The following is a 57671-nucleotide window of genomic DNA, read 5'->3' on the forward strand; positions in this document are numbered from 1 at the left end:
ATACTGTTTTAAAGCCTGTTCAAATGATTCCAGATCAAAGCCGAATTGTGGGTGTTCAGGAATCGTAATCACTTGCAACCCCAAACGTTCGGCTGCCTGCCAGGCACCATAAAATATGGTTTGCTGTAGCAGAATAAAATCGCCCGGTTGAGTTAAGGCCTGCAGGGACAAGTTTAATGCCTCTAGTGCACCAGATGTAATGACAATGTCATTGGGATGACATGGGATTCCTTGTAGTTGATAGCGGTTGGCAATCAGTTGTCGTAAGTCCTGATTGCCAGGCGGCATGTGATTCTGATTGTTATAACTACTTTTTCTTTTGGCCTGCTGCGCCAGAATCTGCATGAATTTGGCGTTATATAATAGTTCTGCATTAGGAAATGCTGAACCAAAAGGTACAATTTCGGCCGGCTGAGTTGATTTTAAGAAATTAAACACTACCGAGTTGATTTGGATTCTGGAATTTAAACCAATCTGGACGGGCTGTTTACGAGTAAATGGCTGGGCACGTTCTGCAACAAAATAGCCTGATTTATCTTTGGCGTAGACCAGACCTTGGGCTTCGAGTTCCTGATAGGCATTCAGTACTGTCATCAGACTATAGCCGGATAATTGTGCCTGTTCACGAAGGGAAGGTAATTTTTCATACGCCTTCCATACGCCATTTTCAATCATTTGACGGATGGTCTGTGCCAACTTTTCAGACTTATACATACACTTTCTGAACTAAGACTGTTCTAATTATCTTGATTTATAGCATATTTTAATATACTTAATATAACAAATTAAGACTAGGGTGGATGTCAGTTTATTTTCAAACATGCGTTACATTAACCTGTTGTACTGTTTTTCTAAGGTCAGTATCCCTATTAAACATGACCATTAAATGGGATAGCTGTATTAAGCCAGTCGACATTCAATCAATACACGATTATTAAACTGAATATCAGGCTCAGTCTTTCTATGAAGAGTTTTTTTATTTCTATATAAATCGTGCTCTTATTTTATACGCCAGAGTCACTTCTGTAAATTTGTCACAATTCGATACTTACAAACCCAGATTTCCTTGCTAAATTCAGTCCACATGATGATAAAAATTATGTCACGGTCTCAGACCGAGCCATCATGCATATATAACAACGATATCAATACACGGACCAATAACAAGCACAAAGGAGTGGAGAATGCTCGGAAATATGATGTTTCAGCCTTTACTGATCAGCAGCATGATTGAACATGCAGGACGCTATCATGCAGATACCGAAGTAATTTCCAAAAATACTGATAGCAGTATTAAAGTTACCAATTGGGGCGAAATTCACCAAAACTCGAAACGTTTTGCCAATGTGCTGCAACAACTTGGCTTGGCGCAGGGAGATCGGGTCGCAACCATTGCCTGGAATAATCACCGCCATTTAGAATCCTGGTATGCCATTTCTGGTAGTGGTCTGGTCTGTCATACCATTAATCCGCGCTTGTTTCCTGAACAGCTGATTTTTATTATGAACGATGCCGCAGACCGTGTGGTGCTATTCGACAAGACATTTGTTCCTTTAATTAAAGCAGTGAAATCACTGCTGACCTCTGTAGAGCATTTCATCTGTCTGGATGCGGCTGATCCGGCAGTAACAGAAGCGATTCCGGAAGTACAATTTTATGATGACCTGCTGGCTGGACAAAATGCAGATTTCGAATGGCCAGTGATTGATGAAAACTCGGCAAGTTCCTTGTGTTATACCTCTGGAACCACAGGTAATCCCAAAGGTGTGCTGTATAGCCATCGCTCTACTGTATTACATAGTTATGCAATTATTTTGCCTGACTCATTAAATGTCTCAGCTGCCGATATTATGTTGCCTGTCGTACCGATGTTCCATGTCAATGCATGGGGCACTCCCTATGCTGCCGCGATGGTGGGATGTACCCTGATCCTGCCGGGACCGGGTCTGGACGGGACAAGTCTGGTTAACCTGATTGATACCTATAAGGTTTCGGTAGCACTTGGGGTTCCGACCATCTGGCAGGGGCTGATTGCAGCAGCAAATCAGTCAGGTTCAAAACTGGAAAGCCTAAAACGGAATGTAGTGGGCGGATCGGCATGCCCACCGGCCATGCTCAAAGCGTTCAAAGAACAGTTTAATTGCGAAACGATCCATGCCTGGGGCATGACGGAAATCAGTCCACTGGGTACAGCCAATCAGCTCAAGACCAAACATTTGTCTCTGTCGGATGAAGAAAAACTGCAGATTCGTCTGTCTCAAGGCCGTCCGCCATTCGGGATTGATTTACGTTTGATCGATGCAGAAAAAGGTACGCATGAAATTGAACGTGATGGACTTAGCACAGGAAACTTACAGGTTAAGGGCCATTGGGTCATCAGTCATTATTTTGGCAAGGAAGAATCTGCACTGACAGAGGATGGCTGGTTCGATACCGGCGATATTGCCACGCTGAATCAGGATGGTTTTATGAAACTCAGCGACCGCTCCAAGGATTTAATCAAGTCTGGGGGGGAATGGATTTCATCGGTAGATCTGGAAAATATTGCCATGGGACATCCGGAAATTGCGATGGCTGCCGTGATTGCTGCCCAGCACCCTAAATGGGATGAGCGTCCCGTATTAATTGCCATTATAAAGCCGGGCAGCCAGCTAATTGAGACTGATCTGCTGGATTATTATGCAGACAAAGTTGCCAAATGGCAGGTTCCAGATCGAGTCGTGTTCGTTGATGCGATTCCACTGAGTGGTACTGGTAAAATGCTGAAAAAGGATCTGCGTGAATTATATGGGACCATTCTTTTGGAACAGGCGGCAGGTTAGAGCGTCCAGTTCAAAAGAGTTCTCTTAACATGCTACTCAACAAACTGATCTCGAATAGAGGTCAGTTTTTTATGTAAACATTCGATAGAGGTACAAGTTTAAAATTCTTTTTCTCAAGATATAGCGTTGGAATCGATACTTTTAGCGAATATTGTTAGACAAAAAGCTATATTGTGGGGGTTGAGCACATAATTTGACCTGTATTGACATGGTCTGAGCATGAGAATTCTTTATCCTGAACAATATAATAATTAGACAGTTGTACATTAATGGTGCTGTCTGCGGATAAGGGGATAAAAATGACAAGCATGCCAACCTATCAGCCGCATTGGATACGGGAAGATTTCATTGATTTTATTGGTGAAAAAATCCATCCAACTTGGGCAATTAAAAAAGTTAAAGCTGCTGTTATGAGTATTCAAGCTATCAGCCCTGACTTTTTCAAGATTCATTTACGTCCGAATCATAATTTTAACATCAAGTCATTTCAGGCCGGCCAGAATATTGCAGTGACCATCAGGCTCGATGGTGTACGTCATCAGCGACATTATTCAGTAGTGACGGTATTAAAAAATGGCGATCTGATTATTGCAGTAAAACAGCAGGGGAAAGTTTCACGTGCCTTAAGCCTGATGCAAATTGGTGCGGTGGTCGAAATATCTCAGCCCCAAGGCGAGTTCACATTGCAAAAATCCACCCAGCCGATTTTATTTCTGGCTTCAGGCAGTGGTATTACCGCAATTTATTCCTTGCTACAAAAAGCGGTCATTCATTCTCTGGAACAGATTGACCTAGTTTATTTCACTCGAGATGATGCTTTTCATGCGGAGTTGAAAACCTTGGCTTTAATGCATCAAAACTTGAAATATCACCATTTCAATACGCTGGAACACCAGCAGCATCTAACCCAAGGCTTATTACAAAAGCTAGTGCCAGATTTGGCAGAGCGAAAAATTTATGCCTGTGGCTCTGCCGGGATGATGAAAGCTGCACTGAGAATCATCGATAAACTGGATTTGAAAGCCAATTTTCATTCAGAATATTTCCAGATTGCAGTCGATGAGAAAATTAAGGCGCAGCCGGTACAGTTTTTAAGATCGCAGCAAGAGTTTCAGGCCCAGGCCACTTTACTGGAAAGTGCTGAAAAATCAGGCCTGCGTCCTGCATATGGCTGCCGGATGGGAATCTGCAACACCTGTTCCTGTACCAAAGTCAGTGGTTCGGTACGCAACGTCCTGACCGGTGAAGTTGATCATGGCAACAATACCCAGATCAAACTGTGCATTTCCCAGGCAGTGAGTCCTGTGGTGATTAATCTATAACCTATTGATAAGCCATTAATTAAACTATAAGAAGGTGCTCCCATGAATATGCAAATTGATTTTAAACGACATAGCAAAAGCCAATTTCTCAGTCCTGAACAGATTGAGGAATTTGGTGCCAAAGTCGATGCAATCCGCCGCGAGGTCATGGATGATCTGGGGGAAAAAGACGCCGAATATATTTATAAAATCCGTAACTTTGTCCGCTATAGTGAAATTGCCTCACGTGGCATGCTGATGTTTGCTGGCTGGTTACCACCGGTATGGCTGGCTGGGACAGGTCTGCTCGGTCTTTCCAAAATCGTGGAAAATATGGAACTCGGCCACAATGTCATGCATGGCCAGTTTGACTGGATGAATGATCCGAGTCTGAATGGTGTGACGTATGACTGGGATACGATTTCAACCGGCGATGACTGGAAATATACGCATAACTATATTCATCATACCTATACCAATATTGTGGGGATGGATCATGATGTGGGTTATGGGCTAATTCGAGTCAGTGAATCCCAAAAATGGGAACCACGTTTCCTGTTCAATATTCCATTGGGCATTCAGTTAATGGTGTTTTTCGAATGGTATGTTGGCTTGCAGCGCCTGCATCTGGAAGACGTGATTGCCTATAAAACCAAGACCTGGAAAGAAGTCTGGGAAGAAGCAGCTCCTTTACGCAAAAAAATGCGCCGTCAGGTGTTAAAAGATTATGTATTTTTCCCGCTGATTGCTGGCCCAAATGCCATTCCAGTATTTACCGGTAATGCCGTTGCCAATGTGATCCGTAGCCTGTGGGCTTCTGCTGTTATTTTTAACGGACATTTCACTGAAGATGCCGAAACCTTTGAAATGGACAATACCGATAAGGAAACCCGTGCAGAATGGTATGTCCGTCAGATTCGTGGTTCGAGCAATTTTAGCGGTACCCAATGGTTGCATATACTGAGTGGTAATTTGAGCCATCAGATTGAGCATCATCTGTTCCCGGATATGCCGGCCAACCGTTATGTTGAGGTTGCTCCAAAGGTCAAAGCACTCTGTGCAGAATATGGTATTCACTACAACGAAGCCAGCTTTATGAAACAGTTTTCTACCGTATGGGTAAGACTGGCAAAATGTTCTTTGCCAAATGAATGGAATCAGCAAATTACCGGAAAAACTCACGCAGTAAAATCAGTGTTCAGTTACTTTAAGGCGAAGCTGATGAGTTAATTATTTCAAGTTTCTCAGTTATCCAGTTTGGTACTCCTCAATAGATTTGGATGGTTTATTGAGGATTTTTTTATCACCCCAGTTCATGAATGGAATATGAAGATCACTTTCAAAAAAATGACGAAGGTTAGACAAACTCATTACGGTCGAAACGCTTCACCTACAAGTTGATGGTTTAGGCACAGTCCCTTCTTTTTATAATGGCCGCGTTCTATCATCTAAGGTCTCAATTTTGCAATATCTTAAATATTTTTCAGCAATCCCATTATTAGTGCTTCTAACAGCTTGTAATACCCCTGAAACGCCAGCACCAGATTATCAGGGCAACTGGAAAAACACCATGGAAAATCCAAAACTTGAAAATATTCTGGTTATTTCCAAAAATGGTAAAAATTATCTGATAACCAATACTATTAAAGATAAGGAAACCGGTAAAACCGAGAAAAAGAATCCAATGCCCGCAGCAGTGAGCGAAAATGGCCTGCTTCAGTTGAACGCAGGTGCAGGTATGGTCGATTTCGCAATCGATGAGAAAACCGGAAATCTGGTCGGTTCAGGTTCAGTCTACAAAAAAGCCAAATAGTCAGCGAGAATTTTACGCACAAGATAAAATCAAAGATGTCATGTGCAAGGATAAAGCATGACATCTTTTTTTAGGAATGCTTTATGGGAGGAAACTTAATAATTCAGCAAAATCTTCGACAAAATAATTCGCTTTGGCTTTGATCAAATCTATTTCATGAGCGGAGTGCTGATCATAAATTGCCACCACCTCGATGTCCGCATGATTTGCTGCTTCTACACCGACTAAAGAGTCTTCAATAATTAGACATTCCTCTGGTCGAAGGTTAAAGGCTTGCAAAACATTCAGGTAAACCTCGGGATGAGGTTTAATATTCTGGACATTTTCACGGGTGAGAATCAAGGCAAAATCCTCATCAAAGCTGATTTTAGAATTAATATTTCGATTGTTATCCTGATAGCGCTGTACATTGAATAAACTGGTGGTGGTGGTCAGAGCCAGAGATATCTGTTGCTGTTTTAAAGCCTGAATCAGGAGGTCGGCCCGAGGTTTTAACTCGACGATATCATCCAGAAAATGTCGGGAAATTGTATAACGACGATTTTTTACTTCTTCTTTAGCTGGTTCAAAACCGTATTGTTCTTTTAAAAATCCACAATATTCCAGATAAGGATCTGGCCTATGTCTCATGGCGGTAAGTTGAAGATCGCGTTGTTGCTGAATCTCATGTAAATCGACTTTTCTGTTGGAGAGCTCATCAATCAGGGCTGCATCGACCTGATTCCAGATGCCTACAGAATCAATCAACGTACCATCCAGATCAAAACAGACCAGCTTTTTATCCTGAAACATATAAGATTTCTCTGTATTTTTATCATTTATTGGGTGTGGCTGAGTATATCGCATACGATTTAAATGTTTAACTGGCCTGAGTAAACCGGGCTGGAAATTTTACGCTAAGGTACTTTTTAATGGATTTATTCATCTGGCAAAAGTATTTATTTACGGAAAATTACAGCGAGTTTAATCCTGAAAATAGTTGCGAAGTGTTATATTTTAATCTGACCCTCAATAGACTTATGCGGATGAAAGACCTGTCCGAATGATGAGAAAGTTAAAGGAAATGTATTTCTGTGTTTGAACTTGACTGTAAATTGCTCAGTATTTTTTATTATGTCTATAAATTTAAAAACGTATCTCAGGCAGCCGATCATTTAGATATGAGCCAGCCAGCGGTGAGCAATCTGCTGAATAAAATTCGCCAGCATTATGGTGATCCTTTATTTTTACGTATTGGCAATGAGATGCTACCTACGGATCTGTCCAAACAGCTCTTTCCCTTGGTCAGCGAAGCACTGAGCAAAGTTGAAGCAATCAATAATTTTACGATCAATTTTGATCAGGTCACTTCACAGCAGCGCTTTACACTAGCGATGACCGATGTATCGCATCTGGTGTTATTGCCAAAAATTTCCCAGTATCTGAAGCAGCATGCATCCCATATCCGTCTTAATGTGCGTCCGATTACCTCGGAAACCAGTTATCAGATGGCCAATGGTGAGATTGATCTGGCTTTGGGCTTCTTGCCAAATCTGGAGAATGGCTTTTATCAGCAGAAACTGTTTGAGCAATATTATGTAGTGATCGCAGCGAAAGACCATCCGCGCCTGACCGGTGACAGCATCACGACCGAAGAGTATTTACGTGAAACCCATATCGATATTGATGCCGGGATGGGGCATTACCATATTGAAAATGAATTGCTGAATCTGGAACTTAAGCGTGACATTCTAATGCGTCTGCCAAGTTATCTGGGGGTAGGACTGGTGGTACAGGAAACCGATGCGATTGCGACCGTGCCTTATTATTTGAGTGAAGTTTTATTATCACGCGGCAATCTCAAGATTTTTGAGGCACCGATTGCTTTCCCGACCTATTCCGTAAAGCAGTATTGGCATATGTCCTGTCATCATAAAACCAGCCATCAATGGCTACGTAATATGCTGCATGAGATTTTAAGTAAATAAGCTTGCAACATGGAAGGCTTGATTTAATCTTCATCTCTAGATTTTAAAATTCCTGGTTCAAGCCGGGAATTTTTTATTTTGGTACATCTTGATGCCTTTTTCAGAGCCTTGCACCTGAATTGATCAGTTCCAGCTCAAAAAAGTATTACCAAACGGGAAAATAGTATTACTGATTTGGCACAGCCTTTGCATTAACTCTGTCATAGACAAAGTGATCTAGGGTTCCGGCAGTTATTTTTTTAAGACTGCGTCTGCGACCGAGAGTTCACGGCTAGGTTTGTTAAAACCAAAGCTACACGGAGGGATAAAAGCCCGGGAGGTAAACCGTACAAGTTAGATGCAGAGGCTGTTATGAGCACAACTACTTATCACGAAGATTCCGCACTTTGGACTGAACTTTTACCGGGTGGCCATCACTGGTCAGCGCGCATTCAACGTGGCGCAGTTTTACAACTCAAATCCTTGGGCGCAAATACCAATGTTTCACTGTTTTGTGTGAATAGTGAAGACAAGCTTGAAGCCTATAACATGCCAGACAGCCTTAAAGGTCAACACAGCGCATTTTTAAGTACAGGGCACATTTTGGCGTCAGATTTGGGTCGTGCGATGGTGTCAATTGTCAAAGATGACCACGGTTGGAATGATGCTTTTTGTGCACCAAGTACCGCACCGCAAATTGAAGCACAGTTTGGCACGAAGACCTTCCAGGATGCCCGTAACGATATGTACCGCAATGGCAAAGACAGTCTGCTTTTAGAGATGACCAAGTTTGGTTTATCGGCTACGGACTTAAGCAATACTTTAAACCTCTTCTCAAAAGTTCAACCGGATGACAACGGTAACTTATCTTATGTCGCATCTGACAATACCGATCAAGTGATTGAACTGCGCTTTGAAATGGATTGTTTGGTGTTTTTATCTAGCGCACCGCATGCCTTAGATAACTCATCTGAATATGTACCCGCTGATATTCAACTCTCACTGTTTAAAGCACTTCCTTTAGGCGACACCGATGTCTGCCGTGATTCATGCCCGCAAAATCAGCGTGCGTTCCAAAATAATAACCGCTACTACGCTTTAACTGCTTAAGGGGAATAATCATGACTGCATTAGTAAACCTAGAAAAATCAGTACTCAGCGAAGTTTGTCCTGCCGGTGAAGCGTGGATGTGCGAAGTCAAAAAAGGCCAGTATTTCCGTATCGTTGATCTCGAAGGCAACCAGGCGGTGGATACCTTATTTATTTCCGCACATAACCCTGAAGAGCGTTATAGCGCAACCGATACTTTGGCGATGAACCGTCAAATTTATCTCGAAAAAGGCACAACTTTATATACTAACTTTGGCAATAAAATCGCCACCATTAATGATGACAATTGCGGTCGCCATGACACTTTAGGCGGTGCATGTTCATGTGAAAGTAATACCGTACGTTATGCCCATGACAAATACCCAATGCACAGTTGCCGTAACAATTTCATGATTGCACTGTCACAGCATCCAATTGCTAAAAAGCATGGCTTAAACGTGCGTCATATCGGTCCAAACATTAACTTCTTTATGAATGTGCCTGTAACTTCGGACGGTCACTTAAAGTTTGATGATGGTATTTCTGCACCGGGTAAATATGTGGAAATCAAAGCCGAGATGGATTTAATTGTGCTGATCTCGAACTGCCCACAATTGAATAACCCATGCAATGCCTATAACCCAACTAAAATTCAACTGATTGTCCGCGAAGGCGAGGAGTAAGCCATGTTTAATAAAGTACTCATCGCCAACCGTGGTGCAATTGCATGTCGTGTCATTCGTACCCTTAAAAAATTAGGCATTCAATCGGTTGCTGTCTATTCAGAAGCGGATCGTGATTCATTGCATGTCACTTTAGCCGATGAAGCGGTCTTTATTGGTGATGCACCTGCTAGCCAAAGCTATCTCAATGTCGATAAAATTTTAGAAGTTGCTAAACAAACCGGTGCGCAAGCGATTCATCCGGGTTATGGCTTCCTGTCTGAAAATGCCGAATTCTGTAATCTGTGTGAAGCACAAGGCATTGTGTTCTTAGGACCAAATGCGGAACAGATGAAAGCCTTTGGTTTAAAACACACGGCACGTGAGCTTGCAATTCAAGCCAATGTACCGTTACTTCCGGGTAGTCAGTTATTGGCTGATGAAGCTGAAGCATTAACAGAAGCCGAGCGTATTGGCTATCCTGTGATGCTGAAAAGTACAGCAGGTGGTGGTGGCATCGGCATGCGCTTGGTCTGGAATGCGGAAGAGCTGAAAGATGCCTACGCAACCGTGTCGTATTTAGCGCAAGCCAACTTTAAAGATGCAGGTTTATACCTCGAAAAATTCGTACAAAATGCCCGTCATATCGAAGTGCAAATTTTTGGTGATGGCAATGGCTTAATCCTAGCACTCGGTGAGCGTGATTGTTCGGTGCAACGTCGTAACCAGAAAGTGATTGAGGAAACGCCTGCGCCACACTTAAACGATACGCAACGTGCCTATATTCAAAATGTCGCAATTCAATTGATGCAATCGGTGAATTACCGCTCGGCAGGTACCGTGGAATTTGTGATGGATACCGACACGCAAGAATTCTATTTCTTGGAAGTGAATACTCGTCTGCAAGTTGAGCATGGTGTCACCGAGCAAGTCTTTGGTGTGGACTTGGTTGAATGGATGGTGACTTTAGGAAGTGGTGATTGGGTTGCACCGACATCAAAACTTGAATCCAAAGGGCATTCGATTCAGGTGCGTCTCTATGCTGAAGACCCAATCAAAAACTTCCAACCAAGTGCAGGGTTATTAACTCACGTAGAATTTGATGACAATGCGCGTAATGAAACTTGGGTAGAGACCGGTTCAAACGTTTCATCTTTCTATGATCCGATGATTGCCAAAATCATTGTGACTGCGGATGATCGTGAGTCTGCGATTCAAGCCATGACCGATACACTGGCTAAAACCCAAGTGGCAGGCATTGAAACCAACCTTGAATATCTACAAAACATTATCGACTGCGATGTATTTAAAGCCGGTACACAGACCACGCGCTTTTTAAATACCTTTGAATGGAAAACCCAAAAAATTGAAGTCTTACAAGCGGGCATTCAAACTGCCGTGCAAGATGTCACAGGTCGTTTGGGCTATTGGGATGTTGGTGTGCCACCATCAGGTGCGATTGATCCGCTGTCTTTAAATGTCGCGAACCAATTGTTAGGCAATGCACCCAATACCGCAGGGCTTGAATGTACTTTGCAAGGTCCAAGCTTAAAATTCCATTGCGATAGCCAAATTGTATTAGCAGGTGGCGATATGCCATCGACTTTGGATGGTGTGTCTGTCCCGATGTGGCAAACTGTGAATGTGCGTAAAGGTCAGATGCTGAAATGTGGCAAGATCGCCACAGGTTGCCGTACTTATATCGGGATTAAAGGTGGTCTGAATGTGCCTGAATATTTAGGCTCACAAGCGACTTTTACCTTGGGTCAGTTTGGCGGTCATGCAGGGCGTAATTTACTGATTGGAGATATGCTTCCAATCACGGCATTTACATCCGATGACGTCAAAGCATTAATAGAAGATCAAATCCCTGCATTCTCAAACTCTTGGGAAATTGCGGTGATGTATGGTCCACATGGTGCGCCGGATTTCTTTACCAAAAACGACATTGATACCTTCTTTGCCAACGAGTTTGAAATTCACTTTAACTCAAGCCGTACCGGTATCCGTTTGATTGGGCCTAAACCTGAATGGGCACGTCAGGATGGTGGTGAAGCGGGTCTGCATCCATCCAATATTCACGACAATGCTTATGCGATTGGTGCGATCGACTTCACCGGAGATATGCCAATTATCTTGGGGCCAGATGGTCCAAGCCTTGGTGGTTTTGTCTGTCCTGCGGTGGTGATCAATTCTGAGCTATGGAAACTGGGTCAACTCAAAGCAGGCGATAAAGTGAAGTTCGTGCCTGTGAGCTATCATCAAGCAAAATTGCTCAATGAAAAATATCATGCGCAATTAACTGCTCGAGATACGCAAGCGGTCACATTTGATGAATCGTTCTATCCTGAAATCAGCACGCTGAAATCTGCCATTTTAGATACCTTAAAAGGTCAAAATGGTACGCCTGATGTGGTGTATCGTCCTGCAGGCAATAACTACATGTTAGTGGAATATGGCGAACTGGTTTTAGATTTAAACCTACGTTTCCGTATTCATGCGTTGATGCAATGGGTCAAAGATCAAAATATTCAGGGCATTATTGACCTGACACCGGGCATCCGTTCGCTACAAATCCATTTTGATTCGACCAAGCTCGATCAAATTGATTTATTGCGTATGCTTCAAGTTGCGGAAGAGCAACTGCCTGATGTCACCGAGATGCAAGTGCCATCACGTACTGTGTATTTACCACTCGCTTGGGAAGATTCACAAACCCAATTGGCGACTGAGCGTTATATGCAAACTGTACGTCCAGATGCACCGTGGTGTCCGGACAATATCGAATTTATCCGTCGTATTAATGGCTTAAAAGACAAACAAGCCGTAAAAGACGTGGTCTATAACGCGAGTTATCTGGTCATGGGCTTGGGCGATGTGTACTTGGGTGCGCCTGTGGCAACGCCACTTGATCCGCGTCAGCGTTTAGTCACCACCAAATATAACCCTGCACGCACGTGGACACCTGAAAATGCCGTGGGGATCGGCGGTGCATATATGTGTGTTTACGGAATGGAAGGCCCGGGGGGTTATCAGTTTGTCGGTCGTACTTCGCAAATGTGGTCACGTTACCGTAAAAACCCTGACTTTGAGCAAGGTATGCCGTGGTTATTACGCTTCTTTGACCAAATTAAGTTTTATGAAGTGTCTGAAGCTGAACTCATGCACATGCGTGAGGACTTTAAAGCAGGACGTTTAAAACTGCGTATTGAAGAAGGTGTACTCAACCTCAAAGGATACAATGATTTCTTAACTGAAAACCAAGCATCCATTTCTACATTTAAAGCGGTGCAACAAGCCAACTTTGATGCTGAACGTAAACGTTGGCATGAAGCTGGTCTTGCAGAATATGTCTCTGAAAGTCTAGATGCTGTGGATGATGGCGAAGGTGTTGACGTGCCTGAAGGTGGCTGTGCGGTGGAATCGCATATGCCGGGTTCAATTTGGAAAATTGAATGTCAGTCGGGGGATATTGTGGAAGAAGGTGCAACTTTAGCTGTGATTGAAGCGATGAAGATTGAGATTCCAATTATTGCGCCTGAGCGTATGCGTGTCGATGCGATTACGATTGAAAAAGGGCAAACGGTGAAAACGGGGCAGGTATTGTTTACCTTGGCGCCAGTGGCTTAAAGAATCCTCCCTAACCCTCCTTTTGCAAAGGAGGGAATTTCCCCTCTTTATTCTTGCGCTATATATAGCTCAGGGTTAGGGGAAATTTAAAGCAAAAAGACCGTCCCTAAGGGCGGTTTTTATTTGCAGTATAGATTATAGTCTATTATGATATAGCTTATAGTCTATATAAAAAGTTTGGGATATGTGGACGGTTATCATAACGGATGTATTTAACCAATGGCTTGAACAGCAAGATGAATCGACACAAGAAAAAGTCTTAGCGGCTTTGGTTGTGTTGCAATCACAAGGTCCAAGCTTAGGTAGACCCTTAGTGGATACGGTATATGATTCGAAATATACCAATATGAAAGAGCTTCGTGTGCAACACCGTGGTAAACCGATTCGGGCATTCTTTGCTTTTGATCCACTTCGACAAGCGATTGTTTTATGTATTGGTGATAAAAGCGGTAAAAAGCGTTTCTATACAGAAATGCTCACGATTGCCGATGAGCAATATACTTTGCATTTAAAGAGTTTAGGAGATTCTTGATATGGCTAAAACATTACAAGAACTTTTGGCAAGTCGTTCAACCGAGAGCCAAGCACGTATTCAAAAAATGGCAGAAGAGCTATTGCTTGAGCAACATTTACATATGATTCGTGAAGAACTTGAGATTTCCCAAAAAGAACTGGCTGAAACTCTAGGCATTAAACAACCATCTTTATCTGCAATTGAAAACCGTGGCAATGATTTAAAGATTTCAACTATGAAAAAATATGTTGAAGCGATGGGTGGAAAGTTACGTATAGATGTAGAGCTACCAACGGGTAAGCATATTGGGTTTAATGTCTGATAGTAAGAGACCGCTTAAGCGGTCTTTTTATTTGGTAAAGGGTTTTCAGAAATAATGTGTTCGAAAATTTTTTCACATAGTTCTTTGACAGATTCGGTTAATTCCCATTCAACATGATCCATGACCGTTAGAACTAAGCGACAAAATTTAAGTTTTTCTTTAATAGTGCCTGATTGGTCAGAAAAACATTTTTTAGGCTTGTCATCAGTGGTTCTAGGATTACCAACTCTAATTTGGTCATCAAGAATTTTACCAATACCATTTTTTGCATGAAAATAATCATGTTCTTCTATTAGAGTGACAATATCAAAACCTTCTTTGGTATCTGCTTGCATACCATCCATGGATAGATGATTGGAAAGAGCATTTCTTTTTGTCTCATCATCCTGAAAAGCATTATTTAAGCCTAAAAATTTAATACGGCAAGCATGATAAATAATGTTTGATGGCAGGGTATTTTCAGTTTCTTTACACTCTAAAAGGAAAAACTTTTCTCCTAGTTTTTCTTCTAAACTTGTAGCTCTCATGCCTTTATTTTTAGTTTTAATATCACCATCAGCTATAAGAAACACACTACTAGAAGTTAAGAGAGCATTCATACCGCAATCATCTAAATGATCAGTAAATTCGTCACTAAAATCCCAATGCGTTAAGTTGCTACCAGCATATTCCACAAATGTGTAATGGTAATTCGGCATTAATCTTTGAATATCTGATGACCTAAATTTATATAAATTTAAATTATTAGGTTTTCCTTCAACCACTAAAGCTTCTTCTTGTTTTAATACATCTAAATATTTCTGCATATATTTAGTGATATACAGTCGATCTGTAATGCCTTCCACCCAAATCGTGCAGTTGGCTAAATAAACAGAAGAAGGGCGTACGCCTAATGAAGCAAGTAAGTCACGATCACGGTCGCAACGATAAATTTTAAATTCGATTTCGTTTGGATTATCTTGTTTCGGTTGCTTCACAAACTTCTGAATCATGACTTGGTCAGATTCATCTGCCATATCGAGTAGATGATTGGAATCCGTTGTGAAGAAATAATAGTGTTTAGTTTCATTCAAATAAAAGTTCATTAACTGACGAACCATACCTGCATGCATGTGAAGCTCAGGCTCTTCAATAAAGAAAGTATGAGTTTCTAAGTTACCTTCTTTGTCTTTGCTTTTTATATATGCTTCATAAGTTAGAATAATTGCTTGTTGCAGACCATCACCTAGTTCAAATATAGGGCGTTGAGTATCATTTCCAATTTTGATATTAACAACGTCTTGATCGTGTTTAGGGATAAGTGAAACAGGTTCATTATCAAAGAAATATTGACTTAATTTTTCTTCATAATTTTTAATAAGTTCTCGCTGTTCAGGCTCACCAAGTAGATGAACTTTTAATTCGTGATACAGACATTCACCTGTAATGATATTTTTACTATTAAAATTGGTTTTATCATAAAAGTAGTCTTTTTGAGCACGTTCGATATATGGCTGTTTATTTTCTATTTCAGTGACAGGGCGCATACCTCTTAATATAGGAATATAGAACTTCTGATTTGAGAATAGTTCATGTCTATCGTCTATCTCTTGATGAAATAATTGCAAAGCAGTTTCGATGTTATTATTTGAATATAATTGATTTAATAATCCATTTGAATATAAAGAATTAAGTACTGATTTAAAAGAATTTGAAGCATTAAGATAATTTTTGACGGTGAAAGTATCAGTCATAAGATTAATAAATTCTTCATAACGGGGATCAAATTTATTTGAGACTATTTTTTTATGGAAAGATTTTAATTTTCTAAATTGAGTAGAATTATACAAATATTGACCACCTCTCATTTTAAATAATGTACGTAGAAATTTACTTTTACCCGCATTATTTTTACCAATAAAAAAGTTGAGTTTCTTAATTTCAATAACTTCATCATATTCAATATCGTTATTAGAACTGTAATTTTCTAAATTTTCGGCCCAATAATATAATTTTTCTGTCATAAAAATGTCCCCAAATATGGGAGCTAATTTAGCAGCAATTCATTACTTTTCAAATGAGTTATGAAATAGTGATTGATTCAAATCTGGTTGGTCTTTATTTTAGAAGTACACCTAGATAGATAACGGCCCGAATCACTCAGCCACACTTTGATGCACTCCTGAACCCCAATGGTGCAAAATGGCCTAGTTTTTAGGCATACTTAAAAAATTAATCATTGTTGTTTTGCCTCTTTTTGCGTATGTAATTAATTTCCCCCACATTCTGCTTAAATTGCACTCTATTTTATATTGTGGCACGCTTTATGCTTTTATTTATATACAACATAAATAGAGGAGAGCAATACACTTGATCACTCATAATCACAAACATCGGTTAACCATTCATGTATAAAAAGAATAGCAAGGACATGATCATCAAAATGGAATAAACCGTTGAAATACAAAACTTACTTTTGCTTTAGAACAAGCCCCATCTCACTGTTATGGGGCTTTTTTTCGCCTTTTTACCCAATTTTATTTATCACCTCCCAATAAGCACAAACTGGCACGCTTTCTGCATTTTCCTAAGTAATACGAAATTCTGGTTTTGTAATATCCACAGGAGATGCACATGAACAATCCGACATCAAATAAAAAAATGCATCCATGGCTTCACTTTCTGGTTGAGCTGCTCAGCGTACGCGCAGGCTTTCACATTAAACAGTCTTCCCAATATCAACCCAAGGATCAACATCGTGCCTAAACAAAAATTGGCACGGATCAGTATCACCGTGCCAGAAACCACGCTACATGCGATGGATCAAAAAATTGTCGAGCAGCACTATGAAAGTCGCTCGCAGGCCATTGTCGACATGATTAACCGCCACCTGATTGATGATCTGGTGATTCGCGATGAGGTCATGGTGGGCACACTCACCTTGCTCTACGACGTCAGTCTAAAACCGCTGCGCAGTCAACTGGTCGATCTGCAGCAGCAGTATCTGGCACAAGTGATCAATTCGCTTCATATCCAGCTGGATGATGAAAAAATTCTGCAAGTCATGCTGATGCAGGGCGCGAGCAGTGATCTGAAAGAAATTAGCGAACAATTTATTGCACTGAAAGGCGTGATTAAAGGGCATCTCGAACTGATGGATGCCGTCATGCCACCCATTCCACAAAATACCGAACACACTTAAGGAGAACAGCTGTGCACAACTTATGGACTGTACAGGACTGGCAACACGCCTACCAGAATAACAATATCCAGCTTAGTGACCTGATTGAGTATGTTGCCGGATTGAATAATGACGATCATGCCTGGATTTCAATTGCAACAGCAGCACAATTACAGGCACAAATTGATGCATTGACTGGTGCAGATAGTGCAAGCTTGCCACTTTATGGGGTGCCATTTGCAGTCAAGGACAATATTGATGTTGCAGGGTTCTATACCACAGCAGCATGTAAAGAGGTAGCTTATCTGGCAACTTCCGATGCAACCGCAGTAGCCAAATTAAAAGCTGCCGGCGCGATTGTCGTGGGTAAAACCAATCTGGATCAGTTTGCGACGGGTCTGGTTGGTGTGCGCTCCCCATACGGCGCGGTAAAGAACAGCTTTAATCCTGAATATATCAGTGGCGGCTCGAGTTCGGGTTCCAGTGTAGTCGTCGCAAACGGATTAGTGCCATTTTCACTGGGTACAGATACTGCAGGTTCAGGACGTGTACCGGCAGGGCACAATAACATTGTCGGACTCAAACCGACCAAAGGCTGGTTCTCGACTACCGGCCTGATTCCGGCTTGCCGCACCATCGATGTGATTTCGATTTTTGCATTAACGGTGGATAATGCCTGGCAGGTAGCGCAAGTCATGCAGGGCTATGATGCCAGCGATGAGTATTCCAGAACGCATCCTCAAAATGTTCCTAGCCAATTTTCAAAAGGGAAAATTGCCATTCCGGATACACGGGAATTTTATGGCGATGCTGAAACTGAAAAAGCGTTTAATCTAGCGATCGCACGTGTACAAAGCTTGGGTTATACGGTTGAGTCGATTGATTTTACTCCATTTCAACAACTGGCGACTGCACTTTACAATCGCTCTTGGGTAGCTGAACGTACCAGTGCCGTGGAAAAAATGGTGCAACGCGAGCAGACCCATGTGGTAATTGGCCAGATTATTGCACAGGCAGACCGGTTCAGTGCGGTCGATGTCATGCAGGATGAATATGAACGCGCCCGCCTGAGCCGTGTTATTCAAACTACACTGGCAGATTATGATGCCTTGATGGTGCCTACTGCACCCACCATTTATCGCATTGCAGATGTAGAAGCGGATCCTCTGGTCAAAAACAGCCACATGGGCGCTTATACCAATTTTGTCAATTTTGCCGATCTAGCGGCTTTAGCGCTACCAAATAGCATTCGTGCCGATGGTCTGCCAACGGGCGTGACCTTCATTGCACCAGCCTGGATGGATGAAGCACTGGCCAAATTCGGGCAAAAATGGCAGCAAGCAAGCCAGTTAAAGTTGGGCACATCTGAACTTAGCTATGAAAAAATAACTGAAATCTCATCAGGTCACAGCGTCAAACTGGCTGTCGTCGGAGCACATCTGACCGGTATGCCACTGAATTTTCAGCTGACCACACGCAGTGGCACCCTGATCAAGCAGACCCGGACTGCTTCGCATTACAAACTCTATGCTTTAAAAAATACCACACCGCCAAAACCTGGCCTGCAATACAACGCGAAAGGTTTTTCAATTGAAGTAGAGGTCTGGGACATTCCGCGTGCACTGTTCGGAGACATTGTTGCAGAAGTTCCGGCACCTTTGGGGATCGGTAATGTCCAGCTGATTGATGGTACTTGGGTCAAAGGCTTTATCTGTGAAGGCTATGCACTTGAGGATGCAACAGATATCAGTCATTTCGGTGGCTGGCGCGAATTTATAAAATCTAAACAACTTTCAAATACCAAATTTAAATGTGAATGCATAGGGGAAGTCGCAAAATGATCAAAAAAGCACTGATGTCCGTTTCCGTACTGTCTGCAATCCTTTTAAGCGGTTGTGACAATACCGCTAAAGTACCTGAACCAAGTGCCAAGGCAGAAGGACGTGTGACTACTCAGCCCATCCGGATTGGTTATAGTGACTGGCCGGGATTTGTCGCCTGGCAGGTGGCGATTGAAAAAGGCTGGCTGGAAGATGCCGGAGTTAATGCCGATTTTAAATGGTTTGACTATTCTGCTTCACTCTCTGCATTCGCAGCGAATCAGCTGGATGCTGTACTGGTCACCAATGGTGATAATCTGGTCACTGGCTCTGGCGGTACCAAGGGTGTGATGATCATGGCGACTGATTATTCAGCTGGAAATGACGTGATTATTGCCAAGAATGGCATTAATTCGATTCAGGATCTGCGCGGTAAAACAATCGCGACTGAAAAAGGCCTCGTTGATCACTTGTTACTGTCCACTGCACTGGATGATGCCAAGGTTAAACTGAATGAAGTTAAACTGGTCAATACCATGACCAATGAATTGCCACAGGTGTTTGCCACTCCCGATATTGATGCGATTGCGGTATGGCAGCCAGTGGCGAATCAGGCTTTATCCGCGGTGGCCGGTTCCAAGATTATTTTCACCTCTAAAGACAAGCCGGGATTAATTTACGATACCTTGACCGTGAATCCAGCCCATCTGGAAGCCAATAAAGAGCAATGGAAAAAGGTGATTCAGGTTTGGGATAAAACTGTCAAATACATCAATGACCCGGCGACTCGTGAAGATGCTGCACAGATCATGTCCAAACGTGTCGGTGTCGATGCGAAAACCTATATGCAGTTCATTGATGGCACACATTTACTGGATCTGGCCGCCAACAAGAAAGTCTTTACCAAAGGTGATGGTTTCGACTCGATCTATGGTTCCAGCTATCATGTGAACAAGTTCAATGTGGCCAACGGCATTTATACGACTGAAATGAACGTGGACGGCGTGATTGTTCCAACGCTAGTACAAGAGCTGCAATAAAGCCTGATCTCGTGCATAAAAAATCCCCGGTCTGGGGATTTTTTACTATCAGATGAATATTAAAAAATTAAAGCTGCGTACTTTTGGAAAAGACATTGATAAAAATAATGCCAATGATCATAAACGCCAGTCCGATCAGCGCGGGAAGATCCAGTTGCTGTTTAAACACCAAGAGGCCAACCGTTGAAATCAGGATAATGCCGGCACCAGACCAGATTGCATAGGCAATGCCCATCGGAATGGTTTTCATGGTCAGTGACAGGAAAAACAGGGCAACGGCATAACCGGCAATTGTGGCAAGTGAAGGCCAGAGCACGCTAAAACCATTGGAAGCTTTCAATGCAGAAGTGGCAATGACTTCTGCAATAATGGCAATCGAAAGATATAAAAAAGACATATTTCTCCCTATAACACCCGTTCTGCATGCTGCATCAGGTGATCCTGTTCTGACTTCAGCCAGCTTTCAGCTTGTGTAGTCGTGGGGGTGGCATATTGAAATTGGTAATCCGGCTGGTATATATCCAGCTCAAAAATCAGGTCGATTTGACGATCATCTAAAATGACATGCTGAACCAGACTGCTTTCATTGAGAACTTCAAAATTTTCCAGGTTAAAGGCTTTGCCTGTCTCACTGCTGCGGGTGCTGTAAGTTTTAGCTTGACCATCAGTCCCGATAGAAACCTCAAAACTTTCCAACAAGGCAAACACGGTCGGATCAACAGCTTTCAAGTCCATTTGAGCTACTGCACTTTGCACTTCAGGCAAGCGCGTCAGCGCATAGGCAATATGATCAGCACAAATAATCAGGCCACCATCCATTTCCAGTGTTTGACCAGATTGAACATCAAGTGCAGACTGAAGACGCATGCCTAAAAATAAACCGTATTGCACCTGCTGGCGCCAGTCTTCGACATAGACATTACTTGGAGAAAATTCCAGAATGCAGTTGCCAATTGCATGCAACCTGGCTGGTTCCGGCCACTGCACATGATTCTGGTAATTGGCGTAGTCTTTCACTTCCCAGGACAAGAGTTGGCTGGCGTTATCCCAAAGTGTATTGCCAATCCAGCCTTGGCGCTCCTGAACAGCAGTTCCTGTCTGGCTTTTTAGACGAAGATCAATGGTAAAACTGCGCGACTGAAACCAGTACACAATGGTGTTTTCATCGGTCAGGCCATTATAAAAACTGATGCTTTTACGCCGAAATGCCCCATATAAAAAGCCTGGAATAATCTCTGGCTGAAAAGTCACAGGCTTTAAGCTTTTAATTACTTCAAACAGATTCATGATGCTGTCTCCGCCTGTTCTTCAAGTCCAAAAGAAAAAAGTGGTACAGCATTTTTTAAGATCAGTTCACCGCTAGCAACGCGCTGTTTTAAATATTGAAAGGTCTGGGCGGTCTGATTAAACAGATGCTCACCCCCGATCAGGGCAGAATATTTGGAATTTTCAGTGGGAATAACCGGTTCAATCACGGTGTCATAATTGCAGGCGCAAAATAGCGGGAACGAATAACGTTCTTCCGAGACCTTTTTCACGCGGTGCTTGGTGGCGAGATATTTACCATTTGACAGAATTTCCATCATGTCACCGATATTCATCACCAGTGTGTTTTCAATCAGTGGAATGTCGATCCATTCGCCTGCTTTATTCAAAACCTGTAAGCCGGGTGCGGTAGGTAACAGCAGGGTAAAGCATTCGTAATCGGTATGTGCGCCAATGCCTTCGGCATCTTGCACTTCCGGATTATAGGGATAATGAATCAAGCGTAGCTGACTTGGTGCATCAGTAATTTTGCTTTCAAAAAAGTCCTCACGAACGCCCAATGCCAGTGCAAAGGCAGAAAAAACCTGCCGGCTGATCTCACGCAGATGGCTGTAGTATTGGCTGACAATAGACTTGAAGTCTGGATGGTCTGGCCATAAGGTGGGGCCAAGTAAAGGACAGTTTTTTTGTGTACCCTGATAATCATAATTGACATCATAGGCTTCTTTTAAATCATAACTGTTGCCGGCAAACTGTTCTTCGCCAATCGGCACATAGCCACTATGGTTTTTTGATTTGCCAATATAGTGCTGCATTTTGGTGTCCAGATCCTGAGAAAAATAGGACTGGGCCATTTCAATCAGGGCTTTGGCGTAATCAAAATTAAACTGGCTACCTTGCAGATAAAGAAATCCGACTTCTTTACAGGCATGATCCAGAGCATGAGCAACTTCAATACGATCGGCTAAATCCGGACTTTGCAATTTTGAAATATCAACCAGTGGGAGTACATATTGCGCTTGCATGACAATCACCTCTAATGTTGGTCGTCCAACACAGCGATTAAAACCTTCGGGTCGTCCCAAAAGCATTTTGGATAAGATTATTTATTGCTGCTGACTTTGGTCATACGCGGAATGACCGGCAGTTCTGCCAGTGCCGGATCCAGTTCGTCTTCTTCAGCATGCACCAGATAATCGACACGTTGTCTTAACTGTTTAAATTCAGGACTAAGCATGACGTCTGGATGGCGTGGACGAGGTAGATCAACTTCGATAATTTCCTTGATTTCACCCGGATTGGCTTTCAGTGCAACAATCCGGTCGGCCAGTAAAATGGCTTCATCCATATCGTGGGTCACAAAAATGATGGTGATATCAATGTTTTGCCATAGGTCCATCAGGTGACGCTGCATTTTTTGCCGGGTATGCGGATCAAGTGCCCCAAAAGGTTCATCCATCAACAGGATTTTCGGTTCATTGACCAAAGCCCGGGCAATCGCGACACGCTGTTTCATCCCGCCAGACAGCTCATGCGGATACTGGTTTTCATACTTTTCCAGACCAATGATATTGATCCATTCACGTGCCTGTGCTTCTGCTGCTGCACTACTTTGGCCTTTCATGCGCGGACCAAACATGACATTTTCCTTGACGGTTTTCCATGGAAACAGGGTATAGCCCTGAAACACCATGCCACGTTCCGGACTTGGGCCGGTAATCGGCTGGCCATCCACCAGAATCTCACCACTGCTATAAGGATCCAGACCGGCGACTACACGGCTAAAGGTTGACTTGCCGCAACCGGAAGGCCCAATCACACAGATGAACTCCCGCTTATGAATTTTCAAATTGAGTGCATTTAAAACCGTACGTTCGGTTTTGCCATGACTGAATTTTTGCGTCAATTGCTTTGCTTCCAGAATCACCGGACGGCTATAAATCTTGTCAAAGTATTCGCGGGTATTAAATTCAGTGTTTTGCATCAGTTAGCTCCCGGTTTCCATTTAAATAAGCGTTGTCCCAGTTTCATTAAAATCACGTCACACAGCAGACCAATCACCCCGATAATCAGGATCGCGGCAAAGACATTGGGAAAGTTCTGATAGCGGGCTTGCTGGGTAATGAACCAGGTAATTCCGGAGGTGCTGCCGATCAGTTCAGCCACGATCAGGTACGTCCATGCCCAACCCAGCAACACGCGCAGATTACGGTAAATCTCTGGCATAGCCGCTGGAATCACCACATGAAACAGGCTTTTCAGTTTCGTTGTACCCAAAGTAAAACCGGCTTCAATCAGGCTGCGATCGACCAGACGAGTAGTATTGGCAATCAGCAGAATCATCTGGAACAGGGTTCCAATCACAATAATGGCTATTTTAGGTGCGTCATTGATTCCCAATATTGCAACGGCAAGTGCGCCAAAAGCCGGAGCAGGCAAGTAACGGAAGAACTCGACAAAAGGTTCTGTTAACAGGGAAATTTTCTTGGAAAAGCCACATAAAATTCCGAGTGGAATGCCAATCAGGCAAGAAATAAAGAATGCAGTAAAGACCAACTTGATACTGTGCCACAGGCTTTCATAAAACCAGGGTGCATTCGGTTGAACAGGAGGGGTGGTAAACGCGGTTACTAATGCAATTGCCACTTGATGCGGTGCTGGCAAATAGATGGGATTGACCAGGATGCCTTGAGGTGGGGCCAGACCCTGATCCACTGCGGATTGGGCAGCGGAAAAAAACACGTCTTTATCAATCCGGCTATTGACCTGTAAATAGCTCACACTACCGGGATTGGTAATCTCGACCTGTGGATGCCAGATAAATGGCAAATAGCTGACCGCACACCAAATCAGAATTGGTATTAAAAAAGACCCCAAGCCAAGTAGCAGTTTATTTCTTTGACTGAGTTCACGTGCAACGTAACTCATAGTGTTGCCCCTCAATATTACAAATTTTATAAAACGTAATACTGAATAAGCAAAATGAATGCCATGATGGGTGGGAACAGCCAAAATATTAAAATATTCTTATATTTCAAAAGAAAATTTAAAACGAAAAACAGGGATGATAAGTTACTTAAGTTAACACTTTGATTACATATGTAAACATAAAACATAGAATTTTAGTCTTTATTGGTTGTTTTATAATCAAAACTATTTCATATCTTTACATCGGTTTAATTCGACCCAGCTTTTCTTTAAGGTATTGCTCACTTCTTAACTCATTGAATTATAAAAAGGGGAGCAATGTTAGAGTTTAAAAATCAAATCGTACATGGCGCTATTTTCGATATGGATGGAACCATGTTCGATACGGAACGCTTGCGCTTTCAAACCTTGCAGCAAGCTTCACGTGAGCTGATTGATGTCGAATTTTCTGAAAGTTATTTAATTCAGTGTTTGGGCCTCAGTGCCCGTAGTGCAGAGCAGCTAGCCAAAGAGCGTTATGGACAGGATGTGCCCTATGCCGAGATTCGCCAGCGTGCTGATGTGCTGGAACTGGAACATGTACGTCATCACGGTGTTCCCATTAAAAAGGGGTTATTGCAGGTATTGGAACGCCTACGCAAGGCAGGCCTGAAAATGGCGGTAGCGACTTCAAGTCGCCGTGCGATCGCAGAAGAATATCTGATCAATGCCAATGTCTATAAGTTTTTTGATGTACTGGTGTGTGGCGATGAGATTAGACAGGGGAAACCCCATCCGGAAATTTTTATCAGTGCAGCCGAAAAAATCAATTTAAGCCCGGCCCAGTGCCTGATGTTTGAAGATTCTGAAAATGGTTTGCGTTCTGCCTATGATGCAGGTGGTATGACGGTGCTGTTCAAGGATATCAAAATACCGAACGAGTCCATGCTGGCACAAGCCCAGTATTATTATGAAACGGTCGAAGATTTTTTGGGAGAACTGAACCAGTTTGTTCCGGTTCTGGACATGCCGGAACTGGAAACCGCTTTTCCGCAAACACTCAATCAGCTGACTGTCGGGATTCACGGTTTTGGTGCAATTGGGGGCGGTTATCTGGCTCAGGTATTATCCCACTGGGATGGATACACTCGTCCGCGCAAAATTATTGCTTCGACACGTAATCCGCTGTATCAATCTAGCGTTAATGCTTTTGGCACTTACTGCATTCGCTATGGCCAGAATTCTTTTGACCAGCGTATTGAAAATATGAGCGTAATTGATGCGCATGATCTGGAACAGATGCAGAACATGTATATTGAATCCAGTCTTGTAGCAGTCTGCGTACCTGAGGAAGCACTGGTTTCTGAAGCGGAGGTCATTGCACAGGGCTTATACGCACGTTATCTGGCTTATGAGCAGCAGGATCAGCCACTGACAGTTTTAATTATCCTGAATAAAATCGGTGCTAAACAACAGGTGATGCAGCAGATTCTGAATAGTCTGCGAATGATTACTGATGAACAGACCGCCCAGAAAATTATGGATCAGCATTATTTCTGTGACACCGTGGTCAACCGTATGGTGTGCAAGCTGTCAGACCAGAAACTGTATCGTCAGCTGCGTATCAAATACAACATGTTCAAGCAGTATCAGCTGGATGAAGATCTGTCCGTAGTTGATCTGGATGATGCTACGGCACTGAATACAGAACAGGAACATCAGGCTGGGCTATATATTGAAGACCTGCGCCGTAATTTCCAGCCGAGTCATATCCTGCAGTCTATGGATCTGATTCTGTTTAACGCTGAAACGGATATGCCGATTTATGTGGAAAATAACAGTCCGTTACTGGCGAAAATGCGGCAGATGATTCTGGTGGATGATATTGCCAATATCCAGCTGATTAAAAACCGCTTATGGAATGGCGTGCATGCGATGATGGCCTGGTATGCCAGTCTGCGGGGACATCAGACTATTGGTATTGCCATGTCTGATCATATAGTCAGAAAATTTATGCACCAGTCCTTAGCTCAGGTGAAGCATGGCCTCTGCTACCAGATTCCAAAACATGCCTCAGACCTTGAACGTCTGACTCAAAGCTTTAGTGAATCCTGTGCCAATGCCTATCAGGATCCATGCGCTCGTGTAGGTCGTGAGCCCTTAAGAAAACTTGAGCACAATGAGCGTGTTATGGGATCATTGGCCACCTTGCTTAAATATAGCTTGCCATTTGATGCTGTTTTAAAAGGCGCAGTGCTCGGTTATGTCTATGCCCTAGAGCAGGGTGAATGCGAGCAGCAGGAACTTTTGATGCATTTGCAGATTCAATTAAAGCATATGGCGTTGGAACCGCAGCTTTATGAGGCTTTGTATGATGAAATGTCACAATTCATCAATCAGATTATTGCTGGAAAATTGTCCTTGCAGAAATTCATGCAACTGGATTTACAGCAAGCATTAAGCTAAATAAAACGTTAAATAAAAAGACCCGAAATTTTCCCGGGTCTTTTTTATGGGAATATACAAAGTATTAAACAGTGCTAGCTTCTTGTTGATAAATACAGGATTGCGCAATCTGTAGCTGATCATCCACTGACAGATCAAGATTTTCCCATTTCTGCATCTGCTGCAGGAGCCAGATAAAATCATCGACTTTCGGTTCGGCACTTTCCCCAACAAAATTCCGGATGATATTCTTGATCTTGTGAAAGTCATAGACATGCCGCTGGGCGGAACATCCAAACTGAATAATCTGATAATCCACCAGCATGTCCCATACTTCTGATAAATCACTGCGCTGCTTTAAATCATTCTGCGCTTTTTGTACTGCCTTGACCACTGCCTCTACAGTAAATGGATGCTGTTCTGCCCATTCCTGAGTCATGGCCAAAACTTTATCGGCAACTTTTGGAATGACATTCTGGCTCGCCGCAACGATAAAGCTATAGCCTTCAAGTTTGGCCTGAATATTCCAGGGTTCTCCCACGCAAAAACCATCGAATACCTGTTCCGAGATTCCTTTCACCATGAAAGGCGGTGGAGATGTCATCAGCTGGATATTCTTGGCCAGTTGTAGATCAGTCAGCGCCAGCCATTCTTTTAAGCAGTAATGGTGAATCGAATATTTATAGACATAGGCCAGATTGATGGAATGATTCTGTTGTAAAGCTTGTACCAGTTTCTTTGAGGTACTCTGTTCATCATCCCTTGGATGGATACCGAGTTCATAACACAGATCTTGGCGCAGGCTAATAAAAGCCTGATTCACGCTCAGTACTAGAGGGGTTTGCAAAGCCACCTGTAACTGGTCTGTGCCCAGGGCAGCAGCGGGCAACATGGCGGACAGACAATGTGCAGCATCCAGAAAGCCATAGGCCAGACGGTCACGCAAACTTGACCAGGAGGCTTCACGGATTAAATTGATTTTTAATCCCTGTTCGGCAAAGTAGCCCTGTTTTTCTGCCCAGAGAATGGCGACACAATCAAGCAAAGGAATATAGCCAATATTGAGTTCAGTTTTTTCTAGTGTAGACATATGCTTTTCCTTATTGGCCCAGTAACAGCTTCTGTGCATCCAGTAAGCGTCTGGCCATTTCACCAATGGTGATCCGGTGACTCATGGCGTTTTTACGTAATAAAGCAAAAGCCTGTTCTTCTGTTAAGGCATGTAGCTGGATGAGCAGGGCTTTAGCTTTATCGATATCTTTACGGTCAATGAGCTTGTCTTGGGTTTCTTTTAAATCATTTAGCAGCTTTTTATGCTTACGGAACTGTTCAATCGAAATTTCCAGAATGCTTTCTAGTTTGGTGGGATCAATACCATCGACGATATAAGCCGTGATTCCGGCATCAATGGCACTTTTGATGGTGTCTTTATTGGAGTTTTGGGTAAACAACACGGTGGGAAGTTCATATTGGCTGACACAGCTTTCAATAATATCCCGATGCGGATGATCCATATTCAGCAGGATCACATCTGCATGAATACCCTTAACATGTACCATATTCAGGTCATTCAGGATTAAACAGGCCACCACCTGAAAATCATGTGAAAGTAAGGATTCCTGGATGAATTGGGCGCGCTCCAGATCATCATCAATAAGAGCAATTCGTAATTTGGACATGGAATATTTTCAAGTAAGGCCTAAGGAATATTCAAGCAGGAGTAAAGCAAAAAACATGCCATTAAATTGGTGCATAAAATTCTATTTTTCTGTTCAATTTGGTGCATAGCTTTAGGGATTTCAGCTGATAGCTGATCAAAATGAAGCATTTAGGTAGATCATCTGCCTGGAATAAGGCGTTTTCTTGTTGGAAAAGTTGGCACGATTTCTGCATTTATTAAATCGTCAAAGATGACTTTCAATACTAACAACGGCCAACGATGTCCGTTCTGATCGTAATTGCACTTTCAAGGAGTGTGATTGGTATTTCGTTCAGCACAGGATAAATGACATGGTCAGTTGTTCAGCAATACAAAACGCACAAGCATTTCAACCCTTCCTCCAGCATTACAAAGCGCTGGGTTGCGGTATTTACAACATATTCAATCAGCAGACATATCAATGCCTAGACGTGATATGCGGCTTTTTATCATCTTTAAAAAAACAATAGTTGGAGTGCAGATATGAAAATTCTCATGATTGGGCATGGCATGGTGGGGCATAAATTCATCGAATCTGTACTGGAACAGGCCGGTGATGACATTGAGCTGACCATTTTGGCAGAAGAGCCACATTTAGCTTATGACCGGGTACATTTGACTGAATATTTCAGCGGCAAGTCGGTCAAGGATCTGAGCCTATGCCGTAGTGATTTTGCCGATGCCTATGGCATTGATTTGCGTCTTAATACCAAAGCAGTTGAAATTGATCAGCTCAATAAAACCGTCACCACCAGCCAGGGTGATGTGCTGAATTTTGACAAGTTGATTCTTGCTACCGGCTCTTATGCCTTTGTACCGCCAATCCCGGGCAATGACCGTCAGAATTGCTTTGTTTATCGTACCATTGAAGATCTGGATGCCATTCGCGCAGCCAGCCTGAATGCCAAAACCGGTGTGGTAATTGGCGGTGGTCTGCTGGGTCTGGAAGCAGCGAAGGCTTTGCGAGATCTGAATCTGGAAACCCATGTCGTAGAATTTGCTCCGCGCTTGATGGCGGTGCAGATTGATGATCTGGGCGGCCGGGTACTGCGCTCTAGAATTGAAGACCTTGGTGTCAAGGTGCATACCCAAAAAGCAACCTCATCTATTGAAGATGGTTACAACGCTCAGCATGTAATGAAGTTCGGAGATGGTTCGGTACTTGAAACCGATATCATCCTGTTCTCGGCCGGTATTCGTCCGCGTGATGAACTGGCGCGCCAGAGCGGCCTGCTGATTGGTGAGCGTGGCGGCATCATCATTAATGATTATTGCCAGACCTCACATCCGGACATTTATGCCATTGGTGAATGTGCACTTTGGGACAATAAAATTTATGGTCTGGTTGCACCGGGCTATGACATGGCGCGGATCGCGGCAAAACATGTACTGGACCAAGAGAGCCATGCATTCGCTGGTGCCGACATGAGCACCAAGCTCAAACTGATGGGTGTGGATGTTGCTTCTATTGGTGATGCACACGCCATGTCACCAGATGCCTTGAGCTATTTCTATGCTGATGAAGCCGCGCAGGTTTATAAAAAAATCGTGGTGTCAGCAGACAAAACCAAGCTGCTGGGCGCAGTGCTGGTGGGCTGTGCCAAAGAATATAGCGATCTTCTACAAATGATGCTGAATGGTCTGGCTGTACCGGAGCAACCAGAAAGCCTGATCATGCCGGGTTTTGATCAGTCAACTTCAAAATCAGGTGGTAGTGGTATTGATTTATTGCCTGACAGTGCGACCATCTGTTCCTGTAATAACGTTTCCAAAGCTGATATCTGTTCAGCCATTGATGGCGGTGCAACTTCATTGGGTGCACTGAAAAAATGCACGCAGGCTGCAACGGCGTGCGGTGGCTGTGCGCCACTGGTGACGCAGGTTCTCAAATCTGAATTACAGCGTCAGGGTGTCACGGTGAACAATCACCTGTGCGAACACTTTGCCTATTCACGTCAGGAACTGTATCACTTGGTACGCGTGCATGAAATCAAGACATTCTCTGACCTGATTCAGCAACATGGGCACGGCATGGGCTGTGATATCTGCAAACCGACCGTAGCCAATATTCTGGCATCCTGCTGGAATGATTTTGTTTTAAAACCTAGCCATGCCGGTTTACAGGATAGCAACGACTACTATCTCGGTAATATTCAGAAAGATGGTTCCTATTCGATTGTGCCGCGTGTTGCAGGTGGCGAGATTACTCCGGATGGCCTGATTACCATTGGTCAGATCGCCAAAGATTATGGTCTATATACCAAAATCACGGGCGGACAACGAATTGACATGTTTGGTGCGCAGGTACATCAGCTGCCTGAAATCTGGGAAAAACTGATCAATGCCGGTTTCGAGTCCGGACATGCCTACGGCAAATCCTTACGTACGGTGAAATCTTGCGTGGGCAGTACCTGGTGCCGTTTTGGAGTCGATGATTCTGTCGGCTTGGCGATTTTCCTGGAGAACCGTTATAAAGGCCTGCGTTCACCACATAAAACCAAAATGGCAGTATCTGGCTGTACCCGTGAATGTGCAGAAGCACAGAGCAAGGATGTCGGTGTCATTGCCACGGAAAAAGGCTGGAATCTGTATGTATGCGGCAATGGCGGTATGAAACCGCGCCATGCTGAACTACTCGCCTCGGATCTGGATACTTCCACACTGATCAAATATATCGACCGCTTCTTTATGTTCTATATCCAGACGGCAGACCGTCTGCAGCGCACCAGCGTATGGCGTGACAATATGGAAGGCGGGCTGGACTATCTGAAAGATGTCATTGTGCATGATTCACTCGGTATTGCTGCTGAACTGGAAAGCCGTATGCAGCATGTGATTGGCACTTATCAGGATGAATGGCGTACCGCAATTGAAGATCCTGAAGTGCGCAAACGCTTTAAGACCTTTATTAATGCCAAAACAGCCGAGCAGAATGACCCGCATATTCAGTTTGCGCCTGTACGTGGCCAGATTCGTCCAAAGACAGAAGCTGAACGTGATTTAAACCGTATTCCAGTGGTTGAAGCCTAAATACCACAGTCAGGGAGAATGAAAATGACAATTTTAAAAGACATGAACGAACTGTACTGGTACGAAGTCTGTCATCTGGATGAGATCACCCCGAATACCGGTGTTGCAGCCCTGATTGAAGATCAGCAGATTGCAATTTTTCGCGTGGGTCAGGAACAGCGGGTTTATGCGCTTAGCAATCAGGATCCGTTTAGTCTGGCCAATGTCATGGCACGTGGCATTCTGGGTGATCTGCAAGGTGAGCGTGTAGTCGCATCCCCAATTTACAAGCAGCATTTCAGTCTGGTGACCGGTCGTTGTCTGGAAGAACAAGAGCAGAAATTACTAGTATTTCCAACCCGAATTGAAAATGGCAAAGTTCTGGTGAGTCCAACTCCACAAAAGACCTATATTTCCAGTAATGGCCAAAACACAGAGCGTTTAAAACTGGTACTGGTCGGGAATGGGCTAGCGGGTATGCGTTGTCTGGAAGACTTGCTGGATATGGCGCCAGATCGTTATGACATTACCGTGATTGGGGAAGAGCCATGGGGTAATTACAACCGGATCATGTTGTCACCGGTATTGTCTGGTGAGAAAAGCTTTGCCGAAATTATGCTGCATTCAGCCGACTGGTATGCCGAAAAAGGCATTCGATTCATTGCTGGAGATGCTGCCATCTCTATCGACCGTTCACGTAAGCAGGTTCATACCGAAAAAGGCGAAGTCGTTGCTTATGATCGTCTGATCCTCGCGACCGGTTCGAAACCTTTCGTACCACCAATTCCAGGTACTGAACTTGAAGGCGTGATTAGCTTCCGGGATATTCAGGATGTTAACCGCATGCTGGATTACTGCAAAACCAAACAAAACGCCGTCGTGATTGGGGGCGGCCTGCTGGGACTGGAAGCAGCTTATGGACTGAAGCAGCAAGGGATGAATGTAACTGTACTGCACCTGATGGACCGTATTATGGATCGTCAGCTGGACATGAAAGCCAGTCAAATGCTGAAAAAATCAATTGAAGACAAAGGTATCCGGATCATTACCGAAGCCAATACCGAAGAGCTGCTCGGTATTGACGGTCACGTGACTCAACTGCGCTTAAAAGACGGGACAATGCTGGATGCCGATTTGGTGGTTTTTGCCATCGGGATTCGTCCGAATAAAACCTTGGCTGAGAAGGCTGGCTTGCGCTGTAATCGCGGAGTACTGGTAAATGACACCATGCAAACCTATGACCCGAGTATTTATGCGGTAGGTGAATGTATTGAGCATCGTGGCCAAACCTTTGGACTGGTTGAGCCATTATGGGGACAGGCCTTTATCTGTGCGACACATCTGGCTGAACATGGCCGACTGACCTTTAAGGCACCACCTGTTCCGACCCAACTCAAGGTTAGCGGATGTGATGTCTTCTCAGCCGGAAATTTCGAACCTCAGGATGATTTTGAAGATATCGTGCTAAATGATGAAAAGCGTCAGATCTATAAACGGATCATTATCCAGCAGGACAAAGTCATTGGTGCTGTGCTATTTGGCGATACTGAAGATGGGGCTTGGTATGCAGAACTGATTGCAGACCAGACACCGATTAGTAATATCCGCAGCAAACTGCTTTTTGGTCGGGATTTTGCATTAAAGAAAGCAGGGTAATCGGATCAATCTCCCAACCCCTCTTTGAAAAAGAGGCGAATCTCCCTCCTTTATTAAAGGAGGGTTGGGGAGGATTAAAGCTTTTGAGACATAGAAAAAATTTAAATCAAACCTGTAAAAGCTAGATATCAGAGATTTGGTGAAACACGTGAATTTGGATGATTAAGGAGCACAGCAGCAATGAATAGTATTCCGGTTATGGAACTACATAGCTCTACTGAATCCCAAATAAAAACTACTCAGACGACCTGTCCTTATTGTGGAGTAGGCTGTGGCGTCATCGCGCACGTAAGCCAAACCCCGATGGGTGAAAAGGTTCAGGTTGAAGGCGATGTTCAGCATCCTGCGAACTTGGGCAAGTTGTGTATTAAAGGCAGTCATCTTGCCGATACACTTAGTCTAAAAACCCGGCTTCTGCATCCGATGACAGGTCGAAAAGAACAGCGGCACATAAGCACTTGGGATCATGCCATTTCAAGTATTGCCAATAAATTTCAGCAATGTATTGATCAGTATGGACGTGACAGCATCGCCTTTTACGTCTCCGGCCAGCTTTTGACTGAAGACTATTATGTGGTGAACAAGTTTGTAAAGGGCTATCTTGGTACTGCCAATATTGATACCAATTCAAGGCTGTGCATGTCATCTGCTGTGGCAGCACATAAACGGGCTTTCGGCGAAGACCTAGTACCGGCCAGCTACACAGATTTTGAGCAGACAGAAATGGTGGTTCTGGTGGGTTCCAATACCGCCTGGTGCCATCCGGTGCTTTATCAGCGCATCATGAAAGCCAAAGAAGAGCGAGATTTATTCGTGGTGGTGATTGATCCACGCTTTACTGCAACCTGTGAAGCGGCAGATTTACACTTACCCATTTTACCAGGTCTGGATGTCGCGCTGTTTAATGGCTTGTTGCAATATCTTCAGCAAAATGGCTATACCGATCAGGATTTTGTTACCCAGCATACTCAAGGCCTGGAGCAGGCACTTGCCAGCAGCTCGACAGAGTCATCGCTTGAAAGCGTGGCAAAACGTACCGGTATTGCTATTGAAAAATTAACCTTATTTTTTCAGAAATTTGCCCAGACCGAAAAAATCATGAGTCTGTTTTCCATGGGTGTAAACCAATCCTCTCAGGGAGTAGACAAGGCCAATAGCATTATCAACTGTCATTTATTGACAGGAAAAATAGGCAAACCCGGTTCGGCACCTTTTTCCATGACTGGACAACCGAATGCCATGGGCGGACGGGAAGTCGGGGGACTAGCCAATATGCTGGCCAGTCATCTGGATCTGGATAACCCGCAGCATCAGCAACTGGTGCAGGATTTCTGGCAAAGCCCGGTTATCGCGCAGCAGCCCGGATTAAAAGCGGTGGATTTATTTCAAGCGGTGGAAAGCGGGAAAATCAAAGCCATCTGGATTATGGCCACTAATCCGATCGTGAGTTTGCCCGATGCAGATCAGGTTAAACGCGCTCTGGAAAAGTGTGAATTTGTGGTGGTTTCCGATATTTGTCTCGACACCGATACCACGCAATATGCCGATGTACTGTTACCGGCACTGGGTTGGGGCGAAAAAGATGGCACAGTCACCAATTCGGAGCGCCGTATTTCCCGGCAAAAGGCTTTTTTGCCGGCTCCAGGTGAAGCCAAAGCAGACTGGTGGGCCATTTCCGGGGTGGCTCAGGTCTTAGGTTTTAGCGGTTTTGACTTTAACAATAGCCATGACATTTTTCTGGAACATGCCCGTTTATCTGCTTATCAGAATAGTTCGCTTTCGCAACGTGAAGATACACCGAATTTTCGCTATTTCAACCTGCAAGGTTTAACTCATCTCGGTTTTGCGGAATACCAGAATCTGGCACCGATCCAGTGGCCGGTCTGGGATAAGCAAGAAGTTCATCAGGTTGGTCAACTATTTAGCCAAGGCCTGTTTAGTCATGCAGATGGCAAAGCTAGATTTGTGCCGACGATTGCAGCCGATCCGGTACATGCTATTTCTGCTGAATATCCTCTGATCCTGAATACCGGACGCATTCGCGATCAATGGCACACCATGAGCCGCACCGGATTATCTGCCAGTTTATCCCAGCATCGTGCCGAGCCTTATTGTGAGCTGCATCCGCAAGATGCGCTGAAATATGGCCTGAAAGATGCCGAGCTGGTCGAGGTGAAATCCGCTTGGGGAAGTTGTGTACTCCGTGTGCAATTTTCACAAAATATGCGACGTGGCCAGATTTTTGCACCGATTCACTGGAACGACCAGTTTGCATCCGATGCGCGGATTGGCAAAGTAGTTAATCCGGTAGTTGACCCGATTTCCGGCGAGCCAGAATTTAAGCATACTCCGGTGATGATCAAGCCATTTTATACTCAGTGGCAGGGCGTGCTGTATGTACGGGAAGGCTTTGAACAACAGATCCAGACCATGATTGAAAATACGGTGTGGTGGAGCAAAATTCAAACCACTCAGGCCATCCGTTATGAACTGGCAGACCGGCGCCGTTTTTCTGACATCACCGGGCAGATCAAGAGCCTGTTAGCCTTTGATGATGAAAGCTTTGAATGGCTGAATCTCGAAGATCAAACGGCGCATATCAGTCATAGTGTGGTGCTTCAGGATGGCCAGTTAATTGCCAGTTTTTATATCGCACCAGCGGCGCTATTGCCAGATCGTGACTGGGTGGCTGGCCTGTTTAGACGTGAACGTCTGAGTGCATTACATCGTAAAGCATTGCTGGCAGGTCAGGCCATGTCAATGGGAAATAGTGAAGGTTCATTGGTCTGTAGCTGTTTTAAGGTCGGTAAGAACAGAATTATTCAAACCATTAAAGATAAAAATATCACGCATGAAAAACAGGTGACTGCATGTCTGAAAGCCGGAGGAAATTGCGGTTCATGTTTGCCCGAAATTAGAGGCCTGATTAAAGCCTGCCAGACGGAGTACATAGAATGAAAAGAAGAGTGATGAAAACGGTGTCTTATCCGGAAACCGAGGTGGTGATCCTGGCCGGCGGTTTAGCGCGGCGCATGAATGGCATCAATAAATTACTGCACAAATTTGATGATGAAATCCAGCTAATTAAAATCCATCAGCAGTTGAAGTCCCGGGCAAGCAAAGTCTGGGTCAATAGCCATCGGGATCATTCCATTTATAAACGGATGATTCCTTCGATTGATTTTTATCAGGACGATGAACCCGGCTTTCAGGGACCATTGATGGGCATGAAGAGTGCCTGGTCATATGTACAATCTGATTATGTGCTGTTCGTACCCTGTGATGTGACCTATATTCCCAAAAAGGTCATTTCACGTTTACATCAGGCCCTGCAACGACATCCTTTATCTGAAGTGGCGGTGGTTGAAATAAATGAAAAAGCATTGTTTCCATTCTGTCTTATGAAACGCAGCAGCTTACCCACTCTTATACAACATCTTGAAAATGATCAACACAGTTTAAAACTCTGTTTTGCTGACATGCACATGCAGCGGGCAAGTTTTAAAAATCGTGCCCTGTTTTTCCACAGTATTAATTCATTTGATGAGCTACAGCAGCATCAACAGCTTAACTTTCTCTAGCGTTTAAAATGCTAAAAGCCGAATTATTATATTTTGGCTCACCAAAATATTGCTTTTTTTATTTTTCGAGCAAACTTTCGGACTAAAAAAGAACAAATATTATCCATTAATATTCAAGAAAAATAAATTTGTGCAAAGTTGGAACACTTATTGCTCATTCATTGTGAAGAAATAGGGCAGTAAATCAAGACTGTTAAATAACCGTGCAGATCTCATCATGGACCGCAGCAATGAACAGTATGACAGCTTTAGCATCTCGCAGTACCTTTCAGGATCAGTTTGGACGCCAGAAACGTAAGTTGCGGATATCAGTAACTGACCGTTGTAATTTCAAATGCAGTTATTGCATGCCTGAACATCCGGAATGGATGAACAAAAAAGATTTGCTTAGTTTTGAAGCCCTGTATGCTTTTTGCAAGTTTATGGTGCGACACGGGATTGAGCAGATCCGGGTGACGGGGGGAGAACCGTTGATGCGTCAAGGTATTGTTCATTTTATTGCCCGATTACAGACGCTGAAAGCCTTTGGCCTGAAACGTATTTCCATGACCAGTAATGGCCATTATTTAGCAGATTATGCTCAATCGCTTAAACAGGCAGGACTGGACGACCTAAATATCAGTCTGGACAGTCTTGATCCAAAGCAGTTTCAGCAACTGACCCAAAAACAGTTACAGCCTGTACTGAATGGCATTTCTGCCGTGCAGCAGGCAGGTTTGACCGTCAAGATCAATAGTGTGCTGATCAAAGGTATCAATGACGATCAGATTATTCCTTTGGTTAAGTGGGCACAGCATCAGGCTGTAGAACTGCGTTTTATTGAGTTTATGCCCCTCGATGGCGATCAGAAATGGAATCCGTCTGATGTCATCAGTGAGCAAGATATCCTGGATCAACTGAAAACCGAATTTGATGTCCAGATATCTCAAGGCCAAGGCGCTAATCCAGCCCGTGGCTATCTGGTCAATGGGCAGCCTTTGGGGATTATTTCTACCATTACCCATTCATTTTGCGGTGATTGTGATCGCCTACGCCTTAATGCCCAAGGCGAATTTTATAACTGTTTATTTGCCAGACAAGGCCTGAACCTTAAGGCGGATATCGAACAACTGGCGCTGGATCATTTCGCCACACAGACATTTCAGCACAAGCTTCACGCTTATATCTGGCGTAAAGAGGCCGGTTTTCATGCGATTCAGCAATCACCAATACAAAAGCCGATCCGAAAAATCAGCATGCACAGCATTGGAGGATAAATATGTCTCTCACTCAGCAAAAATTAATTCATATCAAAATAGAAGCCTTCGGTGCGATTGAACGACAACTTCCAGCAGATTTAAATTTGCAATGCGAGTCTGAAATTCAGGTTACTGAAGTCCTGAACCAGTTGCTATTCATCTATCCCAATATACAGCCCATGCTGGAACGCTGCGCCTGTGCAATCGGTGAAGACATTATTTCCAGACAGAATGTTTTAAATCAGGACAGTACGTTGGTACTGTTATCACCGGTAGCAGGAGGCTGAGATGCAACTCAAACCATTAAAACAATTTGCCCGAATCCAGCAGACTGCTTTCAGGATGGAGGATTTTGATGGTATTCAGCACTTTCCGGAATGTGGTGGAATCGGCATCTTTGTCGGCACAGTACGTAACCATCATCAGGGAAAAGCTGTGCGTGCCCTGAAATATACTGCCTATGCGCCTGTGGCTGAAAAAATGATTCGTGAAATTGAACAGCAGATTCAGACCAAATACCAGGTGTCTTATGTGCGGGTGGTGCATCGGATTGGTGAGTTGGGGATTGGAGAAACAGCCATCATTGCTATGGCTTATGCGGCCCATCGTCTAGAGGCCTTTGCTGCCTGTGAGGAAGCTGTGGAACGGGTAAAGCATGAAGTTCCGGTCTGGAAAGAAGAATTTTATATGGATGGTAGCAGTCAATATGTCGAAGGCTGTTGTATCCGAAAAGATCATGGACCTGAAACGGATCATTCCCATCCTGCAGAAGATGTGCATTGTCACCATCACCATGTAGCACCACACGCTTGCCAATCACCATCTAATTAAATGCGTCCAATGAGAACCCATAACATAAATCACTTTAAACAGATTTTTAAATTAGTCCGAGATGAATCATGAAAAATGTAGGGATGAAAGCAGAAAGTTATCGTACAGCAATTGCCACTGGAATCCTGCATGCACCGCCACATTGCATTGAGTTGCTGCGTAATGGCAATACTGAAAAAGGTGATGCCCTGAAAACAGCACGCATTGCCGGCATTCTCGGTGCCAAACGGACCGATGAGCTGATTCCACTATGCCATCCATTGCCGATTTATCGTGCCGATGTGGAATATAAACTGTGTGATGCGCATGTCGAAATTATTGCTACCGTGGAAACCATTGGACCAACCGGTGTAGAAATGGAAGCTTTGACAGCGGTGAGTCTGGCGGGTCTGACCTTGTATGACATGCTGAAGCCGCATTGTGAACCGGAAGATTTGTCGCTAGATCAATGCAGGTTGCAGCAGAAAAAAGGTGGAAAATCACATTTTACCCGCGTACTTAAAGAGAGTCTGTCCGCTTCAGTTATTGTACTGTCCGATACGGTTGCAGCAGGCAAAAAGCCGGACACTGCCGGGCAAAACGTACTGGAAATTTTAAAAGAAGCCAATTTTGATTCTATTAGTTATCAGGTCATTCCCGATAGCCCAGAACAGCTCTTGACCCTGATTGAACAGCAGAAAAATCAGTATCCGCTGATTCTAACTGTGGGCGGTACTGGTTTAGGTCCTAAAGACCTAACGGTTGAAACCCTGCAACCTTTGCTGCAACGGGAAATTCCCGGCTTGATGGAAGCTTCACGTAGTTTTGGGCAAAAACGTACCCCTTATGCGGCATTAAGTCGTGGCGTGGCGGGCTATATTGAGAACAGTCTGGTGATGACCTTGCCGGGAAGTCGGCAGGGGGCGAAAGAATCCCTGATCGCGGTGCTTCCAGCGTTGGTGCACTTATTTGATGTGCAAAAAAACATTCCACATGCGGGAGGTTATCAATGAATCAGGCAATATCACATTCAGCCTGCGGTGCTGAACCGGGACTGATTTCTGTTGATCAGGCACTGCAGATGATACTTGAGCAGACGCATATCCTGGTAACTGAAAGCCTGCCGCTTGCTCAGGCTCTGAATCGCTATCTGGCAGAAGCGATTGATTCGGCCATTCCATTGCCGCTGTTTTCACAAAGTGCTGTAGATGGCTATGCGCTTTGCAGTCCAGAAAATGTTAGGACTCACAGCATTTTTGAACTAATTGGAGAAATTCGGGCAGGGCAAAGCACTGAAATTGAACTACGACCAGCTCAGGCAGTCCGGATTTTTACCGGTGCCAGGATTCCAGCAGGAACTACAACGGTCGCCCGTCAGGAAATTGTCGAATACCATGCCAATCAAATCATTATCACAACAGACCTAAAACCTCATACGGATATACGTGATGCAGGCGAGGAAATCGCACAAGGACAACGTCTGGCAGATGTAGGACAAAAACTGCATGTAGGTGCAATTGCAGCTTTAAGTATGGCAGGTGTGAAGCAGGTTTTAGTCTATCGTTATCCTAAAATCGCTATTGTGATTACTGGAGATGAAGTCGCTTCCAGCATTGAAGACCTGAATTCCGGCAAAATCTTTGACGCCAATGCTCCACTAATTCAGGCCTGGTTTCAGTCACAGGGACAAAACGTAGATATTCTGCATGTGTCCGATTGTGAGTCCGAACTGCAATTATTACTGAACCGACTCAAACACCAATACGATGTCATCTTGACCACAGGCGGGGTTTCGGTAGGTGATTATGATTTCATTCGCCCGGTTGCCCTGAAGCAGGGTTTTGAGCAGATTTTCTGGAAAGTGAAGCAGAAGCCCGGAAAACCGATGTTATTTGCCAAGTATCGTCGAGATGATCAAGGTTACTGTTATCTCTTGGGTTTACCGGGAAATCCGGCTGCCGTGTATGTCGGGATGCAAATCTATACGGCAACTTTACTGAATGCCTTACAAGGGAAAAAGCAGTCACCTGCATGGCTCAATGCGGTGATGACGCATGATTTGAAAGCGGATGCACGCGAGCGATTTTTAAGAATGGCTGCCGAATTTGATCAGGGTACCTTACAACTCAAGAGCCTGGCAAAGCAGCAGTCGCATATGCTTAGTAATCTGATACAGGCCAACTGTCTGGTTCGTATTCCGGCAGGAACAGAAATCCAGGCTGGGCAAGTCGTACAGGGTTTATGGATTTAAACTGAATGCAAAGTAGAAATAAACAGATGCAACTTTTCAGAATCTTATTCATCGGCATGCTGCTTATATCCGGCTTAACACATGCTGAGACAGTAAAAATATATGCTGCAGCCAGCCTGACCAATGCAATCACTGATATTTCCAAGCTATATCAGCAGCAACATCGCAATATTCGAATTATTCCTGTTTTTGGAGCATCTTCTGTGCTGGCCAGACAGATTGCAGCAGGAGCTGAGAGTGATATCTTTATTTCTGCAGATATTGAATGGATGCATGATTTACTTAAAAAACAAAAAATTTCGATCGGTCAGATTCGATCTTTGCTCTTGAATGAACTTGTATTGATTAGTCCTATTCAGCAAAAAAACCATTTTAGAATATCAGCCGACTTTAATTTTGCTAAAGCCTTTCAAGGTTATTTATGTACCGGACAAATGGAATCGGTGCCTGCCGGAAAATATGCCCAGCAAAGCTTAACCCGGCTGGGCTGGTTGAAGCCGCTTCGGGGCAGAATAGTCGGGACGGATAGCGTCCGTTCAACTCTCGCATTTGTAGAACGTGGCGAATGTCAGGTCGGTATTGTGTATAGAACTGATGCGTTGATGAGTAAAAAAGTTAGAATTTCGGGAGTATTTCCAGCCAGTACACATCGTCCGATTGTGTATCCGATTGCTTTAACCCGGCAGGGCCAGAAAAATCAGGCTGCAGTCCAATTTTCTGAATTTATCCAGACGAGCGCACAGGCCAGACAGATTTTCCAGAAATATGGCTTTAAGCTTAAGGTAAGCTAACTGCTCATGCTTACACCAGAAGAATTGAATGCCTTGATGCTTTCAGCCAAAGTGGCGGGCTTTGCCACAGCGGTGTGCCTGCCATTTGCTATCGCCGTAGCATGGCTGCTGGCACGTTATGAATTCAGGGCCAAATTTCTCGTAGAGGCAATATTGCAGATGCCTATGGTGCTACCGCCGGTAGTACTGGGCTATCTTCTGCTCCTGCTATTTGGCCATCAGGGGATACTGGGGCAATATCTGCATGCATGGGGAATTCAGCTGATATTTAACTGGAAAGGTGCGGTACTGGCAGCAATTATTGTGGCATTTCCCTTAATGGTTCAACCAATTCGCTTGTCTTTTCAAATGATCAACCGGCAGTTAGAACAGGTGGCAGGATCTCTGGGCGCTGCACCATGGCGGGTATTCTATAGCATTAGTCTGCCATTGGCTTTGCCGGGGATTTTAATCGGCAGCATTTTATGTTTCAGTCGCAGTCTGGGAGAGTTTGGTGCCACCATTACCTTTGTTGGCAATATTCCCGAGGAAACCCGCACGATTCCTATCGCCATTTATAGCCTGTTGCAACAACCTGATGGAGAAAGCATGGCCATGCGTCTGGTCATTTTATCTCTGATTCTGGCTTTTTCTGCCTTGATTGCAAATTACTGGATCATGCAGAAGTATCAACGTAAATTGGAAGCTTAAGATGTTGAAGTGTGATTTTCAGTTTAATTACGAAAATTTCCAGCTACAGGCCAATCTGGATATGCAGATGCAGTTGATTGGTATTGTCGGAGCATCAGGAAGTGGGAAAAGCACCTTTTTAAAAAATATTGCAGGACTATTAAAACCATCACAAGGCTTTATTCATTTTCAGCAAAAAATACTATTTGATCATCAGCAGAAACTGAATATTCCTGTTCATCAAAGAAAAATTGCTCTGATTTTTCAGCAAGCCTTGCTGTTTCCGCATCTGAATGTCATGCAGAATTTAAAATATGCAGAACAGCTAAATATAAAAAATAAAGGTCAGCAGAAATTTATGTTTGAAGACATTGTGGAGTTACTCGAATTAAAGCCACTGCTTCGGCATAGGGCGCATCAACTTTCTGGTGGACAGGCACAGCGTGTTTCTATTGGGCGTGCACTTTTATCTTCTCCCGATCTATTACTTTTGGATGAACCTTTAAATGGACTGGATCAAAAGCTGAAAAACCAGATTCTACCCTTTCTGAAAATTGTGATTAATCAAACAGATTTACCCATGATTTATGTGACTCATCATGTAGATGAAGTGGCGTATTTACAGGCGCAGGTGCTGCATTTTGAAAAGGGAAAAATAGTCTGATTCAATGCTGCACCGATTTAAACCAGCAATGATTCCGAGCAGGTCATCCTCTCGCTGTTTTGCAAAAAATGCCTCAGAAGATAACTATTTTTAAGAAAGAAACATCTAAGTTAAAAGCCTGAATATAAATTATTCTATACAAAACAATAACTTATTTTATTTTAAAAACAATCTGGCATGACCTGTGCATATATCTGGTTAAAGTCAAAGAAGACTCTACATTTGTATGACGGCCAATGACGTCCGTTCTGATCGTTACTGATATGCCTCGGCATCACAGTGACTTAAATAAGTTCAGTTCTGGTAAGGAAATGGCTATGTCTTCAAATACAAGTCTCAATAAAGCAACAAAAATAAGTCTATTTAACTTCAGTACTTCAGCGATGCGAGCCTTCCATATGAGTTGGCTCGCTTTTTTTGTCTGTTTCTTTGCGTGGTTTGCCTGTGCACCGTTAATGCCGGTTATTGCCGGTGAATTCAGCCTGACCAAAGAGCAGATCGCCAATATCAATATTGCCGCAGTCGCTATTACCATTCTGGTGCGTCTGATCGTAGGGCCGTTATGTGACAAGTACGGTCCGCGTAAAACCTATACCGCTTTACTGATTATTGGCAGTATTCCAGTGTTTGGTGTGGCGTCGGCCAACAGTTATGAATCTTTCTTGTTTTTCCGTTTATTGATTAGCGCCATCGGTGCCAGCTTCGTGATTACCCAATATCATACCAGTATCATGTTTGCACCGAATGTCGTGGGAACGGCAAATGCGACTACAGCCGGTTGGGGTAATGCCGGTGGCGGTGCGACTCAAGCCCTGATGCCTTTAATGCTGGCTGCTTTGGTGATGTTCGGTGTAGAACAGGCAATGGGATGGAGAATTGCACTTCTGGTTCCGGGTATTCTGATGATCATTGTCGGTGTATTGTACTGGAAGTTCACTCAGGACTGTCCACAAGGCAATTTTAAAGAACTCCGTGCTCAAGGTATTTCTGTTGGTAGCGATAAAAAAGGCGGCCTTGCAATCTTGATGCATGCCGCACGTAACTACCGTGTGTGGATTCTGTTTGGAGCTTATGCAGCCTGTTTTGGTATTGAAATTTTCATCCATAACATTATTGCCTTGTACTTTGTCGACAACTTCCAGTTTGGCCTAAAAGAAGCAGGCATGGCTGCCGGAATTTTTGGTTTACTGGCGTTGTTTGCCCGCGCCTTGGGTGGCATTGTTTCAGACAAAGTTGCGATTCAAAAAGGTCTGGATGGTCGAACCAAAGTCCTGTTTGCCTTGATCATGCTGGAAGGTCTGTTTCTTATTCTATTTTCGCAAATGAACAGCGCGACCTTGGCTATTATGGCGATGACTATCTTTGCCTTGTTTACCCATATGGCATGTGGCGCTACCTATGCACTGGTGCCTTTTATCGACCGTGATGCCTTGGGTGGTGTGGCCGGTATTATTGGAGCAGGTGGCAATGTCGGCGCGGTAGCTGCAGGTTTCCTGTTAAAAGGCATGCTGGATATTCAAACCACTTTGATGGTACTGGGTGGCTTGGTGGTGATTGCTGCAAGTTGTGTGTTGATGATCCGCTTCTCTGTCGAACATAAAGAAAAAGAACAGCGTTTATATGAACAGGCAGTAAATGAGCGTCATCTGGCGGAGGCACAGCAATAATGCTGTACTCCTTGATTTAAAATGAATCGATAAAAAGGATAGCAATATCCTTTTTATTGTTTTTGCTAACTTAATAATAAAATAATGAACTATATATTTAGGATGGGAAAGTATTATTTAAAAAGGACAGGATGATTGAATTAATTGGATAAATAATAAAAGCATTTATAGTTTATATGTTTAATTTGAGATGAAAAAATTATATATCTTTTAATAATCATTCTAAATAAATTTAATAAGTGCAGATAAAATAAAAGCCATTTCAATAATGGCTTTTATTTTTAAAATAGTAGATCAATAAGTTTTATAAGGTAAAAACTTTCCGGATAATACGACATTCACCCGATCTCCGTTTGGATTATTCTCACGTTGAATATCCATACTGAAATCAATTGCACTCATAATACCATCTCCGAATTCTTCATGGATCAGCTCTTTAATGGTCATACCATAAACGTTGACAACCTCATACCAGCGATAAATCAGCGGATCTGTCGGCACACTAGTTGGCAGAGAACCTTTATAAGGTACGATTTGCAGCCAGGCAATGGCTTCATCAGTCAGTCCAAATATTTCACCAATTTTTTCTGCCTGTTCTTTATTAAAAGCCATCTGACCTAAACATGCAGCAGTCACCCATTCTTTAGAAAGGCCTATAGCTTCAGCGACATCTGCCCATTTGATAGACTTTAAAACTTTCGCTGAAATAATCATGTCTGTCACTTGTTGACGATGGCTAATCATAATCTTCTCCAATAGCTATATTTAAAAAATGACCACTATAGATAATGCAGAGATTGTGCCAATATAATTATAAGGATTAAATTTTAAAATAATTTATATTATTTTTATTAGTCATTTAAAATGAGTGGCACGCTATTTGCTTTTATCTATATTAAATATGGCAATGGCGCCATGACACGATTAATCTGTTTGAATAATGCAAGGCAAAGACGCCTAGGGTTGAAATAGACTTTAGGCGTTTTTTATTTGCAAACAGGCAAGTTATTTATATAAAGGGGATAAAAATATGGCTTATCTTGCTCCTGCAGAGTTTGCAAAAAAAGTAGTTGATGCCGGTGAGGCAAAACTTCATATGGCAACGCGTGATGTTTTGATTCGTGCTTTTATGGCAGGTGCAATTCTGGCACTGGCAGCAGTATTTGCAGTCACTGTGGGTATACAAACAGGAGTACCGCTGATCGGTGCATTGTTATTTCCAGTTGGCTTCTGCATGTTGTATCTCTTGGGCTATGACCTGCTCACTGGGGTATTTGTATTGACCCCTTTGGCTTGGCTAGACAAACGACCAGGGGTGACGTGGTCACGTATTTTAAAAAACTGGGGTCTGGTTTTTTTAGGTAACTTTGCCGGATGTTTAACCGTGGCAGTGTTAATGGCCGCTGTCTATACCATGGGTTTCGCCGCTGAACCGAATGCGGTCGGGGTGAAAATTGCCCATATAGGTGAAGACCGGACTTTAGGCTATGCCGAATATGGTCTTGCTGGCTGGATAACGATTTTTATCCGCGGCATGCTGTGTAACTGGATGGTATCACTCGGTGTAATTGGTGCCATGATGTCAACCACGGTCAGCGGCAAATTCATCGCGATGTGGATGCCGATCATGCTGTTCTTTGCCATGGGTTTTGAACATTCAGTCGTGAATATGTTCCTGTTCCCATTTGCCATGATGATGGGCGGTGATTTCTCGATTACAGACTATTTCTTGTGGAATGAGTTACCGGTTGCACTGGGGAATCTGGTGGGCGGTCTGGCACTGACAGGTCTGGCGCTCTATACCACGCATGTACGTACTGGCGCTAAAAAAGAATTCTAATCTAAGCATGATGATTTATGTCTTGAGATTAAAGGGATCGATTCGATCCCTTTTTGAGTATTTAAAATGAATAAAAAATTAAAGATCAGCATTGGGCAATATTCTTCTGCTGGAATCAAAGCACAGAATCAGGATTTTCACGGGGTCTATATTCCTGAAGGCCACGCGCTTAGCAGTAAGGGAATTGCCTGTGCAATTGCAGACGGGATCAGCAGCAGCAATGTCAGTCATATTGCAGCAGAAACTGCGGTCAGCAGTTTTCTATCGGATTATTATTCGACTTCAGATGCATGGAGTACCCAAACTTCAGCGGCACGGGTCATTCGTGCGACCAATTCCTGGCTCTATGCACAAACCCAGCAGAGTCGCGGGCGTTTTGATAAGGATCAGGGTTATGTTTGCACCTTTAGTGCACTGATTTTGAAACAAAACAGGGCGCATATTTTTCATACAGGCGATAGCCGGATTTATCGCATTCAGGCACAAGCCATTGAACAGTTGACGGCTGATCACCGGGTTTTCCTGTCATCAACAGAACATTATTTAAGTCGTGCACTGGGTGCCGACCATCGTATCGATGTCGATTATCAGCAGCTTGAATTATGTGAAGATGATTTATTTATCTTGATGACAGATGGTGTCTATGAATTTATGGAGATGCAGCTCATCTCGGAGATGCTGCAACAGAAACAACATCTGGATATCATTGCCAGGTCGATAATCGAACTGGCCTTAAAGCGGGGTAGTGATGACAATCTCACCATTCAAATCATTAAAGTGGAACAGTTGCCTGAGGAGGAATCCTTTCATATCAAGAGCCATGTTTTATTTCCGCAACAGCTGAGTCATGGCGACCTGTTTGAAGGTTATCGAATTGATAAAATCCTGCACCAAAATCATCGCAGCAGCCTCTATTTGGCGCGTGATGAAGCGACACAAAATCAGCTGGTCATTAAAACCTTGTCTGTTGATGTGCAGGATGACCTGAAAGCCGTAGAACAATTCCAGCTAGAAGACTGGGTATCGAAACGCTTAAAACATGAAAATCTGCTGCAATGTTATCCGCATAAGGGCAGCAAGCAGTTTTTATTTCAAAGTTATGAATACTTGCAAGGGGAAAGCCTAAGTCGCTGGCTGCATCGTCAAAAAACAGCTTTAACTTTACAGCAGTTGCTTCCTATCATTGAACAGGTGGCCAAAGCATTGAATGCCATGCACCGTCTTGAAATGCTGCACCAAGATGTACGACCAGAAAATATCATGCTGCTCGAACCAGTTGATACCTTGAAAGTGAAACTGATTGATTATGGATCGACCGCGGTCAGAGGTCTGGTTGAACTGAATCCCAAACATGCAGACGGTCCTTTAGGAACTTTGGCCTTTATGGCACCTGAGTATTTTATTAGACGTTCGCCCTCAGTAAAATCAGATCAGTTCTCGCTGGCGGTGATGAGTTATTATTTATTGACCAGACAATTGCCTTATGGGACAGACCTGGCGCGCTGCAAGAGTGAAAAGGCCTTAAAGCAGGTTCGATATCATCCACTTTATGAGTATCGACCGGATCTGCCATATGGGCTGGACAGTATTTTCAAAAAAGCGCTTTCTCTTCATCCGGAACAACGATATGAGGCTCTTTCAGCATTTATATATGAGCTGAAGCACCCAGATATCATATTAAAAAAATCTATTTCACTTCCCTTCATTGAAAAGTATCCAGTCACTTTCTGGAAATCCTGCACAGCAGTTCTGCTGTTGTTATTGCTCTGGGTGGTTGCATTGCACTTTAGCCAATAAAAATAATTAAGATATGCTAGTGAACAGTTTTTGTTTTGAGGTACAAGGGTGACGTAGATTATGTAGCAATATAACAGTCAAAATATCTGTTTATTTTTTTATTTTAGATGATTGGCTATGGGCTTATGAAAAGAAGCTCTATAAAATAAAAAGTGCAGATAGATCACAGATAAGCATAAAAATATTGGAATAATAATTGCTTATTTTTAATACCACTAGAATAAAAAGGTAAATAAGACATGAAACTTCAATTTTTTAGGCTGATATTAATCGCGAGTAGCTTCATTGTGATGAGCCAAACCAGTTTCGCGGGAGATGGGGGCTTACGTTTTGCTGAAAAGAATCAGGAAAAAGTGGCACAAATACAGGCCAAGAAAAAAGTAGCAAAAACACAAGCTCAGCCCCTACAAGCAAAAGCCAGTACAGAGCCGAAACAGTAAAACAGCAGCCATATAAAAAGACTTACCGTTCTTCCTAGATCTGATAGATAAAATGTAGGGTTTGGAATAGATAGACCGAAATTTTTGCAATGCTCGTAAATAAAAAACTCCCCGCATATTTTAAACCATGGGGAGTTTTTTATTTTGCATCTCAGGGAAAATTACTGAATTTGTTCCTCATCCTGTTTTTCCTGACGTAATTGATCCCGCTGACGCTGTGGATCCTGGATGCCTAATTGACCGCGCTGGATTTCCCGATCCTGTTTTTCTTGCGGATCAAGTTGTTCTTCAGTGAGTTCTTCATCATTTCGATCGATTGGATTCTGCATGGTCTTTCATCCTCTAAAATACTGTCTGTTTTTATTGTATGAATACAGCAAAATTAGTCTGTGAGTTTTATGCCTGAGTTATTTTTCTAACGTGTTGCAGCTGTAAGTTTAAGCAATATTTTATGGGGGGAATTTAATTAAAATAATTAACTGTATAAAAATTATAATTTTAACTTATGACAATCCTAGATGAGTCATACTCATTAATTTTCAATTTAAATGAAAATTAATAAATAATTGTGAGCGATTGGGGTATGCTAAAGACAGAACAAATGTGATTACTTTTTGAATTTTTGGTATTTCCCATGATAGAACTCCGCCATTTAAGAACCCTGACTGCTCTGCGGGAGCATGGCTCCCTGGTTGCAGCCGCAAGTGATTTATGTTTAACACCATCGGCCTTGTCACATCAGCTACGTGAGCTTGATCAGTGGTTTGGCGTTGAAGTGGTAAACCGGCGTAATCGTCCTGTAAGTTTTTCAAATGTGGGGTTACGGTTATTAAAACTGGCAGATGAAATATTACCGCAAGTTCAAAGTGCACAGGGTGATATCAGCCGTATTGTGCATGGTCAGACCGGGAGAATTGTCTTCTCTTCCGAATGTCATAGCTGTTTTGACTGGCTAATGCCATTGCTTAACCAGTACCGGATGCAATATCCGGATGTAGACTTGGACTTTGCCTCAGGTTTTGAATCGAATCCCCATGAATTACTGCAAACTGGAGAGTTTGATCTGCTGATCACTGCTGATCCAATTGCACTCAAAGGTATTGAATATTTTCCGATTTTTGAATACGAATCACGCCTGGTTTTATCCAATACTCATCCCTTGGTAAGAGCGAAACATATTACTGTTGAGGAGCTGGCTGAAGAAACGCTGGTGACCTATCCGGTGGATAAACACCGTTTGGATATCATGTCGCGTCTGTTTATCCCCGCTAATGTATTACCTAAAGCTATTCGTACCACTGATTTAACCCAAATGCTGATCCAGCTGGTAGCCAGTGGGCGCGGGATTGGTGCATTGCCAGACTGGGTGGTAAATGAATATGAACAAAAGGGCTGGGTGACTTCACGCCGTTTAGACTGTGTGGCGCCTGAAGGATTGCGCCGTACTTTATACGCTGGCTATCGTACAGAAGAAAAGCAGAAAGATTATTTTGAAGGCTTCTTGAAACAGCTGGACCGTTTTTCCAAAAAAAGGCAGGCTTATTACAACTAATCAATGAAAAATTGAATATCTTTAGACTTATTACTGCTAAAAAATCCTGTTAGTCAGGATTTTTTTTTAACTTTCCTGGTCTGCATCATTTTGATTGATCTATAAGCTGATACAGCTGTTTAATCCAGCTTTCGTATTTAATGAACTGGTTTAGTCGATCATAATTTCTGACAAGTATTACATTTTGCCAAGTGGGAATGTATCTGTGCAGAATTAAATATCATATTATTAAATATCAATTACTTAAAATTTAAATTCCAGGAACTTGTAGGGATATAGTTCTGATCTTGCAAATTCATTTTTAATAAAAAGATTAAATAAAATTTAAAAACATACGCTGATCAGTCAATTTTTTGGCACAAAATAACTCCTGAAATTACCAAGGTTGATCTATGCTACAGCAAGATTTTTAATCCACATCTCAAGCAGATCAGGACCACTTATACAGGACTGTATAAACTCGCCATGCATATGACAAAAATACCTCTTAGAAAAAGCCCACTTAGCCTCATGATCCTGCCGATTTTATCGGGTTATGTTTATGCTGAAACGGTTAGAGAACCGGGTAGCGTTCAACAGTTGAATACTATCGTGATCAGTGCTGAAAAAAATGCCACTCCGCAACAGCAATATCAGAAAGAACTGGTTCAGGTTTCAGGAGGAACAAATTTCATTGGTGAGCAGCAGCTAGGACAGCAGCGACTTGCAACGACGGCCGATGTGTTCCGTTTGCAGTCAGGAATTTATGCCCAGTCTGCGGGAAATGAAGGAGTAAAAGTCTCAATCCGTGGCTCAGGAATTAACCGCACTTCAGGCGCGCATGCCTCTGGTACCTATATCATGATTGATGATATTCCGTTTACAGGACCGGGCGGTACAGCTTATGAGCTGCTCGAGCCATGGTGGATTGATCATGTCGGGGTGTATCGTGGTGCCAACGGTTTAAAACAGGGTGGATTATCTTTAGGCGGAACAATTAACTATAAAAGTAAAACCGGGGTAGAGCAGAATGGCTCTGAACTCAAATATGAAATGGGTAGCCATGGTTATCAGAAATATCAGTTCAGTACCAGCCGAAAACTGGATAAATCAGATTATTATCTGGCGGTAATAGCTAACCAGTTTGACGGAATTCAGGATCATGCCAAAGGCGATGGCAAAGGTCTGGCTTTTAATCTGGGCTATCAAGTTAGTTCGGATATCGAAACTCGTTTTTATGCCCGTTACCGTGAGAGCAAGCATTTAACTCCGGGACGGATTACTCAGGAACAGCTTAAGCATAATCCTGAAGCAGCGAATAGTTTTAATTTGGCAGTGGATGCCATACGGATTCAGCCGGGCAGTACCTGGTTGGCCAATACTACGACCTGGGATTTACAGGATGATGCCAAACTGACCGGTAGTCTGGCCTATCACCATTATCCTCTGGATTTGCGTGAAAGTAGTTATCGCACGAATGTCGATTATGAAGACATTAGTACACGTTTCCAGTATGAAAAGCCTTACCAGTTTCTAGGTCTGGAGCATCAGGGGCGTATTGCCTTGCGCAGCACGACTCATCGTCCGAACAGTGGGGTAACGGAAACCATCCGACGTGATATGTCCATTGATGGAACATTATATCCGGCAGATACGGTGACTCGCCGTTATACCTATCGGGGTTCAGACAACGTGCTGCAATTTGATCAGGAAACTGCATTAAATGATCAATTCAAACTGGATATGGGATTCGCAGCAGCCTATACCCATCGGGAAAGTGAAGTGACTTATCCGGTAGCCAGCCCGGAAGTCAGCCGTTATGAATGGAATTTTGCACCACGACTTGGATTGACTTATCAAGCGAATGACGATGTACAATGGTTTGCCAATTTAAGCCGCAGCATTGAACCGACGCACCCTTGGTCTATGGTATGGTCTTCGCCTTATTATTTTGACAGTGGTATCGCTTCTGGCCGGGTGCGTGCTCCCATTTACTTGGATACACAAACCGCCAATAGCTTGGAACTGGGTGGCCGAGGACAATCAGTCTTTGGCGATTGGGCACTGAGCTATTACTATTCCAAAGTGAAAAATGAACTGCTAACTTCAGAACTGATCAAAACCTATGAAGATGGAGCAGAACGACCTTCAGAGCCAATTGCTGTTGAATCCAATGCCACGCCGACCATTCATCAAGGGGTGGAGCTAAGTCTGGATACGCCATTACATGAATCCCGATTTGGCGAGCTGCGTCTGCAACAGGCTTATACCCTTAGCGATTTTCATTATAAAAATGATCCATTATTTGGTAAAAACCAGTTGCCGGGGATACCCAAACATCTATATCAGGCACAGCTCAGTTATACATTATACAACGGCCTGTATATTGGCCTGAATACAGAATATGCGTCCAAAATGGCACATGATTATGCCAATAGCCGATTCAGTGATGACTATCAGATCTGGGGTGTTGACTTGGGTTATGCACCAGAACATCAGTTCTGGAAAACCTGGATTAACTTTAAAAATATTACCGATAAAAAATATGCAGCAGTCGTGATTCCAGGTTATGACGATCGGGGTGCAGATCTTGCCCGATCTTCACCGGGTGAAGGTTTTTCTACTTATGCCGGTGTGTCATTTAAATTTTAATTTTTGATAGAACGGATTTATCAGGTTTCTAATATTCCTGTAATACCTGTCACGATCATATCGATGGCAATAGTACCGATTAAAAGCGCTGCAACACGACCGACGATATCGACATACAGGTCAATATAGTTTGAATACTTGTGCTGTAAATGATCATGCAGGTATTTCATCAGGATCAGCAGGCTACAAGTCAGAAACAGCGTAGAAAAAATCACCAGAATGGTTTGCATTAAACTGAGCTGAATCCCGGTAATCACAGAAGCCGAAATGGTGCCCGGACCGATCATAAACGGCATGGCGATGGTGCCCGCCAGATGACTAGGTGCCCCACGCATCACGCCAATCGTATCAGCACCTTCAAAGACATAACGATAGCCAATCACCAGAAAGATAATACCGCCAAAAATCTGGAAGGACTCAAACCGTACATGCAAGACTTCATTAAAGAAGGCTTCACCGGTTTTTGCAAAAATGATGAACACAATAAAGCTGATCAGACTGCCCTGAATCAATGCCATATTGAAGACTTTTGCATCGGAATTACGGATAATTCCGAGCATGTAAATACTCATCAGAAAAGGATTGAGCAGAGAGAAAAACAGGGCAAATGCATTCAAACTTTCTGACATCTTTGCGTCCTTCCGTAGTTGAGTAATCCTAGATTTCACGATCCGGGAACAGCGGACGTTTACCTGGGCTGATTCGGTTAATGTGCAGATACATCATATGGCGTTCATATTTATCCAGGATGTCATTGATCACCTGTTCCTTGCTATAACCGACCAGATCGTTGCCCTGAGAGCCTTCAAACAGATAACTTTCCAGACGATAGTAATAACGTTTGGTTCGTTTACCACGTGAACTGAAATTTGGCGTGTCATAGCGCACCGGCCATATTTCGTAGACAAAGTTTTCTTCTTCATCGAGCTGAATGGTCAGATCCAGGTGATACAGTTCAGGTTCTTCCTCAAGTGATTTTTCCTGAATATTGACTTGAATGCCTTTGTTAATTAACTCGGTTGCAACGGCCTCAATGGCCGGCTTGCAGACATTGTCCAGCATGGTCCGGGTCTGGGACAGGCTTGGATGCAGCATGACCCGGCTCAGACGCTTCTTCCAGTTCAAGATATCCACATTACCGACCACAGGTGCCGCATTCAGGCTGGTACTGGCCTGACGAAAATCCTCCAGACGCAAGGACTTATAGAGTCCCGCCATCACAAAGAAAATGACGAAACTAAAAGGCAGACCCATAATAATCGTAGTGTTCTGTAATGCTGTCACGCCATTCGCCATGAGCATTGCCAAAGTCAGCAAACCGATAGCAATGGCCCAGAACACACTGAGCCAACGCGGTGAATCATGCTCAATATTAGTGAATTTAGTCGTGAAATTTCCCAATACCAATGCCCCTGAATCCGCTGAGGTCACATAGAACAGCAAGCCGGTAATGGTGGCGACACCTGCTGTAAACATAAAGCCTGGATACTGCGCCAGCAGATCATAAAAACCATGTGCCGGATTTTCTAAAACTGTCGTAGCAAGTTGAGTATTACCATCAAAAATCACGCTGTATAAAGCACTGTTACCGAAAATAGACAACCAGGTCAGGGTAAATAACAGAGGAATAACCAAAGTCCCGGTGACAAATTCACGAATGGTACGACCACGGGAAATACGGGCCAGGAACAGACCAACAAAAGGTGACCAGGCGATCCACCATGCCCAGAAGAACAGGGTCCAGCTATTCATCCATTCTTTCGGTTGTTCAAAAGGAAAACTGGTTAAAGAAAGCTTCGGGAACTGACTGATATAGTCGCCAAAGTTCTGAATCAAGGCGGCTAATAAAAATTCGGTATTGCCTACAAACAGAATGAATAGCAGCAGCCCAATTGACACATAGATATTAATTTCAGACAGGATCCGGATACCTTTATTGACACCGGCAGTCACTGAAATAATAGTAATAATCACAGCAACGGCGATGAGTGCAGTTTGAATCCAGATATTTTCCGGTAAACCAAACAGCACATGCAGGCCGTAATTTAATTGCACAACGCCAATCCCGCAGGTGGTGGCAATCCCGAAAATCGTGCCGAGTACCGCAGCCGTATCCACAGTATGGCCGATCGGGCCATTAATTCTTTTTCCAAAAATAGGATAGAGTGCTGATCGGATGGTGAGCGGTAAATTATAGCGATAGCTGAAATAACCCAGGGCGACCCCAATCAGCGCATACATACTCCAGCCGGTTAAGCCGTAGTGAAATAGGGTCCACACCATGGACTGGCGCGCAGCTTCAAAGGTTTCGCCTTCGCCTACAGGGGGATTCATATAATGAGAAAGTGGTTCCGCCACAGAGAAAAACATCAGGTCAATCCCGATCCCGGCAGAAAATAGCATCGCCGACCAACTCAGCAGGCTAAATTCTGGCTTGGAATGTTTGGGACCTAATTTAATCTCGCCATAACGGGAACAGGCAATAAAAATGATAAAAACCAGATACAGCGTTGCCGCCAGCAGGTAATACCAGCTAAAGGTACGACTAACCCAGTTTAAAATATTGATAATGACTTGATTGGCTTGTTCATTAAATAAAATGGTAATGATAGAAAACAGCAGAATAAGTGTCGCCGAAAAATAAAAAACTACTTTATTCAGACCATCTTGCATCTCTTCATTTTTCTTTTGCATAAATCCATGACCATCGTTTTGTTGCCGGATGATCTACAGTGCAGTGTGATTTAAAAGTAAAAACATGCCATAAGCTTCCCTGTTTTCGTGAATTACAAACTTTTGCAAATCCAAAACAAACTGCGCTGTACATCAAGGGTGAGCTGGCACTATAATTTTTATTAATTGAACGTTCAATTAAAAAAGCGTTTATTAATTGTTACATCATTCCGCTAATTTTTTAGCAGAGTGATTTTTTATTGCTACATCCGTTATTCAGGTTAGTCCTATGCCCAAAGTTGGTATGCAACCGATCCGTCGTCAGCAACTGATCGATGCCACCTTAGCTGCAGTGAATGAGCTAGGTTTTGCAGAAGCTTCAATTAGTCAGATTGCTCAGAGGGCAGGTGTCTCAACCGGCATCATAAGTCATTATTTTCAAGGTAAAAATGGCTTGATTGAAGCCACAATGCGTTACTTATTGCAGCAATTGGGTAAATCTGTTGCACAGATAAAGATACAGGTTGATGACTTACCGGAGCAGCGCTTGCTGGCGATCGTACGCGGTAATTTTGCTGCTCCACAAACGGACAAAGCAGCCATGAAAGTCTGGTTGGCGTTCTGGGCTAGCAGTTTGCACCAACCTGAATTACACCGTTTACAGCAAATCAATCATTACCGTTTACATTCCAATCTCAAATATGAATTCATGAAAAAGTTGAGTAAAGACCAGGCAGAGAAATCCGCTCAAGGTCTGGCAGCATTGATTGACGGATTCTGGCTAAGAGGTGCTTTGGTAAGTGGCGAAATTGATCCAGAACTGCCGATTGAACTGTGTAGTGAATATATCCGGCAACAACTCAAATAACCCATCTGCGAGGAAATTCCATTGACAACATTCAAACTGCAACGTCCTTATATCCATGGACAATATGTCGATGCAACATCCAATAGCACGTTTCAAACAATTAATCCTGCAACTGGCGAAATTCTGGCAGATGTGCAGGTATGTACACAAGATGATATCGATCGCGCTGTTGAATCGGCACAGCAAGGGCAAAAAGTCTGGGCAGAAATGACGGCGATTCAACGTTCCCGTATTTTGAACAAGGCTGTTGCTATTCTTCGCGAACGTAATGACGAGCTGGCTCGTTTAGAAAGTCTCGACAGTGGTAAAGCTTTCAGTGAAACATCCACCGTCGACATTGCGACAGGTGCAGATGTACTCGAATACTATGCAGGTATTTTGCCAGCATTAGAAGGCCAGCAAATCCCGCTCAGAAGCAGTTCGTTTGTTTATACCCGCCGTGAACCTTTGGGTGTAGTTGCCGGGATTGGTGCATGGAATTACCCGATTCAAATCGCCTTATGGAAATCTGCACCTGCACTGGCAGCAGGCAATGCCATGATCTTTAAAGCCAGTGAAGTAACGCCTTTAACTGCATTAAAACTGGCAGAAATTTATACTGAAGCAGGTGTACCGCATGGCGTATTCAATGTGGTGACCGGCAGTGGTGACATTGGTGGCTATCTGACTTCACATCCGGACATAGCCAAAGTTTCATTTACCGGTGGTGTCGCGACCGGCAAAAAAGTCATGGCCCAAGCTGCGAATTCCAGTCTGAAAGAAGTCACTATGGAGCTGGGCGGAAAATCTCCGCTGATTATCTGTGAAGATGCCGATCTGAATCTGGCGGCAGATATTGCCATGATGGCCAACTTCTACAGTTCCGGTCAGGTCTGTACCAATGGTACACGGGTATTTGTACCTTTAGCCTTGAAAGCAGAATTTGAAGAAAAGATTCTGCAGCGTATTCCTTATATTCGTATGGGGGATCCACTTGATCCTGAGACCAATTTTGGTCCAGTGTCCAGCTTCTCTCATATGGAAAAAGTGCTGGATTATATTGAACAGGGCAAAAAAGAAGGCGCTCGTTTACTTTGTGGTGGTGGCCGTGCCGAAGAT

General features: G+C 43.4%; 49 protein-coding genes and 1 riboswitch (2 of these 50 cut by a window edge). Of the genes, 35 read left to right on the forward strand and 14 right to left on the reverse strand.

The window, feature by feature from the left end:
• A protein-coding gene (locus tag AY605_RS12550; RefSeq protein WP_064096725.1) for a PLP-dependent aminotransferase family protein crosses the window boundary here: on the reverse strand, positions 1 to 714 show its 5' portion. It extends 705 nt beyond the left edge of the window; 714 of the gene's 1419 nt are visible here — the first part of the coding sequence; it begins with the start codon at positions 712 to 714; its stop codon lies off the left edge, out of view.
• A 470-nt stretch (positions 715 to 1184) separates the two neighbouring features.
• On the opposite strand from AY605_RS12550, the gene AY605_RS12555 reads away from it, so the two are divergent.
• From AY605_RS12555 to AY605_RS12570, 4 genes are all read left to right on the forward strand, one after another.
• The gene (locus AY605_RS12555) at positions 1185 to 2822 is read left to right on the forward strand and encodes a long-chain-fatty-acid--CoA ligase (protein WP_064096726.1); all 1638 of its coding nucleotides are present in this window, start codon (positions 1185 to 1187) and stop codon (positions 2820 to 2822) included.
• 299 nt (positions 2823 to 3121) lie between these two features.
• On the forward strand, positions 3122 to 4144 hold the full coding sequence (locus AY605_RS12560; protein ID WP_064096727.1) for a flavin reductase family protein: 1023 nt from the start codon (positions 3122 to 3124) through the stop codon (positions 4142 to 4144).
• Between the two features lie 42 nt (positions 4145 to 4186).
• Complete coding sequence (locus AY605_RS12565; protein ID WP_064096728.1) at positions 4187 to 5353, forward strand: fatty acid desaturase family protein; 1167 nt, start codon at positions 4187 to 4189, stop codon at positions 5351 to 5353.
• A 232-nt stretch (positions 5354 to 5585) separates the two neighbouring features.
• Positions 5586 to 5936 (forward strand): hypothetical protein, encoded by a 351-nt coding sequence (locus tag AY605_RS12570; RefSeq protein WP_064096729.1) that lies wholly within the window; start codon positions 5586 to 5588, stop codon positions 5934 to 5936.
• A gap of 81 nt (positions 5937 to 6017) precedes the next feature.
• Here AY605_RS12570 and AY605_RS12575 read toward each other — a convergent pair whose 3' ends face one another.
• Positions 6018 to 6728 (reverse strand): HAD family hydrolase, encoded by a 711-nt coding sequence (locus tag AY605_RS12575; protein WP_064096730.1) that lies wholly within the window; start codon positions 6726 to 6728, stop codon positions 6018 to 6020.
• A 281-nt stretch (positions 6729 to 7009) separates the two neighbouring features.
• Between AY605_RS12575 and AY605_RS12580 the strand changes: the two genes are divergently transcribed.
• The 6 genes from AY605_RS12580 (at position 7010) to AY605_RS12605 (ending at position 14099) form a co-directional block, all read left to right on the forward strand.
• Entirely contained in the window at positions 7010 to 7903 is an 894-nt protein-coding gene (locus AY605_RS12580) for a LysR family transcriptional regulator (protein WP_004647024.1), read from the forward strand.
• Between the two features lie 205 nt (positions 7904 to 8108).
• Positions 8109 to 8224: riboswitch (guanidine-I (ykkC/yxkD leader) on the forward strand.
• A gap of 30 nt (positions 8225 to 8254) precedes the next feature.
• Entirely contained in the window at positions 8255 to 8992 is a 738-nt protein-coding gene (locus AY605_RS12585) for an urea amidolyase associated protein UAAP1 (protein ID WP_064096731.1), read from the forward strand.
• An 11-nt stretch (positions 8993 to 9003) separates the two neighbouring features.
• A complete protein-coding gene (locus AY605_RS12590) occupies positions 9004 to 9654 on the forward strand; it encodes an urea amidolyase associated protein UAAP2 (RefSeq protein ID WP_044110873.1) in 651 nt (216 codons plus the stop codon).
• 3 nt (positions 9655 to 9657) lie between these two features.
• Positions 9658 to 13263: an urea carboxylase gene (gene uca / locus AY605_RS12595; protein ID WP_064096732.1), complete on the forward strand. Its 3606-nt coding sequence runs from the start codon at positions 9658 to 9660 to the stop codon at positions 13261 to 13263.
• A gap of 184 nt (positions 13264 to 13447) precedes the next feature.
• Positions 13448 to 13795, forward strand: coding sequence for a type II toxin-antitoxin system RelE/ParE family toxin (locus tag AY605_RS12600; protein ID WP_064096733.1), 348 nt, complete (start codon positions 13448 to 13450; stop codon positions 13793 to 13795).
• 1 nt (position 13796) lies between these two features.
• Positions 13797 to 14099: a helix-turn-helix domain-containing protein gene (locus AY605_RS12605; RefSeq protein WP_064096734.1), complete on the forward strand. Its 303-nt coding sequence runs from the start codon at positions 13797 to 13799 to the stop codon at positions 14097 to 14099.
• 14 nt (positions 14100 to 14113) lie between these two features.
• Here AY605_RS12605 and AY605_RS12610 read toward each other — a convergent pair whose 3' ends face one another.
• On the reverse strand, positions 14114 to 16102 hold the full coding sequence (locus tag AY605_RS12610) for an AAA family ATPase (RefSeq protein WP_064096735.1): 1989 nt from the start codon (positions 16100 to 16102) through the stop codon (positions 14114 to 14116).
• 610 nt (positions 16103 to 16712) lie between these two features.
• Here AY605_RS12610 and AY605_RS15350 point away from each other — a divergent pair.
• The 4 genes from AY605_RS15350 to AY605_RS12625 are packed head-to-tail and all read left to right on the forward strand — an operon-like array spanning position 16713 to position 20119.
• Entirely contained in the window at positions 16713 to 16844 is a 132-nt protein-coding gene (locus tag AY605_RS15350) for a hypothetical protein (RefSeq protein ID WP_004647016.1), read from the forward strand.
• Positions 16837 to 17280, forward strand: coding sequence for a CopG family ribbon-helix-helix protein (locus AY605_RS12615; protein ID WP_004280384.1), 444 nt, complete (start codon positions 16837 to 16839; stop codon positions 17278 to 17280). The genes AY605_RS15350 and AY605_RS12615 overlap by 8 nt, the downstream gene beginning before the upstream one ends.
• 11 nt (positions 17281 to 17291) lie before the next feature.
• Positions 17292 to 19100 carry an allophanate hydrolase gene (atzF, locus tag AY605_RS12620; RefSeq protein ID WP_064096736.1) on the forward strand — a complete coding sequence of 603 codons (1809 nt, stop codon included), beginning with the start codon at positions 17292 to 17294 and terminating at the stop codon, positions 19098 to 19100.
• Positions 19097 to 20119 carry an ABC transporter substrate-binding protein gene (locus AY605_RS12625; RefSeq protein ID WP_064096737.1) on the forward strand — a complete coding sequence of 341 codons (1023 nt, stop codon included), beginning with the start codon at positions 19097 to 19099 and terminating at the stop codon, positions 20117 to 20119. Before atzF ends, AY605_RS12625 begins: the two co-directional genes overlap by 4 nt.
• A 67-nt stretch (positions 20120 to 20186) precedes the next feature.
• Here the strand turns inward: AY605_RS12625 and AY605_RS12630 are convergent, their stop codons facing one another.
• The 5 genes from AY605_RS12630 to AY605_RS12650 all read right to left on the reverse strand — a co-directional run bounded on the left by AY605_RS12630 (position 20187) and on the right by AY605_RS12650 (position 24313).
• Entirely contained in the window at positions 20187 to 20516 is a 330-nt protein-coding gene (locus AY605_RS12630; protein ID WP_004280373.1) for a DMT family transporter, read from the reverse strand.
• 8 nt (positions 20517 to 20524) lie between these two features.
• On the reverse strand, positions 20525 to 21406 hold the full coding sequence (locus tag AY605_RS12635; RefSeq protein ID WP_064096738.1) for a hypothetical protein: 882 nt from the start codon (positions 21404 to 21406) through the stop codon (positions 20525 to 20527).
• Positions 21403 to 22410, reverse strand: a complete 1008-nt coding sequence (locus AY605_RS12640; RefSeq protein WP_064096739.1) for an isopenicillin N synthase family dioxygenase — start codon at positions 22408 to 22410, stop codon at positions 21403 to 21405. The genes AY605_RS12635 and AY605_RS12640 overlap by 4 nt, the downstream gene beginning before the upstream one ends.
• Positions 22411 to 22487: 77 nt before the next feature.
• Positions 22488 to 23369 carry an ABC transporter ATP-binding protein gene (locus AY605_RS12645; RefSeq protein ID WP_064096740.1) on the reverse strand — a complete coding sequence of 294 codons (882 nt, stop codon included), beginning with the start codon at positions 23367 to 23369 and terminating at the stop codon, positions 22488 to 22490.
• A complete protein-coding gene (locus AY605_RS12650) occupies positions 23369 to 24313 on the reverse strand; it encodes an ABC transporter permease (RefSeq protein ID WP_064096741.1) in 945 nt (314 codons plus the stop codon). The genes AY605_RS12645 and AY605_RS12650 overlap by 1 nt, the downstream gene beginning before the upstream one ends.
• A 318-nt stretch (positions 24314 to 24631) precedes the next feature.
• On the opposite strand from AY605_RS12650, the gene mtlD reads away from it, so the two are divergent.
• Positions 24632 to 26758, forward strand: a complete 2127-nt coding sequence (mtlD, locus tag AY605_RS12655; protein ID WP_064096742.1) for a bifunctional mannitol-1-phosphate dehydrogenase/phosphatase — start codon at positions 24632 to 24634, stop codon at positions 26756 to 26758.
• 64 nt (positions 26759 to 26822) lie between these two features.
• On the opposite strand, the gene AY605_RS12660 is transcribed toward mtlD, so the two are convergent.
• A complete protein-coding gene (locus tag AY605_RS12660; protein WP_064096743.1) occupies positions 26823 to 27827 on the reverse strand; it encodes an ABC transporter substrate-binding protein in 1005 nt (334 codons plus the stop codon).
• A gap of 10 nt (positions 27828 to 27837) precedes the next feature.
• Complete coding sequence (locus tag AY605_RS12665; protein ID WP_004280362.1) at positions 27838 to 28416, reverse strand: ANTAR domain-containing response regulator; 579 nt, start codon at positions 28414 to 28416, stop codon at positions 27838 to 27840.
• Between the two features lie 503 nt (positions 28417 to 28919).
• On the opposite strand from AY605_RS12665, the gene nirB reads away from it, so the two are divergent.
• The 13 genes from nirB to AY605_RS12730 all read left to right on the forward strand — a co-directional run bounded on the left by nirB (position 28920) and on the right by AY605_RS12730 (position 44772).
• Positions 28920 to 31466 (forward strand): nitrite reductase large subunit NirB, encoded by a 2547-nt coding sequence (gene nirB, locus AY605_RS12670; protein ID WP_064096744.1) that lies wholly within the window; start codon positions 28920 to 28922, stop codon positions 31464 to 31466.
• Positions 31467 to 31490: 24 nt separating this feature from the next.
• A complete protein-coding gene (nirD, locus tag AY605_RS12675; protein WP_064096745.1) occupies positions 31491 to 33101 on the forward strand; it encodes a nitrite reductase small subunit NirD in 1611 nt (536 codons plus the stop codon).
• A gap of 180 nt (positions 33102 to 33281) precedes the next feature.
• Complete coding sequence (locus tag AY605_RS12680) at positions 33282 to 36059, forward strand: nitrate reductase (RefSeq protein ID WP_064096746.1); 2778 nt, start codon at positions 33282 to 33284, stop codon at positions 36057 to 36059.
• Complete coding sequence (gene mobA / locus AY605_RS12685; protein WP_064096747.1) at positions 36056 to 36682, forward strand: molybdenum cofactor guanylyltransferase; 627 nt, start codon at positions 36056 to 36058, stop codon at positions 36680 to 36682. Before AY605_RS12680 ends, mobA begins: the two co-directional genes overlap by 4 nt.
• Before the next feature lie 230 nt (positions 36683 to 36912).
• A complete protein-coding gene (gene moaA, locus AY605_RS12690) occupies positions 36913 to 37938 on the forward strand; it encodes a GTP 3',8-cyclase MoaA (protein ID WP_064096748.1) in 1026 nt (341 codons plus the stop codon).
• 2 nt (positions 37939 to 37940) lie between these two features.
• Positions 37941 to 38207, forward strand: coding sequence for a MoaD/ThiS family protein (locus AY605_RS12695; RefSeq protein WP_064096749.1), 267 nt, complete (start codon positions 37941 to 37943; stop codon positions 38205 to 38207).
• A 1-nt stretch (position 38208) separates the two neighbouring features.
• Positions 38209 to 38751 carry a molybdenum cofactor biosynthesis protein MoaE gene (locus AY605_RS12700; protein ID WP_064096750.1) on the forward strand — a complete coding sequence of 181 codons (543 nt, stop codon included), beginning with the start codon at positions 38209 to 38211 and terminating at the stop codon, positions 38749 to 38751.
• Between the two features lie 68 nt (positions 38752 to 38819).
• Positions 38820 to 39743, forward strand: a complete 924-nt coding sequence (gene moaCB / locus AY605_RS12705; protein ID WP_064096751.1) for a bifunctional molybdenum cofactor biosynthesis protein MoaC/MoaB — start codon at positions 38820 to 38822, stop codon at positions 39741 to 39743.
• The gene (locus AY605_RS12710) at positions 39740 to 40981 is read left to right on the forward strand and encodes a molybdopterin molybdotransferase MoeA (protein ID WP_064096752.1); all 1242 of its coding nucleotides are present in this window, start codon (positions 39740 to 39742) and stop codon (positions 40979 to 40981) included. The genes moaCB and AY605_RS12710 overlap by 4 nt, the downstream gene beginning before the upstream one ends.
• A gap of 26 nt (positions 40982 to 41007) precedes the next feature.
• On the forward strand, positions 41008 to 41772 hold the full coding sequence (gene modA / locus AY605_RS12715) for a molybdate ABC transporter substrate-binding protein (protein ID WP_064096838.1): 765 nt from the start codon (positions 41008 to 41010) through the stop codon (positions 41770 to 41772).
• Positions 41773 to 41778: 6 nt separating this feature from the next.
• Complete coding sequence (gene modB, locus AY605_RS12720; protein ID WP_064096753.1) at positions 41779 to 42462, forward strand: molybdate ABC transporter permease subunit; 684 nt, start codon at positions 41779 to 41781, stop codon at positions 42460 to 42462.
• A 1-nt stretch (position 42463) separates the two neighbouring features.
• Positions 42464 to 43105 (forward strand): ATP-binding cassette domain-containing protein, encoded by a 642-nt coding sequence (locus AY605_RS12725; protein ID WP_064096754.1) that lies wholly within the window; start codon positions 42464 to 42466, stop codon positions 43103 to 43105.
• A gap of 317 nt (positions 43106 to 43422) precedes the next feature.
• Positions 43423 to 44772, forward strand: coding sequence for an MFS transporter (locus AY605_RS12730; protein WP_064096755.1), 1350 nt, complete (start codon positions 43423 to 43425; stop codon positions 44770 to 44772).
• A 294-nt stretch (positions 44773 to 45066) separates the two neighbouring features.
• Here AY605_RS12730 and cynS read toward each other — a convergent pair whose 3' ends face one another.
• Entirely contained in the window at positions 45067 to 45516 is a 450-nt protein-coding gene (gene cynS / locus AY605_RS12735) for a cyanase (protein ID WP_064096756.1), read from the reverse strand.
• 286 nt (positions 45517 to 45802) lie between these two features.
• Here cynS and AY605_RS12740 point away from each other — a divergent pair, with 286 nt between their 5' ends.
• From AY605_RS12740 to AY605_RS12750, 3 genes are all read left to right on the forward strand, one after another.
• Entirely contained in the window at positions 45803 to 46612 is an 810-nt protein-coding gene (locus AY605_RS12740) for a formate/nitrite transporter family protein (RefSeq protein WP_064096757.1), read from the forward strand.
• A gap of 66 nt (positions 46613 to 46678) precedes the next feature.
• Positions 46679 to 48409: a bifunctional protein-serine/threonine kinase/phosphatase gene (locus AY605_RS12745; protein WP_064096758.1), complete on the forward strand. Its 1731-nt coding sequence runs from the start codon at positions 46679 to 46681 to the stop codon at positions 48407 to 48409.
• A gap of 239 nt (positions 48410 to 48648) precedes the next feature.
• Positions 48649 to 48849 carry a hypothetical protein gene (locus tag AY605_RS12750; RefSeq protein WP_064096759.1) on the forward strand — a complete coding sequence of 67 codons (201 nt, stop codon included), beginning with the start codon at positions 48649 to 48651 and terminating at the stop codon, positions 48847 to 48849.
• A gap of 161 nt (positions 48850 to 49010) precedes the next feature.
• On the opposite strand, the gene AY605_RS15125 is transcribed toward AY605_RS12750, so the two are convergent.
• Complete coding sequence (locus AY605_RS15125) at positions 49011 to 49178, reverse strand: hypothetical protein (RefSeq protein ID WP_171254973.1); 168 nt, start codon at positions 49176 to 49178, stop codon at positions 49011 to 49013.
• A 305-nt stretch (positions 49179 to 49483) separates the two neighbouring features.
• Here AY605_RS15125 and AY605_RS12755 point away from each other — a divergent pair, with 305 nt between their 5' ends.
• Positions 49484 to 50401, forward strand: a complete 918-nt coding sequence (locus tag AY605_RS12755; RefSeq protein ID WP_064096760.1) for a LysR family transcriptional regulator — start codon at positions 49484 to 49486, stop codon at positions 50399 to 50401.
• Between the two features lie 465 nt (positions 50402 to 50866).
• Positions 50867 to 53032: a TonB-dependent receptor family protein gene (locus AY605_RS12760; RefSeq protein WP_064096761.1), complete on the forward strand. Its 2166-nt coding sequence runs from the start codon at positions 50867 to 50869 to the stop codon at positions 53030 to 53032.
• 20 nt (positions 53033 to 53052) lie between these two features.
• Here the strand turns inward: AY605_RS12760 and AY605_RS12765 are convergent, their stop codons facing one another.
• Positions 53053 to 53661: a MarC family protein gene (locus AY605_RS12765; RefSeq protein ID WP_064096762.1), complete on the reverse strand. Its 609-nt coding sequence runs from the start codon at positions 53659 to 53661 to the stop codon at positions 53053 to 53055.
• A gap of 28 nt (positions 53662 to 53689) precedes the next feature.
• On the reverse strand, positions 53690 to 55726 hold the full coding sequence (locus AY605_RS12770; RefSeq protein ID WP_064096763.1) for a choline transporter: 2037 nt from the start codon (positions 55724 to 55726) through the stop codon (positions 53690 to 53692).
• A 268-nt stretch (positions 55727 to 55994) separates the two neighbouring features.
• On the opposite strand from AY605_RS12770, the gene betI reads away from it, so the two are divergent.
• Together betI and betB are read left to right on the forward strand one after the other, a co-directional pair.
• Positions 55995 to 56573: a transcriptional regulator BetI gene (gene betI / locus AY605_RS12775; protein ID WP_004280326.1), complete on the forward strand. Its 579-nt coding sequence runs from the start codon at positions 55995 to 55997 to the stop codon at positions 56571 to 56573.
• A gap of 21 nt (positions 56574 to 56594) precedes the next feature.
• Positions 56595 to 57671, forward strand: partial view of a betaine-aldehyde dehydrogenase gene (gene betB, locus AY605_RS12780; protein WP_064096764.1) — the 5' portion only. It continues 399 nt past the right edge of the window; only the first 1077 of its 1476 coding nucleotides appear in the window; its start codon is at positions 56595 to 56597; the stop codon falls past the right edge of the window.

Origin of the sequence: Acinetobacter sp. SFD (assembly GCF_001647575.1) — a bacterium.
In the GTDB taxonomy this organism is placed as follows: Bacteria; Pseudomonadota; Gammaproteobacteria; order Pseudomonadales; family Moraxellaceae; genus Acinetobacter; species Acinetobacter pecorum.

What these genes read in the sequence shown, in the direction of transcription:
- AY605_RS12590 (WP_044110873.1), top strand. Translation starts at nt 9,004, where the DNA reads ATGACTGCATTAGTAAACCTAGAAAAATCAGTACTCAGCGAAGTTTGT.
- AY605_RS12740 (WP_064096757.1), top strand. Translation starts at nt 45,803, where the DNA reads ATGGCTTATCTTGCTCCTGCAGAGTTTGCAAAAAAAGTAGTTGATGCC.
- betI (WP_004280326.1), top strand. Translation starts at nt 55,995, where the DNA reads ATGCCCAAAGTTGGTATGCAACCGATCCGTCGTCAGCAACTGATCGAT.
- AY605_RS12725 (WP_064096754.1), top strand. Translation starts at nt 42,464, where the DNA reads ATGTTGAAGTGTGATTTTCAGTTTAATTACGAAAATTTCCAGCTACAG.
- AY605_RS12585 (WP_064096731.1), top strand. Translation starts at nt 8,255, where the DNA reads ATGAGCACAACTACTTATCACGAAGATTCCGCACTTTGGACTGAACTT.
- AY605_RS12650 (WP_064096741.1), bottom strand. Translation starts at nt 24,313, where the DNA reads ATGAGTTACGTTGCACGTGAACTCAGTCAAAGAAATAAACTGCTACTT.
- AY605_RS12680 (WP_064096746.1), top strand. Translation starts at nt 33,282, where the DNA reads ATGAATAGTATTCCGGTTATGGAACTACATAGCTCTACTGAATCCCAA.
- modB (WP_064096753.1), top strand. Translation starts at nt 41,779, where the DNA reads ATGCTTACACCAGAAGAATTGAATGCCTTGATGCTTTCAGCCAAAGTG.
- AY605_RS12555 (WP_064096726.1), top strand. Translation starts at nt 1,185, where the DNA reads ATGCTCGGAAATATGATGTTTCAGCCTTTACTGATCAGCAGCATGATT.
- AY605_RS15350 (WP_004647016.1), top strand. Translation starts at nt 16,713, where the DNA reads ATGAACAATCCGACATCAAATAAAAAAATGCATCCATGGCTTCACTTT.
- AY605_RS12710 (WP_064096752.1), top strand. Translation starts at nt 39,740, where the DNA reads ATGAATCAGGCAATATCACATTCAGCCTGCGGTGCTGAACCGGGACTG.
- mtlD (WP_064096742.1), top strand. Translation starts at nt 24,632, where the DNA reads ATGTTAGAGTTTAAAAATCAAATCGTACATGGCGCTATTTTCGATATG.
- AY605_RS12640 (WP_064096739.1), bottom strand. Translation starts at nt 22,410, where the DNA reads ATGCAAGCGCAATATGTACTCCCACTGGTTGATATTTCAAAATTGCAA.
- moaCB (WP_064096751.1), top strand. Translation starts at nt 38,820, where the DNA reads ATGAAAAATGTAGGGATGAAAGCAGAAAGTTATCGTACAGCAATTGCC.
- AY605_RS12660 (WP_064096743.1), bottom strand. Translation starts at nt 27,827, where the DNA reads ATGTCTACACTAGAAAAAACTGAACTCAATATTGGCTATATTCCTTTG.
- AY605_RS12755 (WP_064096760.1), top strand. Translation starts at nt 49,484, where the DNA reads ATGATAGAACTCCGCCATTTAAGAACCCTGACTGCTCTGCGGGAGCAT.
- AY605_RS12600 (WP_064096733.1), top strand. Translation starts at nt 13,448, where the DNA reads ATGTGGACGGTTATCATAACGGATGTATTTAACCAATGGCTTGAACAG.
- AY605_RS12560 (WP_064096727.1), top strand. Translation starts at nt 3,122, where the DNA reads ATGACAAGCATGCCAACCTATCAGCCGCATTGGATACGGGAAGATTTC.
- AY605_RS12745 (WP_064096758.1), top strand. Translation starts at nt 46,679, where the DNA reads ATGAATAAAAAATTAAAGATCAGCATTGGGCAATATTCTTCTGCTGGA.
- AY605_RS12730 (WP_064096755.1), top strand. Translation starts at nt 43,423, where the DNA reads ATGTCTTCAAATACAAGTCTCAATAAAGCAACAAAAATAAGTCTATTT.
- moaA (WP_064096748.1), top strand. Translation starts at nt 36,913, where the DNA reads ATGAACAGTATGACAGCTTTAGCATCTCGCAGTACCTTTCAGGATCAG.
- AY605_RS12565 (WP_064096728.1), top strand. Translation starts at nt 4,187, where the DNA reads ATGAATATGCAAATTGATTTTAAACGACATAGCAAAAGCCAATTTCTC.
- AY605_RS15125 (WP_171254973.1), bottom strand. Translation starts at nt 49,178, where the DNA reads ATGCAGAATCCAATCGATCGAAATGATGAAGAACTCACTGAAGAACAA.
- AY605_RS12695 (WP_064096749.1), top strand. Translation starts at nt 37,941, where the DNA reads ATGTCTCTCACTCAGCAAAAATTAATTCATATCAAAATAGAAGCCTTC.
- AY605_RS12760 (WP_064096761.1), top strand. Translation starts at nt 50,867, where the DNA reads ATGCATATGACAAAAATACCTCTTAGAAAAAGCCCACTTAGCCTCATG.
- AY605_RS12610 (WP_064096735.1), bottom strand. Translation starts at nt 16,102, where the DNA reads ATGACAGAAAAATTATATTATTGGGCCGAAAATTTAGAAAATTACAGT.
- AY605_RS12575 (WP_064096730.1), bottom strand. Translation starts at nt 6,728, where the DNA reads ATGTTTCAGGATAAAAAGCTGGTCTGTTTTGATCTGGATGGTACGTTG.
- AY605_RS12770 (WP_064096763.1), bottom strand. Translation starts at nt 55,726, where the DNA reads ATGCAAAAGAAAAATGAAGAGATGCAAGATGGTCTGAATAAAGTAGTT.
- AY605_RS12605 (WP_064096734.1), top strand. Translation starts at nt 13,797, where the DNA reads ATGGCTAAAACATTACAAGAACTTTTGGCAAGTCGTTCAACCGAGAGC.
- AY605_RS12630 (WP_004280373.1), bottom strand. Translation starts at nt 20,516, where the DNA reads ATGTCTTTTTTATATCTTTCGATTGCCATTATTGCAGAAGTCATTGCC.
- AY605_RS12635 (WP_064096738.1), bottom strand. Translation starts at nt 21,406, where the DNA reads ATGAATCTGTTTGAAGTAATTAAAAGCTTAAAGCCTGTGACTTTTCAG.
- mobA (WP_064096747.1), top strand. Translation starts at nt 36,056, where the DNA reads ATGAAAAGAAGAGTGATGAAAACGGTGTCTTATCCGGAAACCGAGGTG.
- AY605_RS12765 (WP_064096762.1), bottom strand. Translation starts at nt 53,661, where the DNA reads ATGTCAGAAAGTTTGAATGCATTTGCCCTGTTTTTCTCTCTGCTCAAT.
- AY605_RS12700 (WP_064096750.1), top strand. Translation starts at nt 38,209, where the DNA reads ATGCAACTCAAACCATTAAAACAATTTGCCCGAATCCAGCAGACTGCT.
- AY605_RS12625 (WP_064096737.1), top strand. Translation starts at nt 19,097, where the DNA reads ATGATCAAAAAAGCACTGATGTCCGTTTCCGTACTGTCTGCAATCCTT.
- AY605_RS12645 (WP_064096740.1), bottom strand. Translation starts at nt 23,369, where the DNA reads ATGCAAAACACTGAATTTAATACCCGCGAATACTTTGACAAGATTTAT.
- uca (WP_064096732.1), top strand. Translation starts at nt 9,658, where the DNA reads ATGTTTAATAAAGTACTCATCGCCAACCGTGGTGCAATTGCATGTCGT.
- AY605_RS12665 (WP_004280362.1), bottom strand. Translation starts at nt 28,416, where the DNA reads ATGTCCAAATTACGAATTGCTCTTATTGATGATGATCTGGAGCGCGCC.
- cynS (WP_064096756.1), bottom strand. Translation starts at nt 45,516, where the DNA reads ATGATTAGCCATCGTCAACAAGTGACAGACATGATTATTTCAGCGAAA.
- nirD (WP_064096745.1), top strand. Translation starts at nt 31,491, where the DNA reads ATGACAATTTTAAAAGACATGAACGAACTGTACTGGTACGAAGTCTGT.
- AY605_RS12750 (WP_064096759.1), top strand. Translation starts at nt 48,649, where the DNA reads ATGAAACTTCAATTTTTTAGGCTGATATTAATCGCGAGTAGCTTCATT.
- modA (WP_064096838.1), top strand. Translation starts at nt 41,008, where the DNA reads ATGCAACTTTTCAGAATCTTATTCATCGGCATGCTGCTTATATCCGGC.
- nirB (WP_064096744.1), top strand. Translation starts at nt 28,920, where the DNA reads ATGAAAATTCTCATGATTGGGCATGGCATGGTGGGGCATAAATTCATC.